The 57,671-nt window shown below is 59.4% G+C and carries 46 protein-coding genes, 9 pseudogenes and 2 riboswitches (1 of these 57 running past the window's edge); of the genes and pseudogenes, 21 read left to right on the top strand and 34 right to left on the bottom strand.

All coding sequences use genetic code 11. From position 1 onward, the window contains the following. Nucleotides 1-486: 486 nt before the first annotated feature. Both NKJ89_RS28655 and NKJ89_RS28660 read right to left on the bottom strand, forming a co-directional pair. Nucleotides 487-1,182: an OmpW/AlkL family protein gene (locus NKJ89_RS28655; RefSeq protein WP_352607495.1), complete on the bottom strand. Its 696-nt coding sequence runs from the start codon at nt 1,180-1,182 to the stop codon at nt 487-489. A 172-nt stretch (nt 1,183-1,354) separates the two neighbouring features. Further along, nucleotides 1,355-2,826: pseudogene (locus NKJ89_RS28660) on the bottom strand (prolyl oligopeptidase family serine peptidase). Between the two features lie 406 nt (nt 2,827-3,232). Between NKJ89_RS28660 and NKJ89_RS28665 the strand changes: the two are divergent. The 3 genes from NKJ89_RS28665 (at nt 3,233) to NKJ89_RS28675 (ending at nt 4,726) form a co-directional block, all read left to right on the top strand. Next, complete coding sequence (locus NKJ89_RS28665; protein WP_352552313.1) at nt 3,233-3,586, top strand: transposase; 354 nt, start codon at nt 3,233-3,235, stop codon at nt 3,584-3,586. Further along, a complete protein-coding gene (gene tnpB, locus NKJ89_RS28670; protein ID WP_352607497.1) occupies nt 3,583-3,786 on the top strand; it encodes an IS66 family insertion sequence element accessory protein TnpB in 204 nt (67 codons plus the stop codon). The genes NKJ89_RS28665 and tnpB overlap by 4 nt, the downstream gene beginning before the upstream one ends. 583 nt (nt 3,787-4,369) lie before the next feature. Further along, on the top strand, nt 4,370-4,726 hold the full coding sequence (locus tag NKJ89_RS28675; protein WP_023736366.1) for a hypothetical protein: 357 nt from the start codon (nt 4,370-4,372) through the stop codon (nt 4,724-4,726). A 160-nt stretch (nt 4,727-4,886) separates the two neighbouring features. Here the strand turns inward: NKJ89_RS28675 and NKJ89_RS28680 are convergent, their stop codons facing one another. After that, a complete protein-coding gene (locus NKJ89_RS28680) occupies nt 4,887-5,660 on the bottom strand; it encodes a hypothetical protein (protein WP_352607499.1) in 774 nt (257 codons plus the stop codon). A 239-nt stretch (nt 5,661-5,899) separates the two neighbouring features. Here NKJ89_RS28680 and NKJ89_RS28685 point away from each other — a divergent pair, with 239 nt between their 5' ends. The 3 genes from NKJ89_RS28685 (at nt 5,900) to NKJ89_RS28695 (ending at nt 10,828) form a co-directional block, all read left to right on the top strand. Continuing rightward, a complete protein-coding gene (locus NKJ89_RS28685; RefSeq protein WP_352607501.1) occupies nt 5,900-7,204 on the top strand; it encodes a lysine N(6)-hydroxylase/L-ornithine N(5)-oxygenase family protein in 1,305 nt (434 codons plus the stop codon). Nucleotides 7,205-7,710: 506 nt separating this feature from the next. Further along, nucleotides 7,711-8,490: a phytanoyl-CoA dioxygenase family protein gene (locus NKJ89_RS28690; protein ID WP_352607503.1), complete on the top strand. Its 780-nt coding sequence runs from the start codon at nt 7,711-7,713 to the stop codon at nt 8,488-8,490. Nucleotides 8,491-8,824: 334 nt separating this feature from the next. Continuing rightward, nucleotides 8,825-10,828 carry a class I tRNA ligase family protein gene (locus tag NKJ89_RS28695; RefSeq protein ID WP_352607505.1) on the top strand — a complete coding sequence of 668 codons (2,004 nt, stop codon included), beginning with the start codon at nt 8,825-8,827 and terminating at the stop codon, nt 10,826-10,828. 785 nt (nt 10,829-11,613) lie between these two features. Here NKJ89_RS28695 and NKJ89_RS28700 read toward each other — a convergent pair. The 3 genes and pseudogenes from NKJ89_RS28700 to NKJ89_RS28710 all read right to left on the bottom strand — a co-directional run bounded on the left by NKJ89_RS28700 (nt 11,614) and on the right by NKJ89_RS28710 (nt 14,885). Next, entirely contained in the window at nt 11,614-13,071 is a 1,458-nt protein-coding gene (locus NKJ89_RS28700) for an NAD-dependent succinate-semialdehyde dehydrogenase (protein WP_352607550.1), read from the bottom strand. Between the two features lie 204 nt (nt 13,072-13,275). Beyond that, nucleotides 13,276-13,975, bottom strand: a pseudogene (locus tag NKJ89_RS28705) (M16 family metallopeptidase); the annotation flags it as partial. A 655-nt stretch (nt 13,976-14,630) separates the two neighbouring features. Next, nucleotides 14,631-14,885, bottom strand: coding sequence for a hypothetical protein (locus tag NKJ89_RS28710; RefSeq protein ID WP_352607507.1), 255 nt, complete (start codon nt 14,883-14,885; stop codon nt 14,631-14,633). A 345-nt stretch (nt 14,886-15,230) separates the two neighbouring features. Here NKJ89_RS28710 and NKJ89_RS28715 point away from each other — a divergent pair, with 345 nt between their 5' ends. Continuing rightward, nucleotides 15,231-15,443, top strand: coding sequence for a cold-shock protein (locus NKJ89_RS28715; RefSeq protein WP_023679670.1), 213 nt, complete (start codon nt 15,231-15,233; stop codon nt 15,441-15,443). A 219-nt stretch (nt 15,444-15,662) separates the two neighbouring features. Here NKJ89_RS28715 and NKJ89_RS28720 read toward each other — a convergent pair whose 3' ends face one another. Further along, complete coding sequence (locus NKJ89_RS28720) at nt 15,663-16,133, bottom strand: Ros/MucR family transcriptional regulator (protein WP_023783325.1); 471 nt, start codon at nt 16,131-16,133, stop codon at nt 15,663-15,665. Nucleotides 16,134-16,533: 400 nt separating this feature from the next. On the opposite strand from NKJ89_RS28720, the pseudogene NKJ89_RS35815 reads away from it, so the two are divergent. Both NKJ89_RS35815 and NKJ89_RS28730 read left to right on the top strand, forming a co-directional pair. Further along, nucleotides 16,534-17,149 (top strand): annotated as a pseudogene (locus NKJ89_RS35815) (transposase); the annotation flags it as partial. Between the two features lie 124 nt (nt 17,150-17,273). Then, nucleotides 17,274-18,278: a glycosyltransferase family 10 domain-containing protein gene (locus NKJ89_RS28730; RefSeq protein ID WP_352487196.1), complete on the top strand. Its 1,005-nt coding sequence runs from the start codon at nt 17,274-17,276 to the stop codon at nt 18,276-18,278. Between the two features lie 137 nt (nt 18,279-18,415). Here the strand turns inward: NKJ89_RS28730 and NKJ89_RS28735 are convergent, their stop codons facing one another. Beyond that, nucleotides 18,416-18,769 (bottom strand): hypothetical protein, encoded by a 354-nt coding sequence (locus NKJ89_RS28735; protein WP_023737108.1) that lies wholly within the window; start codon nt 18,767-18,769, stop codon nt 18,416-18,418. A gap of 956 nt (nt 18,770-19,725) precedes the next feature. Here NKJ89_RS28735 and NKJ89_RS28740 point away from each other — a divergent pair. Further along, nucleotides 19,726-20,781, top strand: coding sequence for a cytochrome-c peroxidase (locus tag NKJ89_RS28740; protein WP_352607509.1), 1,056 nt, complete (start codon nt 19,726-19,728; stop codon nt 20,779-20,781). Nucleotides 20,782-21,225: 444 nt separating this feature from the next. Here the strand turns inward: NKJ89_RS28740 and metE are convergent, their stop codons facing one another. From metE to NKJ89_RS28775, 6 genes are all read right to left on the bottom strand, one after another. Beyond that, a complete protein-coding gene (metE, locus tag NKJ89_RS28745) occupies nt 21,226-23,577 on the bottom strand; it encodes a 5-methyltetrahydropteroyltriglutamate--homocysteine S-methyltransferase (RefSeq protein ID WP_352607552.1) in 2,352 nt (783 codons plus the stop codon). Nucleotides 23,578-23,672: 95 nt separating this feature from the next. Next, a riboswitch (cobalamin riboswitch) is annotated at nt 23,673-23,874 on the bottom strand. Nucleotides 23,875-24,442: 568 nt separating this feature from the next. Further along, nucleotides 24,443-26,137 carry an alpha,alpha-trehalose-phosphate synthase (UDP-forming) gene (locus tag NKJ89_RS28750; protein ID WP_352607511.1) on the bottom strand — a complete coding sequence of 565 codons (1,695 nt, stop codon included), beginning with the start codon at nt 26,135-26,137 and terminating at the stop codon, nt 24,443-24,445. An 878-nt stretch (nt 26,138-27,015) separates the two neighbouring features. Next, nucleotides 27,016-28,008 (bottom strand): adenosine kinase, encoded by a 993-nt coding sequence (locus tag NKJ89_RS28755; protein WP_023812682.1) that lies wholly within the window; start codon nt 28,006-28,008, stop codon nt 27,016-27,018. Between the two features lie 49 nt (nt 28,009-28,057). Then, a complete protein-coding gene (gene metK, locus NKJ89_RS28760; RefSeq protein WP_352607554.1) occupies nt 28,058-29,233 on the bottom strand; it encodes a methionine adenosyltransferase in 1,176 nt (391 codons plus the stop codon). A 53-nt stretch (nt 29,234-29,286) separates the two neighbouring features. Beyond that, complete coding sequence (glyA, locus tag NKJ89_RS28765) at nt 29,287-30,624, bottom strand: serine hydroxymethyltransferase (protein ID WP_352607513.1); 1,338 nt, start codon at nt 30,622-30,624, stop codon at nt 29,287-29,289. Between the two features lie 621 nt (nt 30,625-31,245). Next, on the bottom strand, nt 31,246-31,584 hold the full coding sequence (locus tag NKJ89_RS28775) for a recombinase family protein (protein ID WP_352607515.1): 339 nt from the start codon (nt 31,582-31,584) through the stop codon (nt 31,246-31,248). A gap of 391 nt (nt 31,585-31,975) precedes the next feature. Here NKJ89_RS28775 and NKJ89_RS28780 point away from each other — a divergent pair, with 391 nt between their 5' ends. Beyond that, the gene (locus tag NKJ89_RS28780; RefSeq protein ID WP_023671839.1) at nt 31,976-32,278 is read left to right on the top strand and encodes a hypothetical protein; all 303 of its coding nucleotides are present in this window, start codon (nt 31,976-31,978) and stop codon (nt 32,276-32,278) included. Then, on the top strand, nt 32,275-32,751 hold the full coding sequence (locus tag NKJ89_RS28785) for a type II toxin-antitoxin system VapC family toxin (protein WP_352607517.1): 477 nt from the start codon (nt 32,275-32,277) through the stop codon (nt 32,749-32,751). The genes NKJ89_RS28780 and NKJ89_RS28785 overlap by 4 nt, the downstream gene beginning before the upstream one ends. A gap of 790 nt (nt 32,752-33,541) precedes the next feature. Here NKJ89_RS28785 and NKJ89_RS28790 read toward each other — a convergent pair. Then, nucleotides 33,542-34,035, bottom strand: a pseudogene (locus NKJ89_RS28790) (MaoC family dehydratase). Nucleotides 34,036-34,133: 98 nt separating this feature from the next. Between NKJ89_RS28790 and NKJ89_RS28795 the strand changes: the two are divergent. After that, the gene (locus tag NKJ89_RS28795) at nt 34,134-34,295 is read left to right on the top strand and encodes a hypothetical protein (protein WP_352607521.1); all 162 of its coding nucleotides are present in this window, start codon (nt 34,134-34,136) and stop codon (nt 34,293-34,295) included. A 218-nt stretch (nt 34,296-34,513) separates the two neighbouring features. Here the strand turns inward: NKJ89_RS28795 and NKJ89_RS28800 are convergent, their stop codons facing one another. The 4 genes and pseudogenes from NKJ89_RS28800 to NKJ89_RS28815 form a co-directional block, all read right to left on the bottom strand. After that, nucleotides 34,514-34,906 carry a bifunctional hydroxymethylpyrimidine kinase/phosphomethylpyrimidine kinase gene (locus NKJ89_RS28800; RefSeq protein WP_352607523.1) on the bottom strand — a complete coding sequence of 131 codons (393 nt, stop codon included), beginning with the start codon at nt 34,904-34,906 and terminating at the stop codon, nt 34,514-34,516. A 203-nt stretch (nt 34,907-35,109) separates the two neighbouring features. Next, nucleotides 35,110-35,388, bottom strand: coding sequence for a beta/alpha barrel domain-containing protein (locus NKJ89_RS28805; RefSeq protein ID WP_352607525.1), 279 nt, complete (start codon nt 35,386-35,388; stop codon nt 35,110-35,112). A 75-nt stretch (nt 35,389-35,463) separates the two neighbouring features. Then, a pseudogene (locus tag NKJ89_RS28810) lies at nt 35,464-35,727 on the bottom strand (thiazole synthase); the annotation flags it as partial. Between the two features lie 18 nt (nt 35,728-35,745). Then, on the bottom strand, nt 35,746-36,903 hold the full coding sequence (locus NKJ89_RS28815; RefSeq protein ID WP_352607527.1) for a porin: 1,158 nt from the start codon (nt 36,901-36,903) through the stop codon (nt 35,746-35,748). A 1,004-nt stretch (nt 36,904-37,907) separates the two neighbouring features. Between NKJ89_RS28815 and hemN the strand changes: the two genes are divergently transcribed. Then, on the top strand, nt 37,908-39,269 hold the full coding sequence (gene hemN, locus NKJ89_RS28820) for an oxygen-independent coproporphyrinogen III oxidase (protein WP_023778367.1): 1,362 nt from the start codon (nt 37,908-37,910) through the stop codon (nt 39,267-39,269). A 176-nt stretch (nt 39,270-39,445) separates the two neighbouring features. Here hemN and NKJ89_RS28825 read toward each other — a convergent pair whose 3' ends face one another. The 3 genes from NKJ89_RS28825 to NKJ89_RS28835 form a co-directional block, all read right to left on the bottom strand. After that, nucleotides 39,446-39,637 (bottom strand): hypothetical protein, encoded by a 192-nt coding sequence (locus tag NKJ89_RS28825; RefSeq protein WP_352607529.1) that lies wholly within the window; start codon nt 39,635-39,637, stop codon nt 39,446-39,448. 500 nt (nt 39,638-40,137) lie between these two features. Continuing rightward, on the bottom strand, nt 40,138-41,040 hold the full coding sequence (locus NKJ89_RS28830) for an NAD(P)/FAD-dependent oxidoreductase (RefSeq protein WP_352607531.1): 903 nt from the start codon (nt 41,038-41,040) through the stop codon (nt 40,138-40,140). A gap of 136 nt (nt 41,041-41,176) precedes the next feature. Then, a complete protein-coding gene (locus NKJ89_RS28835) occupies nt 41,177-42,832 on the bottom strand; it encodes an MFS transporter (protein WP_286441022.1) in 1,656 nt (551 codons plus the stop codon). 1,216 nt (nt 42,833-44,048) lie between these two features. Between NKJ89_RS28835 and NKJ89_RS28840 the strand changes: the two genes are divergently transcribed. Both NKJ89_RS28840 and NKJ89_RS28845 read left to right on the top strand, forming a co-directional pair. Beyond that, nucleotides 44,049-44,336, top strand: coding sequence for a hypothetical protein (locus NKJ89_RS28840; protein ID WP_352607533.1), 288 nt, complete (start codon nt 44,049-44,051; stop codon nt 44,334-44,336). A gap of 549 nt (nt 44,337-44,885) precedes the next feature. Beyond that, nucleotides 44,886-45,319, top strand: a pseudogene (locus NKJ89_RS28845) (transposase); the annotation flags it as partial. 87 nt (nt 45,320-45,406) lie between these two features. On the opposite strand, the pseudogene NKJ89_RS35820 reads toward NKJ89_RS28845, so the two are convergent. Then, nucleotides 45,407-45,547 (bottom strand): annotated as a pseudogene (locus NKJ89_RS35820) (transposase); the annotation flags it as partial. 42 nt (nt 45,548-45,589) lie between these two features. Between NKJ89_RS35820 and NKJ89_RS28850 the strand changes: the two are divergent. Next, nucleotides 45,590-46,477 (top strand): annotated as a pseudogene (locus NKJ89_RS28850) (IS1595 family transposase). A 402-nt stretch (nt 46,478-46,879) separates the two neighbouring features. Then, nucleotides 46,880-47,080 carry a hypothetical protein gene (locus NKJ89_RS28855; RefSeq protein ID WP_128290069.1) on the top strand — a complete coding sequence of 67 codons (201 nt, stop codon included), beginning with the start codon at nt 46,880-46,882 and terminating at the stop codon, nt 47,078-47,080. Between the two features lie 289 nt (nt 47,081-47,369). Here the strand turns inward: NKJ89_RS28855 and NKJ89_RS28860 are convergent, their stop codons facing one another. Then, a complete protein-coding gene (locus NKJ89_RS28860; RefSeq protein WP_352607535.1) occupies nt 47,370-47,723 on the bottom strand; it encodes a hypothetical protein in 354 nt (117 codons plus the stop codon). A gap of 143 nt (nt 47,724-47,866) precedes the next feature. Between NKJ89_RS28860 and NKJ89_RS28865 the strand changes: the two genes are divergently transcribed. Continuing rightward, on the top strand, nt 47,867-48,040 hold the full coding sequence (locus NKJ89_RS28865; protein WP_023737084.1) for a hypothetical protein: 174 nt from the start codon (nt 47,867-47,869) through the stop codon (nt 48,038-48,040). Between the two features lie 21 nt (nt 48,041-48,061). Here the strand turns inward: NKJ89_RS28865 and thiD are convergent, their stop codons facing one another. The 7 genes from thiD to pmtA all read right to left on the bottom strand — a co-directional run bounded on the left by thiD (nt 48,062) and on the right by pmtA (nt 54,186). Then, entirely contained in the window at nt 48,062-48,823 is a 762-nt protein-coding gene (gene thiD / locus NKJ89_RS28870) for a bifunctional hydroxymethylpyrimidine kinase/phosphomethylpyrimidine kinase (protein WP_352607556.1), read from the bottom strand. After that, nucleotides 48,814-49,419 carry a thiamine phosphate synthase gene (locus NKJ89_RS28875; RefSeq protein WP_023796531.1) on the bottom strand — a complete coding sequence of 202 codons (606 nt, stop codon included), beginning with the start codon at nt 49,417-49,419 and terminating at the stop codon, nt 48,814-48,816. The genes thiD and NKJ89_RS28875 overlap by 10 nt, the downstream gene beginning before the upstream one ends. Beyond that, nucleotides 49,416-50,189, bottom strand: a complete 774-nt coding sequence (locus NKJ89_RS28880; RefSeq protein WP_023796532.1) for a thiazole synthase — start codon at nt 50,187-50,189, stop codon at nt 49,416-49,418. Before NKJ89_RS28880 ends, NKJ89_RS28875 begins: the two co-directional genes overlap by 4 nt. Nucleotides 50,190-50,192: 3 nt before the next feature. Then, nucleotides 50,193-50,390, bottom strand: coding sequence for a sulfur carrier protein ThiS (gene thiS / locus NKJ89_RS28885; protein ID WP_023768632.1), 198 nt, complete (start codon nt 50,388-50,390; stop codon nt 50,193-50,195). Next, entirely contained in the window at nt 50,359-51,360 is a 1,002-nt protein-coding gene (thiO, locus tag NKJ89_RS28890; protein ID WP_352607538.1) for a glycine oxidase ThiO, read from the bottom strand. The genes thiS and thiO overlap by 32 nt, the downstream gene beginning before the upstream one ends. Further along, nucleotides 51,357-53,192, bottom strand: coding sequence for a phosphomethylpyrimidine synthase ThiC (gene thiC, locus NKJ89_RS28895; protein WP_352607540.1), 1,836 nt, complete (start codon nt 53,190-53,192; stop codon nt 51,357-51,359). The genes thiO and thiC overlap by 4 nt, the downstream gene beginning before the upstream one ends. Nucleotides 53,193-53,294: 102 nt before the next feature. Continuing rightward, a riboswitch (TPP riboswitch) is annotated at nt 53,295-53,411 on the bottom strand. Between the two features lie 178 nt (nt 53,412-53,589). Then, the gene (gene pmtA, locus NKJ89_RS28900) at nt 53,590-54,186 is read right to left on the bottom strand and encodes a phospholipid N-methyltransferase PmtA (RefSeq protein WP_023796535.1); all 597 of its coding nucleotides are present in this window, start codon (nt 54,184-54,186) and stop codon (nt 53,590-53,592) included. Between the two features lie 174 nt (nt 54,187-54,360). Here pmtA and NKJ89_RS28905 point away from each other — a divergent pair, with 174 nt between their 5' ends. Further along, nucleotides 54,361-54,885: a DUF309 domain-containing protein gene (locus tag NKJ89_RS28905; RefSeq protein WP_352607542.1), complete on the top strand. Its 525-nt coding sequence runs from the start codon at nt 54,361-54,363 to the stop codon at nt 54,883-54,885. A 206-nt stretch (nt 54,886-55,091) separates the two neighbouring features. On the opposite strand, the pseudogene NKJ89_RS28910 reads toward NKJ89_RS28905, so the two are convergent. Further along, a pseudogene (locus NKJ89_RS28910) lies at nt 55,092-55,616 on the bottom strand (MFS transporter); the annotation flags it as partial. Nucleotides 55,617-55,712: 96 nt separating this feature from the next. Next, a complete protein-coding gene (locus tag NKJ89_RS28915; protein WP_434221366.1) occupies nt 55,713-57,170 on the bottom strand; it encodes an NAD-dependent succinate-semialdehyde dehydrogenase in 1,458 nt (485 codons plus the stop codon). A 197-nt stretch (nt 57,171-57,367) separates the two neighbouring features. On the opposite strand from NKJ89_RS28915, the gene NKJ89_RS28920 reads away from it, so the two are divergent. Then, nucleotides 57,368-57,553, top strand: a complete 186-nt coding sequence (locus NKJ89_RS28920) for a hypothetical protein (protein ID WP_156936427.1) — start codon at nt 57,368-57,370, stop codon at nt 57,551-57,553. On the opposite strand, the gene NKJ89_RS28925 is transcribed toward NKJ89_RS28920, so the two are convergent. Then, nucleotides 57,544-57,671, bottom strand: the 3' portion of a protein-coding gene (locus tag NKJ89_RS28925; protein WP_023693535.1) for a hypothetical protein. 73 nt of this gene lie beyond the right edge of the window; the window shows 128 of its 201 coding nt (coding positions 74-201); its start codon lies off the right edge, out of view — the gene reads right to left on this strand; the stop codon is at nt 57,544-57,546. The two genes, NKJ89_RS28920 and NKJ89_RS28925, sit on opposite strands and share 10 nt — an antisense overlap.

Here is a 57,671-nt window from a genome sequence, read left to right on the forward strand (position 1 = left end):
CCCCTTTCGTTTGGTGGGCTGGTTTTTTTTTATTACTTACCGGTTGTGGTTTGGCCCCAAAAACTTGCAGTCCGCACCCTCTTTCAATTAATTTGCTGCGCCCCCGGGCGCCTGCCGGGGCGCGGGGACGTTCGTCAACCGCGTCCCGCCTTCTTCGAGAGGCTTAAGTGATCTCACCCCGTTCGGCATCGCGCCGCTGGCGCGGGGCAGCCTGTCGGCTGCTACTGGCAAGTACCTGTCGGGTGCAGCCGGAACGCCCACTCAACAACGGCTTCTTCAAGTAACCCGACAATCGGCTGCTATCCGGGATGGCCATTGCATAAAGTTCATCAGAACGTTCCTCCGATTCGGACACGTCCCCCAAGTTACAAGGCCCACCCCCTAATGATCCGGTCGACTGGCCCGTGCAGCGCCGGCGTGGAAAAGGGCGCCCGAGGCGCCCTTCATTTTAGATAGGCTGTCAGCAGCCCGCCTTCGCGTTGCGCATCAGAAGCGGTAGGTGACACCTGCGCCTATCAACCAGGGATCGAGCTCCGCCTTTCCAGTCAGCTTCGCGCCGTCGACTGTTACGTCGAAGTCTGGCTTGAGGAACAGCTTCTTCACGTCGAAGTTAACACCCCAGTGCTGATCCACCATGTAGTCGAATCCGACCTGCAGCGTCGTGCCGAACGTATTCTTAACCTTGAGAGCATCGGCGCTGCCGGCACCCTGGTTATAGAAGATCGTGTAGTTCACGCCGGCGCCTACATAGGGCTTGAACGCGCCGAAATCGGTAAAATGATACTGCAATGTGAGCGTGGGCGGCAGCAGCCAAACCTTGCCAATATTGCCCAGCGCGCCGATCGCTCCTTGGCCCTCGATGTTGGCGTAGGTGGTGCCGAGGATAAGCTCGGCGGCGATGTTGCCCGTGAAGAAATAGGAGATATCGAGTTCCGGCGTCACAGTGTCCGAATAGGAGAGACCGGAGCCGGGCACTGCATTGACGTAGCCCGAATCCTCAGTGACGACCCCCAACGCACGCAGGCGGATCTGCCAAGGGCTTGGCCGTTCCGGGACCGAGGCTCCTGCCTGCGGGACGTTCGGGGCTTGCACAAGGTCGGCCGCAACGGCTTGCTGTCCCACCACCATGAGGACGACGGCCGCTGTTGCTCCCCGCTTCACGCCCGTTTGTTTTCTAGCCATGATATCTCTCCTTGCTCTTCAGAAATGATCGATTGCACTATGAATAACCCTGTTGGAATTGCTTGAGAGATTAACGGAGCATCTGCGTGACTGTGCACACATATTTGCACCGTGCTCGTGATCCGCAATCTGTACTCACTGTTGAAATGTTGCTCGTGTTGGCACCGGTCATCTATCGACCGTTATCGGTTTGCCAGCCGATCGAACTGCGAAGGAATTGTACCCAGGGCAATGAACGCGATCCGCTCCCGGTTGTCCTTGCCGTAGCCGTGCCCGCCCGCACGGCCGGATAGCCGAGAGCTTCGCGGCCATCTTACGCGCGTGGCCCGGATGGACGCGGTCGTCCCGCTTCGTGGTGGCGAGCAGGATAGGCGGATAGGGCTGTCCCGGCGCCGCGGCGTGATAGGCGGAGATTTCTTTCAGGAAAGTCCAATCGTCCGGCTTGTCAGGATCGCCATATTTCCGGCTCGCACCCGCCAAAAGCTTGGTGTAGCGATGCATGTCGGTAAGTGGGATTGTGCTAAACAGTGCGCCGGCGGGCACGGTGTCCAGGGCTCGGCGCGTCCATTCCTGGCGGTCGGGAGTGAACATCTCCAAACGCGGATCGAGTTTGACGAGGTAGGAGATAATGAGCTTCCCGTCATTCCAGAAGAATGACTGCAAGGAGCGCCTGTCGCCTGATTCAAAGAGGGCGGCAAGACTGGGCTCGCCGGCGATGAAGGAGGAAAGTGAGATGCCGATCAGCGCGTCCGCGGCATGGGTCATCCCTCCCACTGTCCATGGCTTGCGCGGCTTTACCGCCAGCCAGTCGCCGAAGCTATTCCACCAGGCGTCCCGAGGAAGGTCGATCTCGATCTTCGGCCCGCTCCTGTCGCCGATCTGGACCATCTTCTCAAGGAAGGTCGACTGCTCGATGAGCCAGAGGCGCTCGCTCCCGGCAGTGCGGTCCAAATGACCAGATACGCCGAGGGATTCGGAACCGGTCTCGAAGATCACCGGCGCGGTGAGCGGATTCGCGCCACGCTTCCACAGCCGCACGGTGCGCGCGTAGCCGGAGCGGGTGGCCATGCCATCACCAAACGCACTAGAAAGCAGGAGCGTGTCAGGGTCGAGCCAATTAACCCCGCCCTTGGCATCCGCGAGGTTGAAACCGTCGGCGACGAAGCTAAGAGACTTCAGATCGAATTCGCGATGCACGACCGCATCGCTTCCGCCGCGCGACAGGCGCAGAACGGCTCTTTCCCGTCTCTCCGGCTCGATCGACGTGCCGGCCCAGATCCAGTCCTCTCCGTCGCTAACGGCGACGGCGTCCAGATCGAGCAGTGCCTCCCATTGGGGCTCCGCCTTCATGTAGGAGGCAAGGGTGCTCCGGCGCCACAGTCCGCGCCGGTTGCGGGCATCTTGCCAGAAATTGTAGAGGTAATGACCGTGGCGCTTGATCTGGGGAGTTTTGTCCGGACGGTCGAAAATCGCTGTGAGGGCCGCGCGGTCGCGCTGGAATTGCGTTCCACCGAAGAGCCCCAGTGTCCTGGCCGACTGGCTGGCGGTCCAGTCAAGTGCCCGTTCGCCTTCTATATCTTCAAGCCAAAGATAGGGATCATCGTCGGGAGCATTCAGAGTTGGACGGAAATCGAACGCGGTCATGTCCGTACAACATGAAGAATGACAGCGCAAAGACTGCCTTCCGCTCGGGACAGCTCAGTGTTTGCGGCGGCGACCGCATGCTCGGCGAGCGTGATCATGGGATGAGGTCTTCTCAGTTGGTGCGGCGCGGCAGTGCGTTGCGCATAGGACTTGCATGTGTCGTGCCAACCAGGAAAATCTTTTCAGAACAATACGATCACTTGATAACGCTGTGTCTTATGTCCGACATCGTCGTAGTTCCGACAATGACTGCGACGGTAGGCGCCTGATCGATCTAGTGTAAGCGCGGAGCCAATCCCATCTGGCGCGGCATCAGATGATGGGTGAGAGATGATGACACTGAAGGAGCGAGGAGCTTGCGGTGTCAATTTCTATGTCTGCGCCTATGTCTGATGAAGAAGTTTCCATGTTCTTGAGGCGGTTCCGAACCGGAGGCAAGCCCGCAGCGTCTGCGGCGCTGGTCGGCGCAAGCGAAGGCACGGCTCTGATCGAGGCGACGCTGAAGCCGGGCGCGAATGTGTCGGCGATCGCGCGAGAGGCTGGAGTGGCGACCTCGCAGCTGTTCGGCTGGCGGCGCAAGGCGATCAAGAGCGGTGCGGTGACGCCGCAGCGGGATGCGGATCGAATTGGCTTTGTCGAGGTCACCCAAGCGGCGTCTTCAACGGTGGAGATCTGTTTGGGCGGTGTGGTCATTCGGGCTGGCGCCGATGTCGGCCAGGATCATTTGGCCAGGATTATTCGCGCGGTCCGCCAGGCATGACCCCGGCCGGCGTGAAGGTGTTGGTCGCCAGCCATCCGGTCGATTTTAGAAAAGGTCCCGACGGCCTTCTGGCACTGGTGCGCGATGCCAGCTCGGACCCGTTCAACGGCGCGCTTTACGTCTACCGCGCCAAAAGAGCTGACAGGGTAAAGATCATTTTGTGGGACGGGTCTGGGGTATGCCTTAACCCTCGTCATTGAGGGCAACGACATGCTCCCGGCGACCGTGCGTTCGGCACTGTTGCCGTTGGTGCGCCACTGAGCGGACTTGATGCCGAGATCAGGCAGAGCGATCAGGCTATTCTGGCCCTCGCCAAGACTGATGAAATGGCACGCCGTCACCTTGATCAGCGGGCGCCGTCCAGACATGACTATTTTGTATTGCTCGACGGACTGCCTCTGTCGTCGTGGCGCTGCCGTGTAGAACCTGGCCCATAGTGCCTCCTTCCATTCGGAAGAAAATAATGCACCATCAAAGCTCGGGACCAAACACCTAGGGTGCCATTCAGCGTTTTTATTTCATTGTAGACACTCCAGCTGAAATGACGCTCTTGACCCTGCCGCTCTGAGCGCAGCACCCGTGGCAGGCGGCGCTTCCATCCTTCAGTTCGCGGCAAAGGCCAATGGCGCCCCAGGAAGTGATGAGGGCAGCGCAACCAAAAATGTTTGCCTCGCGGCTTCGGTTCCTCGGCCCTTGACTAGTTGGCGGCGATGTACAGGGATTTCCCGAGAGCCTACGTCGACCGTGCAAAGGCCTGCAACTGCTAAGTGAGAGGAGGGACGCTTGGACGAACACGATCCGAAGGAAGAGCTGATCGAGACGATTTTTCGCAACGGCACAATCACCGTCGTCGGCATTCTGCTTGCCTTTTCGCTCGGCTTTGTCACGCATTGGGCGGCGAACCCCATGCCATGGCGGCTCTACGACCTGTTCGCCGTTGTGCCGATCCTGGTCGGCATCACGTTGCAGTTGCGGGCGCTGTCCCTGCTACTCGACATGAGTTCGTTGCGCCGACCCATCTACGAACGCGCCAACCGCATCTTCATGGCCGGCCTTATCCTGACCGCGTGCGGCGTCGGGCTGGCCATCCTGCTCGATGTCTTCGCAATGTCGATGAAGGGCACGCTGCCCGGCGCTTGACGGCCTGTCCCTGCGCTTTGGAGCTGCCGCAATCGGCCGACGCGACGCGTCAGATCCGAGGGTTCCTAGTGCTTTCCCCCAAGCAGCGTCAGCCTTCTTCCCGAAGAACGCTTTCTCTAGATTGCATTAGCGGATGTTTAGAGCGTGGGCTTGCCGGAAATTACGTCTCGGTGGCATAACCCGCATAGCTTTTAGGGTGTTGCCAGGAAGACCGATTCGCGGGCGTGGATGGATAATGCATTGCGTCAGGAAGAGGATCGGCAGGTTGCGTGCGCGCATTGCCGAACTGGAGCGCGATCACGTGGCGATTACACCTCAGGGGCGCCATCGGCGTTTCGAAGCCGGACATGAACTTCGCAATGCGAAGTGCCGCCTGAAGCGTCTTGAGGAATGCATCGCTGAAATACCGGAGAAATGTGGCCGTTAGCGCAAGCTTCGCCGCTCTCAATCTTTGCCACGCGGTCGGCTGGTCGGCGGGGAACAGTTGCCGATCGTGCGGGTACTCTGTCCGGCAGAGACGCAAGGTTCTGCACTGTCCGTTCATGAAGACTTCGTGCTGGTCTCCACAAGAGGAGTATTCTGGTGCAGAAGGTGCCCGATTAGCTATCGGAAAAAAGGGGACATCGACGTGCAAATCGGGCGCCGCAGTGAGGCGCCCCCCCCCAATGTCGGACTTCCGACAGGATCGTAAATCCGCCAACCCATTGTTTAATAAAATTTCCTTCTTTGGCACGGCCCATGCATGGGACTCTGCGAACGCATCAGCGAGACGTCGTCCATGATCATGCGCACCGAAAATGCCGTCGCCGCAGTGAAAACCGCGCTCTCGCCTGCCATCAAACCGCCGAAAGGCCGGCGCGTCATGGTCGAGGCAGGCGATTGCGCCGGCTTCAAACACCTTAGTGGGCCTGGAAAGCTCCTCGCGTGACGGCAAGGGGGCATCCAGACGGGCGGAAAGGACAAACGTCGTTGCCCCACGTCGCCGGCATGACCCGTCGATTGTCACCGCGCTGGAATGCGCGGGTCCACATGCGAAGACCCGAACGCGCAGGACAAATTCTCGCAAGCCCGGTCGGGACTGGGGCTCGAAGTCCGTGAGCGGAGGCTAATGGCTATGGCCGATATTCGCCGCGAACAAGCCGCCTAGTGGGAAGACGCTATAGGAGGAAGCAGGTGGAGTCATCTTGCGTTGGGATCGGTGCTGGCCCGTCCAATTTGAGCCTTGCGTGTCAGATACACGAGCAAGTTGGGAAAGGGGCAGTGTTCCTGGATCGGCAGGTCGACTTCCGCTGGCATCCAGGCATCGCATTCGATTCCTCGGAGCTCCAGGTCAGCCACTTCAAGGACCTGGTCACTCTGGTGAATCCGCGATCAGCCTACACTTTCGTAAACTTCCTGCACGAGAACGGGCGTCTGTATCACTTCCTGAACGCACAGTTCGAAGCCGTGCTCAGAGTGGAGTTCGAACAATACCTGAACTGGGTCTTCCACAGGAACCCACTTGTGCGTGGCGGCGAGACAGTGCGCGAAATCCGCTTTGACGGCGAGTTTCGGGTGCGGACGGATAAGGCGGTTCTCGGCGCCAGAAACGTTGTGGTCGGCATTGGCAAGCAGGCGCAAATTCCGCCTCAATTTCAGGGCTGGATTGGACGCAACCTGTTCCACTCATCGGTTTTACTGCACATCCACCCTGAGGTGCGGAGAAAGCATGTCTGCGTTGTCGGCGGAGGCCAGTCGGGAGCCGAGGTGATGTTGCACCTTGTCGGCCTGCCGAACGAACGGCGGCCTGCCTCGATCACTTGGGTCTCGCAGCGCGAAAACTATCTGCCTCTGGACAACAGCCCGTTCACAAACGAGTTGTTCATGCCCTGCTTTTCGGATCGCTTCGCGGCGATGAGCGAGTCGCAGCGTAAGCTGCTCCTGCGGCGTTTCGTGCTTGCTTCGGACGGCATTTCGGAAAGCACGTTGCGCGCGATCTATCAGGCGCTGTACCGCCACGCATTTTTCGAGCCATACCGATGCGACATCACACTGCGGCCGGGCTGCACCGTCTCGCACTGCATCAACGCCGGACCGGGTCACAGGCTGACCCTGCAGCATGGCATGGACGAGGTCGAAGAAGTCACGGCTGACATCGTCATCCTGGCCACCGGTTACGAGAACGCGGTCCCAAGCTTGTTGGAACCGATCATGGGCCGCTTGGAGCAGATCGACAATGAATTAGCTATTCGCGAGGATTTTTCGGTGAGCTGGGACGGACCGTGTGACAGACGCATCTTCGTACAAAATGCGAGCCTCGGGCAGCGCGGCCTGGCCGATCCGAACCTAAGCTTGCTGGCCTGGCGCGCGCGTCGCATCCTCGATAGCCTACTTGGGCGCGCGCCATGCGCGAACCCCGAGCATCCTGGCTTCATCACTCATACCTCGATCGAGAGCTGGCCCGACCACGCAGCCGAAGAAATGGGCAGTGGAATATGACTCGTATGCTTTTGATCATCGGCGGTGGCATCCTAGGAATGATGCCCGCCTGCGTTGCGGCGAACCCCGGAGGCTTCTCCGATATGATCGTGACCGACCAAGCCCTTCGACCAAGCGGCGCATCGCATCACTCTGGGGGCGTGCATTTCCCCTACGGTTGCCAAGGCCGTACCAAGTCGCTCACTCGAAAGACCGCCGTGGTCTTGGCGGCCATGGCTGGGCCGGCAGGTAGCGGATGGTGCCGGCCTTTGGCGATGCGTGTCGTGGTTGAACCGGGTGAAGCGATTGATCCGGCCCAGTTTGCGGAACGCCTAGACCCGGCTGAGCCTGACATAGGCAGTCTCGCGCCGAGCTTCTGCGGACAATATCCGCCGGAGCGGAACGCACTTAGCATCGCCTCCCTCATCACGTGAGTCCGTCTCTGTGGACCCGCAACTTGATCAGCGCCCGACCGCCCTAATTGGCATGTCCAACCAAACCAGTGTTTCCAACAGGAGGCTTTTCGCATGTTGACTGATGCACAAAGAGAAAAGTGGCAGAAGGACGGATACGTCAGGCTCGAAAGGTTCTTCGATCCAGCGGCTCAGGAAGATATCTCTACCTTTGTCGAAGATATGTCACGCTGGGCCGTCAGCGATGATAAATGGCTCATGTGGTTCGAGAAGACGACGGACAATCGAAAGATCACCTCCAAGATGGAGAATTTTCTCGACTTCCATGGTCCATTGCGTCGTTTGCTCTTAGAAGATCAGCGCATAAAGTCAGCGGTCGAGGAGTTGCTTGGCGAAGATTCGCGCAGGCTCAAGGAGTTGCTGATTTTCCACTACCCCGACAGCGGCGGCTATCTCCCGCATCAGGATATCTATCACATTCCACACAAACTCCCGGATCGGATGGTCCATGCGGTGGTTGCCATAGGCATCGACGACTCCGACGAGAAAAACGGCGGGCTTTTCTTCAGCCCCGGCAACCACAAGAAGGGGGTGTTTCCCATGGATGCCGGTGGGGTGATCGACCCTCAAGTTGCCGAAAAGTTCTCCTGGGAACCCGTAGTATGGAAGTCTGGCGACATCTTCATCTTCGACGATTACGCACCGCACTACTCACGACCGAACAAAAGCAATCGTTCTCGGCGGACACTCTACTTGGTGTTCCAGCGTGCTTCAACCGGCGGGCCAACCCGCGCTGAATATAACGTGCTTAAGCGCGCCCTTAATCCGCCCGAGGGCAAAGTGGCCGATCTCGACAATCTCAAGCCCCCAAATGGCATCTTCTATCGCGATTGAGCTCACGCAGCCAGGCGGAGGCATGCACACGAAACTGATCGACCGCTCAAAATGCGCGGACGGTATGGACGTCTGATTTGCGGGCTCGCGGAGCATCGACCGCAGCCTGTTACGACGCATTGGCACGTGGATTGCGGAGGTGGTCGCAGGCGGTCTTCTGTGCGCCTACAGCCCGACTAGTGCCCCCCTTGGTTGCCCGCTTGCCGGTCCAGAGCTGCACTATCCTGGTCGCGCCGCCAACGGGTCGGGCTGCCGTTTCTCTCCACGAATTGCACGGGAGGCTGTTGCGTTGGCAGCCGAAATCCCACTGCTTCAACAGGTTAGGTTGGCTGTCATGCGCAAGTACACGTTTTCTCGAACGGAGCTGTCGCGGGCGTTCGGTATCGACACGGCCACGCTTGGAACGGGCAGCGCTCGCACGGGGTTTTCATTCGGAAAGGTTGGACCCGGCGTCACATCCGAGCCCCATCGGCACGACGAAATCGAGGCCTTCGTGGTCCTGTCTGGTGCGGGCAAGGTCACCACCGACCGGGGGGAAATCTCGGTCGAGGCGGGCGATGTCGTTCTGTTTCACCCTTTTGAAGCGCATGTGCTGCGCAACGATGGGGACGAAGACCTAAATTTCGTCGATGTCTACTGGCGAGACGACGACGCCGCTCATCATGTCGCTGCAAAGCTCACCGCTCCCCGCGCGCCGACTTTCGTCTTCTCCACGCCGCCGACGCCAAATGGCGATCTGCATCTGGGGCATCTTTCCGGCCCCTATTTCGGCGCTGATGTCTATACTCGTTTCCTGCGCATGAAAGGAGTCGAGGCCTATCACCTGACCGGAAGCGATGATTTCCAAAGCTACGTCGCCGCGCGCGCTGATGCCGATCAATCGACGCCGGCAAACGTGGCGCGCTATTATGCCGACGAGATTCGCGCCACGCTTGCACTTCTCGATTGTGAGGTCCACAGCTTCCAAGCCACGATGGGCGATGACGGTTATGGCGAGTTTCAAACCGCCTGTTTCCGCAGTCTTCTGAGCAGCACGGCGATAGATCTACGCCAGAGCCCTGCGCTTTTCGATGCCGTGACAGGCCGTTATCTTTACGAATCGGATGTTAGCGGCCTCTGCCCCGATTGCGGCGGCTCCGCGGGTGGCAACATCTGCGAGGAATGCGGTGCCCCAAACCTTTGCCACGACTTAGGTGCAGCGCGGTCACGGCAGTCTGCCGAGGCGCCGGTGGTCGGCTCCCTCCGCCGTCCAGAACTTGCCATGGACCAATGCTACGACAATATCGACCGGCATCTAAGGGCGTCGGGCGTCCCGCTACGGATCTTGGATCTCTTCGCACGCGTACGCCGACGCGGGAAATTTTCAGTGCCCATTACCCACCCCTCGGACTGGGGCCTGCCGGCGGAAGGGTTCCCGGGGCAAGTGATCTGGGTCTGGCCGGAGATGGCCTTCGGTTTTCTTTACAACATCCAGGCGCTCGGCCGCTCGATGGGTCGCAACTGGAAGGCGGAGATGCCCGGCAACGACTGGCAGATTGTCCATTTCTTCGGCTTCGACAATTCGTTCTACCACGCGCTACTATACCCCGCTCTTTACGCCGAGGTCTTCTCCCACTGGAAGCCACGCATCCGCTATCACGTCAACGAGTTCTACCTGCTCGACGGCAAGAAGTTCTCAACCAGCTGCCGCCATGCGGTCTGGGGCAAGGAGGTTCTGAGCCAAAAGACAGTCGACGTCGTGCGCCTTCATTTGGGCCTGACACGCCCGGAAGGTGAGCGGACGGATTTCACGCTGGACGCGCTGCGCCGCACCGAGAACGAGGTGTTCCAAAGCATCTGGCTGAACTGGCTTGAGGCATTGAACCAGGAAATCAAGCAGGATTTTGCCGGCCGTGTACCCGATGCAGGCGACTGGAGCCCGGTCGACCGCGCCTTCTTTGCTCGCATAGAGATCTATCGCGCTGCGATGGAGCGCGCCTATTCGGACGAAGGCTTCTCGGTTCGGCGCGCGGCCACTCAGGTCTGCGAATTCGTGCGCGATTGCGTGATCTACCGCGGGGCGCGAGACTTTGCGGCGGCGCGACGTTTCTATCCCGCCCGCAATCGAACTTCGCTAGCCCTTCAGACGACGGCCGCTGCGATCCTGGCACCGACACTCGCTCCGCTGATGCCCCGCTTCGCCAGAACGCTGGCGCGAGGCATCGATGGCGCCTCAACCGAAACATGGCCCCGGTCCGTCCAGCGCCTTGCGCCCGGGACGCGCTTTGATCTCGGACCCGTGTTGGTGTTCTACGCCAAATCCGGCAATCCTCATCTCGATGACGAGGAAACACTATGAGCCCAAAGGTGCACCAGTGAGCTGTCCCCATCTCGACCAGATCTGCGCGGCAATCAAAGCCGACGATGCCAAATATCTTGACTCGCTGTCACTGGCGAGGGAAGCCGCTCTGAATGGCAGAGACTAGATTAGCTGACCTGAACCAACGCGTCGTCAAACAACCCTGGCCCGCCCCTTCAAGGACCGCTCGGCCGATCGCTTCCCAGCCCTTGCTGTTCGTGCCGAACCAACCTCTTCGGCATCGGGATTTCCGTCCTCCAGCCGGTCAAGGCTGTCATTCGGTTCGACCCGCTTGGTCAACCTGGCGCGCCGTGGACCGTGCGCCGATCACCAATGTGGATGCGAATGTGATGGTTCCTTCGATTCTGTCCGAGCGTGTACCGGCGCGGCAGTCAGCCGAAGAACAGCTGAGCTACTGATATCGGAATGTAGCAAGTCCAAATTCTGCCCCTGAAGCCGGATATTGCTCAATCAGCGTTGACGATGGCTTGGGTGCACAAGCTTCCAACCAGACCGCGCAACGACAGCCCGTCGCCTGAGGATAGTCGGCGAGGGCCGCCAAATCGCAAGCGTATCCTCTGTCGCATGCGCGCCGTCTTCGCCGAAAATGCAGACGCTTGTCTCGTCGAGAGATACATCCAGCTATTTTAGGGGGCTCATCAGGGTTGCGTGTTTGCTCGGGTGCGGACCGCCCCTCAGTTCCCAATCGAGGAGCGATTCTACAATTCACAAGTTTGGAGATCGCTCGCTAGGTAACCCGTCTGTGAACCCTGCAAGCCGATGCTTCAGATGCCGCCCATGCAGAGGTATTTCATTTCGAGGTAGTCCTCGAGGCCATGGCGGGATCCCTCCCGCCCGATGCCGGACTGTTTTATCCCACCGAACGGCGCCGCTTCCGAAGACATCCGGCCGGTATTTACCCCGACCATTCCATATTCCAAGGCCTCGGCGACACGCCAGACACGCTTCAGGTTAGAGGCATAAAAATACGCTGCGAGGCCATAGATCGTTTCATTGGCATCACGCACGACCTGACCCGCATCTTTGAAGCGAATAATCGGTGCGAGCGGCCCGAATGTCTCTTCTCGCGCGACGGTCATCTCGCTGGTGACACCGGTCAGGACCGTTGGTTGGAAAAACGTGCCATTCGTGCCGAGGCGTTTGCCCCCGCATCGAATTGCGCCGCCTTTAGTTACGGCATCGGCAATATGGGATTCAATCTTGGCCAAAGCCTGCTTGTCGATGAGGGGTCCGATGTCCACTCCGGGCGCGAAACCGTCACCAACTTGAAGTTGGCGAGCCCGTTCCACGAATTTCTCGACGAACTCGTCGTGAACGCCCGACTGGACGTAAAGGCGGTTCGCTGAAACGCAGGTCTGGCCGGCATTGCGGTACTTCGCCTGGATCGCACCGTCAACTGCGGCATCGACATCCGCATCATCGAACACGATGAAAGGTGCATTGCCGCCGAGCTCTAGGCTGACTTTTTTGATCTGGTCCGAGCACTGGCGCATGAGTAGGCGCCCGATCTCCGTAGACCCGGTGAAGCTGATCTTGCGGACCTTGGGATTTGTGCAAAGTTCGCGGCCGACCGCGTCACCTTCGGACGCATAGATCAGGTTGACGACGCCTTCGGGGAAGCCTGCCTGATGGGCGAGGGCGAACATTGCTCCAGCCACGAGCGGCGTCTGTTCAGCGGGCTTGAGGACGATCGTGCAGCCCGCTGCCAAGGCTGGCGAGATTTTGCGCGCCACCATCGAGGCTGGGAAATTCCATGGCGTTATCGTGCCGACGACCCCGATGGGCTGCTTGATCACCAACATTCGGCGGTCCATCGATGGTGCGGAGATCGTCTCGCCATAGACGCGATTTGCCTCCTCGGCGTACCATTGCAGATACGCCGCAGCATGCGATAGCTCCGATTTGGCCTCTGCAAGCGGCTTGCCCATCTCCGCGGTGAGAATTGCAGCGAGATCGTCGGCGTGGTCGATGATCAACTGATACCATCGCCATAGAACGTCGCTGCGCTCACGGGCGGTAAACCCTGCCCATCCAGGCTGCGCGACATAGGCCTTGTCGATCGCAGCGCATGTCTCTTCGACACCCATGTCGGGTAGTTCTGCCAGCACTTCGCCGGTCGACGGGTTGAGAACCTCGAATGTCCGCTCGCTAATCCGCGTGCCAAGTGTCGGCAGGCGATCAATGGATCGAAACAGGTCAGGGGATCTCAGGTGACGGGTCATCGGCAGGCACAGGGGCAATACCGGATTCCTCCTCAAACGCAGCAGGGGTATATGGCAAGTGCGGTGTCTATTCCGGATGCCAAGTTCCTTATAGGGCCTCGGCCAGACAGCTAGCAGACCACGGTACCCAAGTGGAAAGGAGAATACCCTGAAATCGCTAGAAGATGCCTCGCGGTTCTACTAGTCGGGCTCGGCCGGTCAGGTGCGCGGGGGCAGGACCGGCCCGCGCGCAACCTTGCCATAGGTCTTCGCGGCCAGCGCCTTCACCGTCTCAGGCTCTGCGTCGCACCACCAGCACGGCGTTGTTCGGGTCGGCAGCATTTGTTGTAGATCGTGAATGCGTCGGTGCCGTTCAGCTTGTCCATCTCCTGCATCCAGCCGTTGACCGGAATGCGGTAGGGTTGATCGGCCGCAACGTCGCGTTGACCTCCTCGTCCAGCAGACCTGCGGGTTCGTCTCTCTGCGCCAACGGCGCTCCTCCAGAATCACGTTTCGCTCGGTCTTGATATCGTCGTTGAGGATGAGGTTGAACATGCGATCGGCCTCGAAGCCAATCATGTCGCCCAAAGCTAGTCATAGCGTTGGGGGCGTTATTGTAGCCGCCGCTGACTGAGACGGCTCGGTCGAACTCGCTTCCGGCGCGGTTGGTGGTCGCCTTGAAGATCAGACGCTCAAGGAAATGGGCAAGTCCGGATTTGCCGGGTGGCTCGTCGGCGCTGCTGACCTTGTACCATGTGAGTGACGACTGGCGCGCGGTGATCGCGGATGTCGATCCTTCCATGCCATAGTCGAGCAGGAAATCCGCGATCTTGCCGCCGTCGGTGGCGGCCAGAGCCGGAGCGGTCGTCACCAGGGCCAGGGCGGTTGCAGTGAACGCCGTGCGCAGCCAGGGGGAGCGATCGATGGCTCCGGTTGGAAAGGCAAGGTTCGAGGCAAAGTGATTTGTTCCTCATTTTGATGAACGCGTTGCGTCTTCGCCTCCCCGTGGGGAGGATCGGCGGGCAGCGCCGAGCCAGACCAACATGCGGCCAGGCCTCACTCGAGCCTCATCTTCGGATGGACCCAGGAGACCTGCGGCGGTGTTCTTGGCGAGGTGGTCATTGGACGGATTTTCCTTGGTCCGCGACGTCTGCGGACGACCAGGCATGCACCGTGCCAGATCAGAAAACCATTCGAGGCATGAAGACAAGTCGGGTCTGACATGTTGCGCATCCGACATTATGGGCCATCGAACAGGGCTGAAGGCGACGCGAGCATGGCTGAGAGTATCGTCTTCCTTCGGAAGACGATGAGGCGCGCTGGCGGGGAGGGGTACACGATGCGCTTCGAAGGCCGCTGCACTGACGGACAGAATTGAGATGTTGTCGCTCCAGCGCTCGCCGTGGGGGCATGCAGGCAACATTTGTCGCTGCAGGACAGCAGCACCGAAGCTGTGCGCGCTTGCCGTTGTCCCTGGGCACCAAACAGGAGAATTAGCAGTCGCGATTGATTTCATGTGCGTAAAATACCGCCTGGTGCGCTCGGCTGCAAATGCATGCCTGGCGGAGTGGTCGCTTAGGTCAAGAGCATCGCGTGAGTAACAGCCTGACCTTGCTCAATCTGATGCGCGCTAACCGCCTCGCCGGATTGTGGAACTGCTCGCGGGTGGCTTCTACCACAAACAGCAAGGTCATGAAATCAAGCAGGAAGTCGTCAATCGCTTGGGCGATTGTTTCTGACTTGCCCTTGAACTGGTCCAGCAAAACGCGCGCGCTATCGATCGCTTCCACGCTGGTCGCATCGATCAACCCCTTGACCCTCTTGAAACAATCCAAATCGAAACTCCTTCATGCGCTTGCCAAGCCGTTATGCTCGAAGGCAGTTCCGTGAACTACCCGGCCTTTGACCTGCGGCACGAGCAGCGGTCGGCCTTACGTCCCGTGCCTCCAAACACGAGCCATCGACGTGGCGCTGAGGAGCGTTGGAAGAAATTGGGCGCTTCCGGCCACGCTCGAGCGGTAGTGTAGGACAGTGCTTGCTGGCGGCTACGCCCACAATGGAGTGCGCCAGCTGATCGGGGCTTAACAATTTTTCGCTTTTTGCTGCGCCCAACTCTCGGCTATGACTCGGACAGGCCTAATGGCCTGCCCACGTTGCATTGTAAAAGAAGGAACAAGTATATGCCGACTGGAACGGTAAAGTGGTTCAACAGCACCAAGGGGTTTGGATTTATCCAGCCCGACAATGGCGGTCCGGATGTTTTCGTCCACATTTCCGCTGTCGAACGCGCGGGCCTCTCGACCCTCGCTGACGGCCAGAAGATCAACTATGAGATCGAGCAGGATCGCCGCACGGGCAAGTCCTCCGCTGGCAGCCTCAGCAAAGCTGGTTGAAATTTTCTCCTGCGTCCTGGCAAGAGTAAGCACATAAGTCCTCACGGCCGCTCGATGGGACCGAGCAAAAACTGAGGGCAGCAGATTGCTGCAGGCGTCGCGAATTCCTCATGAAACAAGGTTGTTTGAAAGGAAGGCGGGGTTGGCCCCGCCTTTTTATATGACGCGCAGATTAAGCCGATGGCTGCAACGCTCCAGAACGAATCTCGATTGCCGAAATCAAGCCGCGACCTTCTTGCGGGTTCGCTTCGTCGGCGCAGGCTCCGGCGCTTCCGGCGCCTTCGGTTTGCGGCCGAGCCCCATCGTCTTGGCCAATGTCGAGCGCGCCGCGGCGTAGTTCGGCGCGACCATGGGATAATCCGCCGGCAGGCCCCATTTGGCCCGATATCCATCCGGCGTCAGCCCATAGTGGGTCGACAGATGGCGCTTTAGCGATTTGAATTTCTTCCCGTCCTCAAGGGAGATGATGTAGTCCGGTGTCACCGATTTCCTGATCGGGACTGCAGGCGTAAGGGCAACCGGCTCTTGCGCAGAGACACCTCCGGCCGTCGCTCTCAGAGCCGCATGCACTTGGCCGATGAGGGCAGGGAGATCCCCCACCGGGATCGGATTGTTGGAGACATAGGCCGACACGACATCGGCGGCAAGCTCAATGAGGGTGTCGACGTTTTTTCCGGCTTCTTCTGTCATGAAACTCTCCAGGCGGTGAAACATAGTCAGCGAAGCGTCGCTTCATAGGGCCGGTTGCCGCTGAAAGCAACAATGTCTCGACAGCGTTATTGCCAATGCTCGTCCAGAAGCGACATCGATGCGCCATATTTCCCGTCGTGACGCTGAGCCACTCGTTGTTGGCGACGCTGCCGAGGTGCGTGACGCGTCCCGGCTGTAACTTTGCGTCGAATTTGCTAGTAGTCTCGGGCCTAAGCGCGGTATTTTTGTCTCGGTATTACTTCTTTGGACTGTGAATCGAGGGATCGTGATCGCTTGCTGGTGGGCGTCAGGGACGATGGACGTTCATTGGCAATGGCCAAATGTAAGTTCATCGCCCGGTGAGCCGCTCTTCCAAGGGGCTGGGAACCGCCGCTGGTAACCAAGGACATCAATGTATTTCGAGGCGTTTCTTAGCCGGTCCTCGCTGCGGATGACACCTGTTCCACGATATCGAACAGCGCGGCGACACAGGCAGCTTCTCGAATCTGGAGCGGCTTCTCGCAAGTTGGCGCCGCGCCGAGAGGCCGGGCAAGGACAGTGCGTCGCCTGCTTCAATCATACGCGTCAACCAGCCAGCGACGCTGTCCCATACGAATCCCGCGACCGGCCGTGTGATCTCGCCGGTAGTCGCCCCGGCCCTCTGCACGAAGCCTCGGGATGTGCTGATGATCAACCAGGCCACAAAGGTCGACGTCCTAAGCAGGGATCACATGAGTTTGCCACTATGCGCAGGCTTGCCATGCGCTTCCGCGGCATTTTGCGGGGCCTGTGAATTGGGCGAGCTCGACACTTCGATCGACGTGGCGTCAACTCCGGGTCCGTCGCCATCACGCGTTTCGGTCGGGTCCTACGCCGTGACGCTGACGCCGTTCGCGATGCCATTGAACTACCGTGGAGCAACGGCCAGGCGGAAGGGCTGATCAACCGCCTCAAGACGATTAAACGTACCATTGGGCAGAGCGGGCTGCGAACTCATTAGGGCACGCATGCTGCCACTCAGCCGGCCTGTTCACCACACAAAGCGAGGAAGAACCTGGTCAAGTGCAAAGCGACAATTGCCTCGACAGCGGGTCCCGGAAGGTTTATGCTGCCCAATGTTGCCGCAATCCGGAATGGCGATTGAGTACCTTCACGAGTGAAGGGAGTGAAACTTCTTTGTCGGCCAAATTGTTGACGGAACGCCCGGCGCCCATTGTTGCTACATGTCTAGATTCTTGGGGCGTTTTGGATGATGCAATCCACCATCTCACTCCAAAGGGCAGTGGAATCTGGAACAATGTCGCTTTTGTTCGCACGACATCCTTCGTGCCCGATTGGCATATCGTCTTTAACTCTGCTTCTCTTTTCGGGCTCCCTGTTGATATCGAGGCGAGCCCAAACAGGACAATTTTTGCAATCGGCGAACCGCCGACGAAAGCTCATCGCGCGTTTCATGAAGGGCAGGGGAAAAATACTATCGTCCTGACGTGTGACGCAGAGCTGGCTGCTCGGCAGAATGCAGCGCGCCGATTCGTTTTGTCTCCACCTATCACTCGGTCTTGGTCTGTAAACAAGACATATGACCAACTTCTGGTCAGCGAAGTCGTGGATAAGCCGCTTCGGCTCTCATGGATTACCAGTGACATCGCCCTGCTTAAAGGACATCGATATCGGCTGGCGTTTCTGGAACGGCTGAGAAAGGAGCTCGATTTTGACCTGTTCGGCCGAGGTTTTCGGCTGATTGGAGATAAATGGAACGCACTCGCACCTTACCGTTACAGTATAGCGTTCGAGAATACTCGTGCTGATTACTATTTTACAGAGAAGCTTATGGACTGCTTCGTTGCTGAAACAATGCCGATCTATTACGGCAGCCCTGCAATCACGAGGTTCTTCCCTTCGGACTCTATGGTTCTGATTGACCCAGAGGACAAGAACGTAATCCCAAAAATTCAAGAAATCATCAACTCGGACCTCTGGAAGGAACGTCGCGGCGCAATAAGAGAGGCGAAGCGGTTGGTCCTCGAGAAATACAATACGTTTGCTTATCTCGCGAGCTTCATCGAAAGCGTTCAGGATAAACCCTTACCGCCGGAAATTATACACATCGATTCGCCTGAGGTGGATTTTGGAATAGACGAATGAAGTACTTCAACGCTCGCTTCGCGTGCCCGGCGGTCGGTGGTCTGGCGAGATCGGTACGGAACGCTCGGCGGAGAATGCCTGCTGCGCAGACGGGCCGGCACGGGCGCACGAGGTCATGCGCCCCCGGCTGCCGCTGATCAGACGAACTGGGGAAGGCCAGGAACGGAATTGAGGACCTCGTCCACGAGTTCGTCGCCGGCATGTTCCTTGGCGCAGGCGATCGTCTCGTTGGCGAGGCCGGCGATCTTTGCCATGCTGAGACCCTCACTCATCAATTGCTGGCCAAGCCCCATAAGGCCGCCACCCTCTGGGTCGTCGCCATGATACTTCGCTACTAATTCCGAAGCTCCCGGAATGGCCTCGATCATGCGCGCAACGGGACCGTCGGCCGCGTGGCTTTGCAGGAAACCCAGCATTAACCCAACGCCCTTCTCTGCGAGAGCCGGGCCGATGCCGGCACCAGTGGCGATGCGCGGTAAGAATTCTTCCATGCAGGGTCTCTCTCTCTTTGATGAGGTTTACACGGGGCCGGTCCGGTGCCCAGCTCCCTTGGCCGAACCACAATTGAACTCCACAAAAATAGGCCGACGGAAGTGCTATTGCGCGTAAAACCGCCTCTGTCAACGCAAGCTGCGTCGGACGTGCGTGTTTCGCAAACCGAAGATCATTCCAATTCACATCATTACGCATTGGCAACCGCACAGTTTGCGGTGGCTCGCTTATGGGCCAATGCCCCGCGTCCGTCAAATGATGACGACAAGGTGGTCATCGCCTAGGATCTGTGGATCGAGGTGTGAGGCAGTTACAGCCGGTGGACCTGCTCAAGCGCCGCGCCGGCACAAGGGCTAGATTGGCGATACTGCGCGTATTGGCCATGTCTTTCCTCGCGTGATGGGATGTTCGTAGAAGCGGAGCTATATGCCGGTGTGACGATCGACAAGGCGGACCGGCTATTCCGATAGGACGTCCATACTGTCGCATAGACCGTCGCTGCTTAGGTATTGAAACCGCCATCGCTGGTGACATCACAATGTGCAGCCGGCGGGTGTCGACAACGTCGATTCACGCAATCAGCCGGTCAGGAGGAACGAATGAACCCTGAGGTTTCAGAAGGTCACTTTTCGCAAGGCGTGCAGCGCACATCGTGCAAGAGATTGCCATTCTTGCGGATGCTATCGACTTTCTCAACGATGGCGGGAAGATCGCAGTGACCGAATCTACGAAGCCGCCCTCAGGGCGTGCTTTGATGCATACAAACGGTTGCCGAGCAGGGATACTCCTCCTCCCTGAAGTCCAATCGAGAAGAGCGAACACTTCCAAGAGGGTCCCAGCTCAGCCGCGAAAACAGGTGCCAGACCCCGATCCTCTCCCTCAACTGATCTAGCTCAGGGCGTTCATGAGCCGCAGATCGCATAGTGGCTGCGTGCACGACGCAGGAAGACCATTTATGAAAATCCTATTCAGAACGATGGCTGTCACCTTGCTGGCACCCACCGCCTTTGCTGCGGATTCGATCCCCACCGACCTCAGAGATACGGCATTGGCCACCTTCAGGGCTTTGCCATCCACCACGCCGACAGTCGCCAACAACCCGATCACCCCGGAAAAGATCGCTCTCGGCAAGGCACTGTTCTTCGATCCACGCGTCTCGGCGTCAGGCGTCTTGTCGTGCAACTCGTGCCACAACCTGGCCACCGGCGGCGACGACAATCACGAAACCTCGATCGGCCATGGTTGGCAGAAGGGACAGCGCAACGCGCCGACTGTACTGAACGCTGTCTTCAACATCGCTCAGTTCTGGGATGGTCGTGCCGCAGACCTGAAGGCTCAGGCGAAGGGACCGGTCCAAGCCGGCATCGAAATGGCCAATACACCGGACCAAGTCATCGCCACGCTCAAGTCCATGCCGCAATATGTCGAGTGGTTCGATGCAGCTTTTCCGGCTGAAGCCGATCGGGTCACCTTCGACAACTTCGCCAAGGCGATCGAAGCCTTCGAGGCGACACTGGTCACACCGGCCCCGTTCGACAGCTTCCTGAATGGTGATGAGCTTGCCATGACTTCCGAACAGAAACAGGGCCTGGCGCTTTTCATGGACAAAGGCTGCTCGTCCTGCCATGCCGGCATCAACGTTGGTGGGCAAGCCTATTTCCCATTCGGCCTCGTGGAACAGCCCAGCGCCGAGGTCCTGCCGGACAAAGACAAGGGCCGATTTGCGGTCACCAATGCAGCCGATGACTACTATGTTTTCCGCGTGGCGCCGCTGCGCAACGTTGCACTCACCGCGCCATACTTTCATTCGGGCAAGGTTTGGGATCTGAAACAGGCCGTCGCCATCATGGGGACCACCCAGCTTGGCGTAGTACTGGCGGACGAAGAAGTTGACCTGCTTGTTGCCTTCCTCAACTCGCTGACCGGAGAGGCACCCGAGGTCGCTTATCCCATCCTACCCTCCGAAACGGCGACAACGCCCCGGCCTGTAACGCAGATCACAGGAAAATAAGGGCCAACTGGCTGCGGACGTCGCAATCGAAAATGATTGCGGCTTTTACTTGGGCCACACGAATTGCCACGTTCATCTCCGAATTGGCGGGAGGCTAGCAATACCCGAAAACTGCCACTTCGCCCGTAGTCTGCGCGAATCAACTGGGGAAGCGGACAGACGCGCAGCACCATATATTGTCGCCGCCTGAGCGAACTTGCCAAGCAGTCTACTTTGAGAAACGACGTGTGTACGATTTGTTCGAGGCGCGGGGCCTGTATGTTCCCAAGGACCAATACTATAGCGTAGTGTCACATTCATTATTTCTGCGGGATGAGGACACGTGCCGAAGAAAAATCGCACATTTTCGCCGAGTGGCTTATTTCCAAGAGTGTGATCGGTTTGGCATATTCCCGGCCGACATCCGCCAGTCGGCAACTCCCCACACGGTGAGCAAGAGAAGCCTCACGCCTGCACTTTCTGCCGGAGCGCGCGTGCTGCAGCGACCATGTTAATGAGGGCAGGGCGGACCTCCTCCCATTTGCGTGTTTTGAGGCCACAGTCCGGGTTTATCCACAGTTGGCCGTCGGACAGTCGCTCGCGGGCAAGCATGACTAAGTCCGAAATCTCGCCGACTTCCGGGACGCGTGGTGAGTGAATATCATAGACGCCGGGACCGATTTCGTTCGGATATTTGGAGCTCGTGAAGGCGTCCAACAGTTCCATCTTCGAGCGCGACGTCTCAATCGAAATGACATCCGCATCCATTCCAGCGATCGCCTGAATGATCTCGTTGAACTCCGAATAGCACATGTGGGTATGAATTTGAGTCGCGTCCTTTACACCCGTTGAAGCGATCCGGAAACATTCGACAGCCCAGTCGAGATAGACTTTCCAATCAGATTGGCGCAGTGGCAATCCTTCGCGAAAGGCGGCCTCATCGATCTGGACCATCCTTGCGCCGGACCTTTCGAGATCCGTCACTTCGTCGCGGATGGCGAGCGCGATCTGGCGGCAGGCTTCGGAGCGGGGTACGTCGTCGCGAACAAAAGACCAGTTGAGAATGGTGACTGGGCCTGTGAGCATTCCCTTCACGGGCTTTTCCGTAAGCGACTGGGCGAATTGCCACCAGCGCACTGTCATCGGATTGCGCCTCGATACGTCGCCGAAAATGATGGGGGGACGCACGTAGCGCGACCCATAGCTTTGTACCCAGGCATGCTGGGTGAGCGCGAAGCCGGACAACTGCTCGCCGAAATGCTGTACCATGTCGTTTCGCTCGAACTCACCGTGCACCAGCACGTCCAGCCCGATCTCTTCCTGCCAGCGAATTGCAGCCTCGATCTCCTTCTTCAGGAACGTCTCATAGTCGACATAGCTCAGCTGGCCCTTCGCATGAGCGGCCCGCGCCTTGCGTACCTGCGGCGTCTGCGGGAAGGACCCGATGGTCGTCGTCGGGAACGGCGGCAGCCCGAGTGAGCCGGCTTGGACTCTGGAGCGCTCGCCAAATGCGCTCTCTCGTCGCTTCGCGCTGTCCTCAATGCTAGCGATCCGCCCCTGAACAAGCGGGTCATGGATCCTCGTGGATGTCACGCGCGTGGCGGCAGCCTCGGCAGACGCTTTCAACGCGCCTGCCACCGCATCCCTGCCTTGGGACAGGGCCCGGGCCAGCAAGACCAGCTCGTCGGTCTTCTGGGCCGCGAAGGCGAGCCACGACCTGATGTCGGCGTCGAGTTCCGTCTCCATGCGCAGATCGATCGGCACATGCAGCATCGAGCAAGAAGGCGCGATCTCGACGCGGTCCAAGGGCCAGCCGGCGACGATCGGTTTGATGCGGTCGAGAATGGCGGGCAGGTTCGCACGCCAGACGTTGCGGCCATCGATCAAGCCAAGCGAGAGCACCAGATCCTTCGGAGCGAGCCGACCCACCGTTTCCAGCTGCTCGGGAGCGCGCACGAGATCAATATGCAGCCCGGCCAAGGGTAGAGAAACCGCGGTTTCGAGATTGTCTCCCAGCGACCCGAAATACGTAGCCAGCATGATCTTCAGCTCGGGCGCGGCTTTCGACAGCTGGCCATAGGCGAATTGGAACGCAGCTCGTTCGTTCGGGTTCAGATCGAGGACAAGCGCTGGCTCATCGATCTGCACCCAGTCGGCTCCCGACAGCTTCAGCCTCTGCAGGACTTGCTCGTAAACGGGCAGCAGCCGCGGTAGGAGCGCGATGGGACCGAACCCCTCGGCAGGCGATTTCGCCAGCTTGAGGAAGGTGATGGGTCCAAGGATGACTGGGCGTGTGTGGATGCCGAGAGCTTTAGCCTCGAGGAAGTAATCGACCGGCTTCGATGACGAGAGGGCGAACGTCTGATCATCATCGAGTTCCGGCACAATGTAGTGGTAGTTGGTGTCAAACCACTTGGTCATTTCCATCGCGGTTACACCAGGTCCATGAGCCTCCTCCTGGTGACCAGCGTGTCCACAATCCTCCGTCTGACCCTGGTTGCCGCGCGCCATTGCGAAGTAGATGTCAAGTGGGACCTCGCCGCTATTCCAGCCGTAACGGGATGGAACGGCCCCGACCATGGCTGCGGTGTCGAGCACATGGTCGTAAAGCGAGAAGTCGTTCGACGGGATTTTCGACACGCCGCGATGGCGCTGCTCTTCCCAGCTAGCGGCACGGAGCGCCTTCGACGTCGTGAGAAGGTCGCCAGCGGACGATGTTCCGGACCAGTAGCTTTCAAGCGCGAATTTCAGTTCTCGCCGACGACCGAAGCGCGGCACGCCGAGCGTTGCTACAGGAATTTCCTGAGAGTCAGTCATGTCATACCCCGATGGTTGGGGCGTCGATGACAAGGAAGGCGCTAGCAGGCCGGCACGAACGCCGGCTTGCAGCGGCCACCGAGACACCCCGCCCGTGGACGTAATTCGCCGTGGCAGGTCTCCTGGCTCGCGGGGTCATAGCCTCTACCCGTCTTCCTGAGGGTATTCGCCTCAGTGACATGAGTGGGATTGGCTCGCCGCTAACAGTTGCGGGGGCAGCGCCGGCATTGCACCGGCTTCCCTCTTAGCTCCGCTGCGGCAGCGCCGCACGCGAGAACCACGACACGCAGACAATCACAGCAGTCCGCTCTTTTGTCAATGACGCATAACGAAATGTTTATGTCGTTATGTGATTTCGCTTTTACGCTTGTCTAACATTGTGAAATATTCAGTCGCCCATTGGCGGCGCTGCTCCGCTGCCACCATTGTCCAACTAATGGATCCCTGTCGGGCTGCGACATCCCTCGCAGGTCGCCGATGAAGGATTTCGGACAAGACTTCAAGCGCGTGACAACGTCATTAGAATGCAGAAGATCGCATTGGTGGCGATGTTTAACGATGCGGCCGCAAGCCGTGCGTGCGTGGTAGAAGCGGTTTTCTCGGAGTGAGCGCCAAACCGTGGTCCGAGGGGAATTGGCACGCCAGTCGTCATCACGGGTGACTAGGCAATCGTGATGACTCCGCTCGGCGGCAAGAGACCACACTGACGGAGCCTGGCTCAAGGGTCTGATGCAAAGCCCGACTGTGGTCCCGATAAGCCGCTTAAGCCGCATTCAGGCGGTCAGGATAAGTATCTCTCTCTCCAAGCGCTCGGCATTGAGGGATGCGCAAATGCAGGCAAAGCTCGCGTGCTTCATATTCTGCATCATACGATCGGCAGGACCCAGTTTTTATCCAGTGCACGCGTCAGCGCGGTGTGCAATTCTGGCTCGGTCCGATACGAAGGCATTTGGGCCTCGCTGATCCAGCCCAAGCCAACATAGTGGAAGTGATCCGCAGGGACCGTAACCCGGCTGCTGTCCAGTTGCCGAACGAAGTCCGCTGACCAATGGTGGATCGTATACGCTTCAAGTTTGTCCATCATCCTCCGCCAGCGTTGGATGCGTTCTTCGCGCGGCATGCTGGCCGCTCTTGAGATCGCGGTAGCTATCTCGTCGGAGAGCCTCGGATTTACCAGCAGGGCGTCCTCGCCGAAGTCTTCGGCCGCGCCGGCAAACTTCGATAACACCAGAACGCCAGGGTCGCTCGGATCTTGTGCAGCAATGTATTCTTTCGCCACAAGATTCATGCCATCGCGCAACGGCGTCACAACGCAAACACGCGCGGCTCTGTAAAGACCCGCGATCTCAGCTTGGGTGAACGACCTGTTCTCATAGATAATCGGCATCCACTCGTCCGTGCCATGCCGGTTGTTGACTTGATTGACGAGTCTTTCGACGTCGCGCCGATATTCGCTGTACGCTTGGATGTCGCCACGTGAGGGAGTTGCGATTTGCAAGAGCGAGACACGTTGCGGCTCGACTGCCAGCAGATCGAAAGCTTTAATCCGATTGTCGATGCCCTTGGTGTAGTCGAGCCGATCGACGCCGATAACTAGCTTTGCTCCACCAAGTTTCAACTGCGAAATGTAGGCTTTCTGCGCCTCAAGCGAATCTGCGGCACACTGTTCGAATTGCTTCGGATCGATACCTATAGGAAAATTTTGGCATTGCGTCTGGCCATGGTCCGAGAAAACGACCCCGTTCTTGCTCTCCAGCCCCAAATGAGATTGGACACAGGCGAGGAAATTGCTCACATCACGGTCGGTCTGGAAACCGAGCAGATCATACTCGAGCATACATTTCATTAGCTCGCCAGAATTGGGCACGCGCTCCATCATGTCAGACTCGGGCCATGGCGTATGCAGGAAATGGCCGATCGGCCGGTCAATGCCGAGTCTGTGCAAATCAGCGCCGAGCGGCAGGAAATGGTAGTCATGAACCCAGTAGACTGCGTTATCTCCCAATTCGGACACCGCGCGCGCCATGAAGGCATTGACGTCGCGATAACTTTTATAATCCTCTTCCGAGCCTGAGATCCGGTCCGGCAGCGAGTGGAGCGCCGGCCACAATATTGAATTTGCAAAACCTTGATAGTACCGAGAATAGTCCGCTGCCGGCCCATCGAGCCACCCGATTTGACCTTTGCCACGCTGCACGAGGGGCACCTGTTGCTTATCCCCGTCGCCAAGATGCTCGGAAAAACCTACCCAGACCGCGCCGGTACGCTCCACGACGCACTCCAGGGCCGCCGAAAGCCCGCCTGTCTTGGGCTGATCAGAATTGACAGTCGCACCGCGGTTGGAAATTGCGATAAGACTCCTATGTGGCTGCTGGGCCGCCGTGTTGAAGCGCTGGTCTGCGGCTGAGACAACAGGACGGGACGGGCCAACTTCGGCTTGTTGTTCTCGCTCCTGTGGCAAGTCTCTCAGGGGTTGTTCAAAAGCGATTAGTTCGTGAACAGCCCCAGTTTGCCATGTGAGGTTCCGGCGCGGCGAGTTGGCGTTGTTCAATGCGTCCATTTCATGCCTCCGTTGAATATTCCCCATGATGGAGCAACTGGCATTCCCAGATTGGCACACCCCCTGCTGACGAGAATCTGACGAGCGTCAGAGCAAATGGCGACCGATTGTCGCGTTTCGGCTTCGGCGCCCTCAAGAACCGGCTTATCGCGAAAATAGCTGGCGACCCGATCGAGCGGACCGTGCTTGCGGTAATTGTTGGATTGTTCGGATAAGAGATACACCCAGTAGATGCCAGCACCTGTTGAAATGAACTGAAACTATGTCGCTGCCGCCAAGGCTGCCGGGCCCCGTGATGCGATCCTGCGTCTGCCGAAGAGTTTTGACACGGAGATCGGAGAGGGCGGGATAGTCCCTTTCCGCCCGTCAGGGCCCGTTTTTGAATCCCTTCCTCGTTGCCCTCGACGATCCCAAAATCGTGGAAGCCAGACCGCGATGTGAATACCAGCCAGGCGAGCACTTCCTGACATCCGCGAATGCCGGGCTCCACATCCGGCGCCTCGTCGAGATTGACGAAGATGAAGCCCTGCTGCCAATTCCGCTGGTCCCATACCAATGGCGAACCAGTCTGCCCGCATTCGGCATCGTGGGACGTGATCGCAAGTCAAGTGCTCCGACGGACGCCGCGAGTTCTCCGTTACCTCAGGAACCTTACTGGCCTTCCCCAAGCTGAGCTTCTGGAAAATGCCGGTGGCGATCTCGATGACGGTGAATGCCGTCAAGGCAAGCCCGCCTTGCACCGCTCTTCCAGCGAGCTTCACGGCAGCAGAATCGGTCAGTTCTCCGAAGCGAATGGCTGTCGCTATCAGCGAGCTTTGACACAGTTCCGCCACTGCGATGATCGCGTCAGTAGGGCGGCTGGTTAGTTGCCCGCGCATCTACAGCAACCCAGCCCGTTCCGCCTCGCGGCGCAAATTCTGCCTTGGCCTTGGGCCGATCTGCTGGATCACCAGGCCGGCCGCCAGCGAGCCAAGGTCGCCGCAGGTCTTGAGGTCGCGGCCCTGCGTGTAGCCATGCAGGAAACCGGCGGCGTAGAGATCGCCAGCGCCCGTCGTGTCGACCAGCTCCTTGATGGCGGTCGCATGGATGACCACGGTCTCGTCGCCGCGCACGATAACCGAGCCTTTTTCCGAGCGTGTGACGGCGGCGATCTTGCAGTCCTTGCGGATCTGCGCCACCGCTTCGTCGAAGGACGAGGTCTGGTAGAGCGACTTGATCTCGTCGCTGTTGGCAAAGACGATGTCGACCGTGCCCGAGCGCATCAGATCGAGGAACTCGTCGCGGTAGCGGTCAACGCAAAACGAATCCGACAGTGTCATCGAGACTTCGCGCCCGGCCTCGTGCGCGAGCTTCGCCGTCTGCCGGATCGCCTCCTTGGCGCGCGGCGGGTCCCACAGATAGCCCTCGAAATAGGTGACCTTGGCGCCAGACGCCTTGTCGGCCTCGACATCCTCCGGCCCAAGCTCGACGCAGGCGCCGAGATAGGTGTTCATCGAGCGCTCGCCGTCCGGGGTGACGAAGATCATCGAGCGCGCCGTCGGCGGCTCGCCCTCGAGCGGCCTGGTGTCGAAGGCAACGCCCTGCGCATGGATGTCGTGCGCATAGATTTCGCCCAGCGCATCGTTGGACACCTTGCCGAAGAAGGCGGCGCGGCCGCCGAAGCTGGCGACGCCGGCCGCCGTGTTGCCGGCGCTGCCACCGGAGGCCTCGATCGCCGGCCCCATGTGGCTGTAGAGCAGCTCGGCGCGCTTGGTATCGATGAGGTTCATGGCACCCTTGATGATGCCGTTGGTCACCAGAAAAGCGTCGTCGCACTGGGCGATGATGTCGACAATGGCATTGCCGATGCAAAGCACGTCATAATCCGGCATCAATGTCTCCGCTTGGGCTTTCCGCTTGCCAATTCGCTCGCCGGCGGCTTCACGGGGCGGCTAGTCCTGCCTCGCGACGCAATTCGTCCGCCCTGTCTGTCTTCTCCCAGGTGAAATCAGGCTCTTCACGGCCGAAATGGCCATAGGTCGCTGTATTGCGGTATATAGGGCGTAAGAGATCAAGCATCTTGATAATGCCTTTCGGTCTGAGATCGAACAACTCAAGAATGAGGCGCTCGATCCTGCTTTCCTCGACCCTGGCTGTCCCGAACGTGTTGACCATGACGGAAACCGGACTAGCCACGCCGATTGCGTAAGCAAGCTGCACCTCGCACACGTCCGCAAGTCCGCTGGCGACGATGTTCTTTGCGACATAGCGGGCCGCATAGGCAGCCGAGCGGTCAACCTTGGACGGGTCCTTGCCCGAGAAGGCGCCGCCGCCATGACGACCCATCCCGCCATAGGAATCGACGATGATCTTGCGTCCAGTGAGACCGCAGTCGCCGCGCGGCCCGCCGACTACGAACCGCCCCGTCGGGTTGACCAGAATTCTGATGCCTTCCGTCTCCAGGTGGGTCGGCAGGACAGGCTTTATGATTTCCTCAATGACGCCCTCGCGGACAGTCTCTTGCGAGACCTGCTCGTCATGTTGTGTCGACACGACGATGGTATCCAGCGCGACCGGGCGCAACCCCTCATACCGCACTGAGACTTGGGATTTCATGTCAGGACGCAACCAGCTAAGCTGTTGTGCCTTCCGGACATACGCCTGCCGTTTCGTCAAGCGATGAGCGAGCTGGATCGGCAAAGGCATCAGTGTATCGGTTTCGCGGCATGCGTAGCCGAACATGAGGCCCTGATCTCCCGCTCCCTGCTGGAGGTCTTGCCCTCTTCCCTCGTCAACGCCTTGGCTGATGTCGGGCGACTGCTCGGTGAGGGCATGAACGACGGAGCAACGCCGGCCGTCAAAGCCGACGGCCTCGTCGTCGTACCCAATGTCGAGAATCGTATCGCGCGCGACTTGGCTATAATCCACCTGCGCATCGCTGGTAATCTCGCCAGCCAGAACGACTATCCCTGATTTTACCAACGCTTCACAGGCGACGCGCGCCTTGGGATCTGTGCGGAGGATGGCATCGAGGATGGCATCCGAGATGTTGTCGGCCAACTTATCCGGGTGCCCCGCGCCAACCGATTCGGAAGAGAACACGAACTGCCTAGCCATGAATACCTCGCTTCGGGTGTTGGATGTGGTATGGGCATTTTGCTTGGCCGACCTTACTTGTCGCAGATGCCCGGGACCTCGAACGCAGCGCACAAGTCGGCAACGTCTCTTCGCACGCAGGCATGGAGATCTTCGTCGTCTGGCCGCTGGAGGACGGAGTCAATGAAGCCAGCAATTTGCACCATTTCCACATCGCGCATGCCCATTGACGTCACTGCTGGCGCCCCCAGGCGAATTCCGCTTGTGACCGCCGGATGCCGCGGGTCGCCAGGCACCATATTAAAGTTTGTGATCATTCCTGCCTTTGCTAGTCGCTCGGCATAGGCCTTGCCCGATAGTGGCCGATCGCGAAGATCAAGGATCAGCATGTGATTGTCCGTCCCCCCGGTCACCAGGTCATAACCTCGCTCAAGCAGTGCATGTGCCAGAGCCTTGGCATTCTTGACCGTCTGTTGGCCGTAGCTTCGGAAGGACGGGTTCGCGGCTTCGTGCAAGGCAACCGCTAGCGCAGCGATGGCATTCATGTGAGGTCCGCCTTGCAGGTGAGGGAAGACCGCCCGGTCTATTCGTCTGGCGAGATTGTATTTGCTCTTTGTATGATACAGGGCCTGATAGCGATCTTCGTTCCTTGACAAAATGAAGCCGCCGCGGGGACCGCGGATCGACTTGTGGGACGTGCTGCTGACCACGTCGCAATGGCCCACGGGATTCGGGTGCGCTCCCGCGGCAATCAGGCCGCTGATGTGCGCAATGTCGGCTACGAGATAGGAGTTCGCTTCCATGGCAATTTCTGCCATTGCCGCGTAGTCAAAGACACGCGGGTAAGCGGTTCCGCCGACCCAAATGAGCCGCGGCCGTTCCCGCTTGGCTATCTCGCGCAAGCGGTCATAGTCAATCTGCTGTGTCTTTTCATCTAGTCCATAGGGCACGCGTTGATAGTCAGTTCCGGAAAAGTTGATGGCCCAACCATGAGTCAGATGGCCCCCTTCCGGAAGGGGCAAGCCCATGACTTTGTCACCGGGACTCAAAAGCGCACGATAGACAGCCTGGTTGGCCGGCGAGCCGGAATAAGGCTGGACGTTGGCATGCTCGCTGCCAAATAGTGTTTTCAGGCGCTCAATGGCCAGATTCTCAAGCTCATCAACGATCTCGTTTCCAGCGTAGTAGCGCGCACCGGGGTACCCCTCGGCGTACTTGTTCGTGAAAATCGAGCCGTTCGCTTCCAGCACGGCCGAGGACGCAAAGTTCTCCGAGGCGATGAGCTTGAGGGTCGTCCGCTCCTGCCGCTCCTGTCTCAGAAGCAGCTCGTGAACGCGGCAATCAACCGCTGCCAAGGAAGACCGCCCGTGGGTGTCGGGCTTTGCGATTGCGCCGTCTGCGGAGTTGTCCATGGTAGCTTCGCGCTCCAATTGGATTGACCTATTTCACGATCAAGCACGCGGTCCCTTTCGGCCGGGTGTCTCGTACCGCTTCGAGCCGCTGCAGGTCCTGTTTATGATAGCCGTCGCGGTGGGGCAGGAGATCGACCAATAATTGAACCAGCCCGCCGTCGTTGGATCCTGCGTTGAGATGGTACGAGCGCCACGGAGGCTGTTCGTTGCAGCAAAGAAAGTCGGCTCTGGCGAGCAGCCGGACGTGTCGCGCAACCCGCTCTCGACACACGCTCAGAATCTCCGCTAGCTCGCAGACAGTTAGGTCCGCATGCGCACAAAGGCCCAGGATTCGAAGGCGGTCAGGATGCGCTGCCATGCGTAGGCGACTAACCAGTGTCATCATGGCTCAGGACCAAGTCCTACCGAATTTCTCATTTCGCGTTCTCCACAGAAGTTGCAGATTTCGAAGGTTGTCCAACGACCGGACAAATCTCGGTGGCCGTGACGACCGTCGATATCTATGTCGAACAAACAAATGGGCGCTCTTCTTGCCTTTAGCCGAAATTGCAAGCAGTTCGGCCAGTCGAAGACAAGCCGGGCCAGGGTTTGGAACCACTGACCTCAGACGTTGCAATAAGCCTACCATTCACAGCGAGCCGGAGTTGCTAAGAGTCTATGAATTTCCTTGAAGGATCTGTTGCAACGTTTGCCCAGCCTGGCCTGCTCCCGGTTTGCAGCGGTCATGGTCAGGCGATCCATCGCCTCTGCGAGCACGGAATTGCCCTGCATCGGATCGCTGATCAGCTCCTGAAGGCCGGGACGCAACAGCGACGCGCCGCAGATCGCGCCGTGGGTATTGCTGTCGACGACTGTCCAGCCTTGCTTTTCAGCACGCAAGCAGCAGAGCCGCAACTGATCCTCGATCGAGGCGTCTCGGTGATTGTCAGTTGAGTAGCGAGCGCCAAGCGCGACCTTCATGAGGCGGCCCCTTACTCCGGGACGCGGTCTCGCGTCTGGCTATCCGTTTCGGCTTGAACGAAATCCCGTGCGGCCTGTCGCGCCAGCAGCCGGACCAGATTGACGAAGCGTCGATCGGGCTTCGGCGACGCAGGCACAGCCGGTTCGCGGGCCGCGCCGGCGACCGCACGAAGCTTTCCGGCTGTTGCACGTTTCGGTCGCGCTATGATCGCGTTCCTGTCCTGACGCGAAATACTCCGTTTCGCGACAATGATGCCAAGTCACAGTGCTTCGACAAGCTGGAATTCTATCAATAGCGCGTCGCGCAGGAGCCAGTGCTGGCCGATGACGGGGCACCTTGTGCCCCGAAGAAGCCATGGCTATATATCCGGATAGAGAACGGAGGCACGCGATGGGCAACACTGCACAGAAGAGAGCCATCGAGAATTATCGCTCTCGCCTGGCTGAGCGCGGCATCGCGCGGTTCGAGATCCAGGCGTTCGACGCAGACCGCGATCTACTGCGAACTCTTGCCCGAAAATTAACGGAGAGCGGGCCGGATGCCCGACAGCTTCGTCGGACCATACAGCAAGCCGTGGCGGGTGAGCCACCGAAAGCGGGCAGCATTCTCGCCGCGTTGCGTCGCTCGCCTCTGGTTGGCTCCAACCTCGACCTCAGCCGGCCGCGCGAAGAGGGGCGCAAGATCGACCTGTGACGCGCTACCTTCTTCATACCAATATCATCAGCAACGTCATAAAGCCGGAGCCTTCGGGCTCGTTGCTGGCCTGGATGGGCGCGCAGAAGGACGAAGACCTCTTCATTGCTTCGCTTACTGTCGCCGAAATTCGCCGAGGCATCCTAGAGAAGCCGAAGGGGAAAAAGCGCAGCAGCCTTGAAACTTGGTTCGAGGGCTCCGAAGGCCCGCAAGCGCTGTTCGCTGGCCGCGTGCTATCGTTCGACGAGAAAGCCGGCCTCGTGTGGGCGCGGCTGATGGCCAACGGCAAAGCCAGAGGCCGTTCGCGGAGCGCCCTAGACACAATCATTGCCGCTATAGCTGAAGCCAACGAGTGTGTCGTAGTGACCGACAATGAAAAGGACTTCGAGGACGTTCAGATAATCAACCCGCTCCGTAGCTCTGCAAGCCAAGCGGGTGATGATAGCTCCAATGGTCCGGCCGATTCAATTTGAGGATTTCAGCGGCACGGAGTCCGAACGTCTCGTGTTCGCCTACCTTTAGCGATGGCTGGATTGATCTTGCTTAGTTCGGCCAGGGACGTCTCTTCCAGTTCCGCTTTAATGCCATCCCGGTTCATCTAGTCAGCTCGATCTACCAGCAGTTCGCACGCACGAGCGCCGCGGACAAGGCGCGATCGCAGGGACTGCGCGATACGCGCGTCGAGCTCGTCCATCTTACACTCGATCTCGTCTTCGAAGGCCTCTCGCCAAACGCCACTGTAGTCGATGCCGCGCGCGGCTCGGGGGCCTTCTCATCGAGGCTTTCTCGCGACTGGTCTGGCGCGCTACCTGGCAAGTTCGCCCGCCGGGAACTCGTCGGTCTGTACTCCCAGCTCTGGGCGTCCACATCAACTGCGGAGCTGTTGGCATCGCCGTGTTCTGCCTTTAGCTGGCAGCTCTCGAATTCGACGAGCAGCCGATCAGCGACACCCGCGACCTCAAGTTCGACCCGGTTGACTCGATAACACCCTATTGGCAGATTCAGTCGGGGAGGATCTGCCCACTCCGATCACAAGCCGATCTTTCGACCCCGTGGTCGGGAATTCTCCATGGACCTTCGTGAAGAAGGAATGCAGCGCCGAAAGCCGAAGCGCTTCCGATACATCGACGCCCCTTCCGAGACGGAGCCCCGATTAGGCATTCCTGCCACTCTAGCCGACGCCGCGTTGCCGATCGGTGCGCACTGGTCGCCTACATCGCCCCGGCACGTGAAGATCGTCTCTGCTGGCGCTCGTTGAGCAATTCAGGCCGCCTCCGGCTGGCGTTGATCATCGTCAGCGTCAACCAGCGCGCGGTCAGCGCCGGCTTTTTCGAGCCCTCGATCTCAATCGTCACGCTCAGCGCCGTCTGCACCCAGCCCGACGGCCTGACCTTGATGTCGGCCAGTACGAAACGGGTGCGGATGCGCGATCCGGTTTTCACCGGCGCCAGGAAGCGCAGCGATTCGAAGCCATAGTTGACACCCATCTTGCAGTTTTCGAGCGGCCGCATGGTCTCGAAAGTCATCGCCGACAAAAGCGAAAGCGACAGGAAGCCATGTGCGATGGTGCCGCCGAACGGCGTCTCGCGCTTGGCGCGCTCCGGATCGCAGTGGATGAACTGGTGGTCATCGGTGGACTCGGCGAACTGGTCGATCATCCGCTGCGAGACCACCCGCCACGGCGACACGCCGACTTCCTTGCCGACGCTGGCCAGAAGCTCGTCGAGACTGATCGGTTCCACGCTAATGTCCTCCATTTCAACCGTCCGAAGCGCGAGCGGCTTCATTCCGTGAACAGTGTCACCCCATGCTGCACCGACTGCCGGCCATCCATCGGCAGGATGGCTTCGGTGAGATGACTGCCGTCACGGCTGCACGAATAGAACGTTCCGCCGGCAATCTCATTCGGCGCACCGATGCGGCCGATCCGAACATGGCCGCAGACGGGCTGGCTTCTACCTCGGTCACGGTGCGCGTCCTGCAGGCCACTGAAAACAGCTCGTCTTGCTACCGGTGATCATTCCGCCGGCGCCGCTATGCGGTATTGTCGCAGATTGATAAAATCAATTGTCTGGATAGGAACCATCCGTGTCTCGAATTTGGAGGAGTCCAGCAGACGGCGTGGCTTGTGGTCCTTGTTGAAGCGCGCCGACCTCATTGGCCGCTAGCTCTGAGCCGGCAAGAAGCGCCAGTTCAATGACATTGGGTGTCGACACGGCAAAGCGGCATCAGATGCTAATTTATTATGCGGAATAGCGCTTGCTTCAAGAAGCGCTCGGCCTGACGTGGAAGCAGCACTGGATCTGGATTGTCGGTATGCGCGGATATTCGCGCAGCACAGCGGCAACCGCAGCGACGATCGATCTCAGCCGTTGCGAGCATGCCGATGTTGGTGGCGGCCACTCTGTTAGGCTGAAGCGTAGCGCGCATCTGATCCGCCACCAGACCGGGTTGCGTAACTTGGATTTCCAAGGCGTCTTCATGGGTTTGCACCGTCAGCGCGCTGACAGCAAGGCAGGTGCGCACGCCAAGGCAAGCGATCGTCTCGATCTCGCGGGCAATTCCAGCCCCACCGCGGGAATCTGACCCGACAACGACGAGCAGATGCGGTTCTCGCCCCAGCGCCATTGCTCTGTCTTTCGATCCATTCTCGCGTGCGCGCTTCTGGGGCGTCGTTCAGCGCAAAGTCGGTGACCACGGCTGCGCTTTCCGCGCCAGCCTCGAAAAACGCCTTCGAGCCGGTCAGGTTGAGGCCGCCGATGGAGACCAATGGGATCGGCGCGACCTGGTGCTTCCACTCGCTGATCCGCTCGAGCCCTTGCGACGCCCATTCATCTTCTTGAGGCTAGTTGGATAGACTGGGCCGAGCGCCACATACTCCGGCTCGGCCACTGGCGCAGTTCGGTGTGATCGTGGATCGAAAGGCCGAGCTTCAATCCGGCGTATTTCATCGTCAGCATCGGCGGCAGCCAAATCCTTTTGACCAAGATGGACGAGTCGCAGCCTTCCTCGATTGCCGTGCGCCAATAGTCGTTGACGCTCACTTGGCAACCATGGACCGCGCAGGCGTCGTTCGCGCAGCGGATTTCCGTCAGTCCTTTCTCGTCCATATCCTTTATCCGGAGCTGCACCAGACTCACGCCGAGCGGCACCAGCCGGTCAATCCCGCCGGCACGTCCACGACTTCATGAGAAGACGGCCCTGCCGATCGTCGGTGGGTAGCGCGGTTCGAGCATTCCCGAGCTGAAAGCTTCACGACCGGCATCGACCGCTTTGCCGAACGCACGCGCCATGCCGACCGGATCGGCCGCCCTCGGGACCGCCGTGTTCAGGAGCACGGCGTCAAACCTGAGCTCCATGACGGTCGCCGCGTACGACGGCCGTCCGAGCCGTGGATCCACAATCAACGGAATGTAGGGGAAATGTCCGCGCATCAACTGGACCTCGGAGCTCAACGCTTCATCGCATTAGAATGAGCGTTCGAAACGCAGGATACCGCCGACACTGCTCTTCTTGTTGGCATTGGCCCAGTTCACTTCGGAAGCTTTCACCTTTCCGACGGCGGAGCCTCCGTAGCGGTCGTAGTCGAGTTCAGCCGTAACTGTGAAATCTGGAAGAAGCGCGTAGGCGACGTTCGCAGCGACACCATAGTTCTTGAGCTGATCACCCGAGAGCTGAAGGTTGAACGAAGTTGTCCCGTTGACCTCGTAAGCGGCGCCAGCCCAGAAAGCCCAGTTCCCGCCCCAAATCTTATAGAAGCCGCGACCATGAGCGTCGATCGCGTTCATGGAGTCGTCGTTGAGCTTGCCATTGGAACCGTAGCCGAACATTCCGAACAGCAACAGTTCGTTGGTGACATTGATGTCGACACGGACCTTGGCGGCTACCGATTCGTAGTTGCTATCATAACCAGCAACGCCGGTGATCGCTCCCCAGCCATGCGTGTATTTCAAGCCGCCGACTATGTGCGGAGCGTAGTTGTCGATTGCGCCCACCACGCCTGAGCCTTCTTCGAGCGAAACCACGGCGGAAAAGCCGTTCGCGGCGTCGAAGTAGTACTGGACCACATTGGTATCCAAAGCGCCGTACGGAACCGGCGTCTGGTTGAGTACGTCACCCGCGCCGCCAATAAACTTGTCGAAGGCCGACCAGTCCTTACCAACTTGGAGGCCACCAAGCTGAATCCAGGCGAAAGTCAAGATGCTGTCTCCGTTGAAGGCATAGGACCGAGAACTGTCCGAAACCGAAGTGTGGCGGTTACCGAAATTCACGCGGGTTTCGGTGTAGGTCTTCAACGTGCCGAGTTCGGTCTCCCGGCCGGTCCAAGCTTTCAGTGTGAAGCGCGTGTTGTTTTGCCATGTACCCTGATCCTCACCAGTCCTCACATCTGAGGTTCTTGCGTGGTAAAACAATCCGACATGGCCCAGGCCCACGTAGTAGCTAAGATAGCCGCCGATGCGCAGGCAGGTCTCGGTGCCTGAAATATAGACGTAGCTGGAGCCGTAGACGTCGCAGATCTTGAGGTACTCAGTGGGATCAGGCTCGGGGACGATGATCACGGCGCGAGCGTCCGAAGCGGCGATCAGTGCCGCAGTTGAGCCGAGGAGGAGGCTCCCAATGGTCATTGTTGATCTCCGTCTAAATGGTAAAAGGAATCGAGACCGATAAATGATTTTTGCTAAGCAAACGATTGATAGCGAATCAAGATTAATTCTAGGAGTGTTGCTGCAACTGCCGTGCTAATGCTTAGGAGAATTCAGAATGTGGTTGAGACTTGCTGTCACATTTATTAAGCATTTATCACTCCAGACGATCATACAACATTTTTGTACAATTACCCTTTTCACCTCCGCGGCGGGCCTCACAAAGGGTGCGACTGCAAATGACGTGCCACCCTGACGACCCAGCTGCGGCTGAAGCTCAAATTTGCGGGCGGACCTTGGTTCGCGCTTCCGTTCTTTTTGCCTTGCGGATCCACCCAAGCACGAACGGCAAACGTTTCGGCTACGGTTCGTCTGTTCGCTTCGCGACAGTTTGGCTTAATGGCGACGGCATTGTTTGCTGTGAGCCCCGCCGTTGAGGCATCATGCGGCGGCCACCGCTCGGTACGACGCCGTCACTTTGGCGAGCTGATGGTCGATAACCACGCGCCGCAGTCTTGCACCACTGAGTCGGTAGGCGCCAGCCTTGGCATTGCGGCGGACCTGACGGTCGCGTCGAGCAGGTTTTCGTGCTGAAGCGGCGCGCCACAGCTAATGCTTCTTGCCAGCAATTCACACAACGAGCTCATCGAGACGGCAGAGATCATTATGGGCGGCGCTAGCTGGCGTGCAAAGTCTGGACCCAACACCGTATTGTCTCATCGGATGCGGCATCTGCGCTCAGAAGAGTCTCCCACGCGCAGATGAAGGGAAGGGACGTCGAACAAAACGGTGCGCGTGAGGGTTTCGGCGGGAACACCATCGTCAGTCGCTGACCGAGTGCGCTCAGACCATCGCTGTCCAGCCAAGACTGAACGGCGCCCATTGCTAAAAAATTTCGAGCCCAAAGCGGAACGGACTGACATAGCGCAAAGACGCAGGCGAGCGCAGCGGTAAGGTTGGATGTTATCAGCATGGGACGGTGACCGTTGCAGACCACGAAATTTCGAGAGGCCCGGCTGCCTTGGTACACTATCTATCCGGCTGTGTCGGAGTTCTCTGGGGCGGTCGGCGCCGAGGCTTATGAGGAATGGCTCAGGAACCTGCCGGCTGATGATCCGGTGTCACTCTATCTGCACGTTCCGTTCTGCCGATCAGCCTGCTGGTATTGCGGCTTCCCAACCACCATCACCCGCCGTGATGCGCCCATCCTCAACTATCTGGCGGCGCTGCGTGACGAGATCCGTCTGGTTTCGGAGCGAGTGCCGAAGACGTTGCCCGTGAGCGACATACATTTCGGCGGCGGAACGCCGTCTCTCATCGGACCAGCCGAGTTCCTCGCTCTGATGGAGTTCCTGCGATGCCGCTTCGCCATCTCGAAAACAGCTACGGTCGCCATCGAGATCGATCCACGAACACTCACGCCCGAGATGGCGGAAGGCTTGGGAGCGGCCGGCGTGAACCGCGCGAGCCTGGGCGTACAGAGCTTCGATCCCATTGTTCAAAAAGCGATCAACCGAATCCAGAGCGAGGCCCAGACGTCGGCTGCCGTGGAAGTGCTGCGCCGGCATGGAGTAAGCCGCATCAACTTCGACCTCATCTACGGCCTGCCGCGTCAAACGGTGGAGTCGTGCGTCGAAACAGTGAGGGCGGCGGTCGCCATGCGCCCCGACCGGCTTGCCTTGTTCGGCTACTCGCACATCCCATCCCAAGTAAAGAATCAGCGCCTCATCGAGGCGGAATTTCTTCCCGACAGCGCTGCCCGCGCTGAACAGTATGCGGCTGTCGCCGTGACGCTGATTGCCGCCGGCTACCGACAGATCGGGCTCGACCATTTCGCCTTGCCGGACGACGAGCTCGCGCTGGCACAGGAAACAGGTCGCCTGCGACGTAACTCGTTGGGCTACTCGGCCGATACCTGCAGAACCCTGATCGGTTTCGGCGCGTCGGCTATCGGCCGCATCGGCCAGGGATACGTTCAAAACGAAGTTACACGGGATTCCTACATCCAGCACATCGCAGCTGGCCGACTGGCTACATCGAAGGGCCATCGCCTCACAGACGACGACCGCGTGCGAGCCGCAATTATCGAGCGATTAATGTGCGATTTCGAGGCTGACGTGCCGGCAATCTGTGTCGCCCACGGATCTGATCCGATCCGTCTTCGCGATTCGGCTGAGCGCTTGGCCATGCTGGCCAAGGACGGGATAGTGGACTTCGAAAACGGCTTTGTCCGCGTGCGGCGGGAGCATCGCTTTGGGATTCGCGCTGTCGCTGCCGCATTCGATGTGTTTAGGGATGGCGTTACGTATATCCCGCAGCAGCTTAATGCGATGCAAAGCACGACATAGTCCGGCATCAATGTCTCCGCTTGGAACCGCCGGCCTACTTGCCACGCCGGCCGGGCGCTGGTCTGGCAAGTGGGCTTTCCGTTTGCCAATGCGTTCGTTCCCGGCCCTCACGGGGCGGCGAGTCCCTGCCGTGAGCGCCTCACCCGCGAGGCTACATGGCGGCCGTGGAGATTACCTCAGCAGCGGCGCCCGATCGGAAACCTTAGCACCTCAGCGCTTTGGCGTGGCTGCTTGAACTCTTCGACGGCAACCGCCTCAATTAGCAGGTCCAAGGCTTCGCGGCCCCTTTGACTCATCGGGTCATCCCCACGAAGGTAGTCATACGCTCGATCTAAATGCACTCGGGCGGCGGAAAAATCGCTTGTCATATTATAGAACCCTCTCTACCCGCCCGCATTGCCGTCTACGAGGTGAAGGTAGTGCAATCGTCAATATATACAGACAAATTTGAATTAAATCGGAGATGATCATGGAGGCCGAGTTCCCTGACCTGATGCCGCCATCGAGCCCGCCGACGACCACTCGCTGGCGCTCGGTCGCTTCATAAATGCCGAGCACCCCGTCCCGAGACCACCTCTGAGCTCCCTCCTTCGATGCTAGACGCGTGGAAGACATGGCTGCGCCGCCGCTGCGAGAAAGGCGTGTCCCGTCGCGCGGCGGCTGCATAGTGGGCAGCCAGCGCCGGGAGCTAATCGGCAAAGCCGCGTGTGGCGATTTTGCATAGCGGGCGCAGGCGAAATCGCCACGCCCGTCCAGCATGTCCGATGCCGCGTAGGCCGCCAGGATCCCTGAGCGGAGTGCATGCACGATCCCGCGTGATGACAGTGGATCGGCACAGAACAGGCAGTCGCCCGCCGCGACCCAGCGGTCACCGGCGGCGGGATCGATCGTTGCGGTTCCCGCCGCCTTGATCATGCTGGCGGTCTCGATTGCGTTGGGCGGCACGAGCGGCGCGACGGACTGCGTTGCGGCTAAAGCGCGGTACCAATGTCCGGCTTTGCGCAGTTCGCTGCCCAGATCCGGATCGGTGAGGCACGCGCAAGTCGGCGCTGTACCACCTGCCTTCGGGACGCGCCTCGACGACCATGCTGCAATCGCCCGGTGCGCGGTCGAAAAAGCGTGTGTAGGCGGCAAGATGTCCGTGCATGGTGAGCTTGGCGCCGAAACATCGCGCCAGCCTCCAACTGCGACCGGTCGCCCAAACCACGGCGCGGGCAATGATAGCTTCATCGGCCAGCTTGAGCAGCCAGCCTTGATCGTCGCGCACTGCCGAACCCACGGCCGAGCCAAACCGCGTGTCCACACCTGCCGCCTTGGCCGCCTGCACCATCAGCCGGTCGAATCGCGTCCGGTCGAGCTGCCAGCCGGCACCTTGAGCGGAAAACATGCCGTGCCGCTCGCTGGGAACTTCATTGGCCCACACCGAAACAAGCGCACGATTTTCAACGAAGCCGGCCTCGGCGAACGGCGTCCAGACACCAAGCTGACGCAGCAGCCCATTCGCTACTGCCGGCAGCACCTCTCCCGGCTTTGGCCGATCATGTCTTCCTGCTTCCAGCAACAGCACGCTCCGCGCGGGTGCATCGTTGCCAACGCCAGTCCGGATGTGGTCGCCGCCGAACGTGATCGTCGCAGCGAGCTGGCGGGACAAAATGCCAACCTCAAGATAGCGTTGGCCCGGATCAGCGAGGCGGACTGAGGAAGACTTTAAATTCAAAAGGTGACACGCGGCAATAGTCGCGTGCCGCTGTAGCCCCAGGCTCCGCTTCACCGTGGGGACCGATCGGTCGCACTCTCAGCCTGGGGTTCTTCTCTGCCACCCATCATCGAATTTTGGTGGATTGTCCGTCTCCCGCACCGGTTTGAGCGCGATAGACAAGAATCGCGTTTTCTGTGCCGGCCGGGCTTCAATGACGGGGATGGCGAAAAGCTGAGTGCTCGGGCTTGCGGGCCGAGCTTGTCGGCCGCTCGATGGAAAGGGTCATTTGAGGTGGGGTCTCGGCCGCGTGCAGCTGAAAGACACGCTCGTCCAGTTCCTTGTCCACTTCCGTCAGACGATGATTGAGGCGAAGGTAGTCCGTCCAGGTCGGCGTGCGGAACGTTTCCGTCCAATGCATAGGCTTCTGCAAGTTCCGCTGGAGCGTCCAGTTCCGAGCACCGACCCGGCTGTGTACATGACGCCGCTGCCGCATGAGGTCGAGGAAAGCCTCGAGATTTCTCTCGGCTATCAGATATTCGACCTTGACCACGATCGGGCCGCTTCTCGGCTTCAGATTGAGAGCGACAGCCGGGGCATCGAATTCCTCCAGAGGATCGGGCTCTGAGTCGCGGCGCTCGCGAAGAGGAAACAGAACGCCGGCTGCAGCGACGAACATCAGGGAGGCAGCGGAACCCTCCAGCGCCAGGCCCAGCGAATGGTTTTCGGCCACCGTGCCCCACACCCAGCTGCCGAGCGCGATGCCACCATCTATCAAAGCATAGTAGATCGAGATGGTGCGCCCCACGACCCAGCGCGGGCTTGCCAGCTGCACGCTCACACCGACCCCTGACCAGGCGGTGACCCAACCCGCGCCGCCCAAAGCGAGTGCAATTGCCGCCACCCCGATCGAAGTTGTCAGTGCCAGGGAAAGTGAGCACGCCGCGCAGGCGACGCAGGAGAGCCTCATCAGCCGCTCCTGCGACAAGCTCCGTCTGAACAGGCTGTTGGAGAGGCCAGCGAAGACGGCTCCGGTCCCGAAGCCGGCCATGAGCGCGCCATAGGCAAGCGGGCCTCCTCCCAGCTGGTCGCGGACAACCACCGGCAGCAGCGCGAGTATGGCAATGCTCGCCAGGCCAAAGAGGGTTCCGCGCGCGATCGCTGCCTTGATCTCCGATGACATCGCCGTGAAGCGCAGCCCGTCATAAATTGCCGTCCTCATCGACTCGCGGGGAAGAGGGGAAGAACGAACCTTCCACTTGCAGCGCCAAATGGTAGCCAAGGGTACGAAATAGGTGAGCGTGGTTACGGCGAATGCCGCCATAAGGCCAAATGAGGCAACCACAATGCCGCCGAGCGCCGGACCCACAGTCCGGACGGTGTTGAAGCCAACAGAAAGCAGGGTGACGGCAGCGGGAACATCGCGTCGATCCACGATATCGCCAACCGACGCTTGCCAGGCCGGATCATTGAGAGCACCGCCGCTTGCGATCAAGAAGCTGAAGCCGAGGATCATCCACGGACTGACAAAGCCCAGCGCCACGGACGCGGTCAGCATCGCGGACGCAATCACCATAAGGCACCGACCGGCGAACATGACCCGACGCCGGCTGAAATTGTCGGCGAGAGCTCCGGCAAAAACGGACAGGACGAAAGCGGGCAGGTTCGATGAAGCCTGCACCAGCGCAACCATCAGATCGGAAGTCGAGATCGTTGCCATCAGCCAGCTGATGGCGACAGTCTGCATCAACCAGCCGAGGCTTGAAACCTGCGTCGCGAGCCAGATCGAACGAAAGGTCGGCTGCAGAAGTGGCCCAAAGGTCGTTGGTGCAGCCAAATCTTCGTTTGATCCAGCCACCCTACTCATTTTGCGAACCTTTGCTTTCCGTTATTGTCGCTTCCCATGTAATCTAGGCTGAACCGTGGCGGCTTAAGAATAGATGGCCCATTTGCCTACGACGAATGTGGCCACAGTTCCTCCTGACCAGTTGTCAGGCGGCCGGTACGCAGACATGGGCCGGCTCACTCGCCTTCAACGACATCTTGGTGAGCCGGGATTCACATGTCATTTGAGGCACCATGCTCGATCGACGCGCTGCCGAGCGATTTTTCGCGAAACGTTACCCTGTTCTTTTGTTGGAAACTCACTCATCAGCGGCGTTCGATGCTGAGTGTGGCTTCCGAAAAGTGAGGACGCTTGCAGATCTTCGACAGGATCGATTCCCTGCTTGACGCAGACGATTGCCACGCCGCGATCGAAGACGCCCGCGCCCTGCTACTTCAATTCGAATAAAAGTCTGATGCGCTCACACATGCGATTGACGAGTTTCTGCTCAACCTGATGACATTGGCTTTCATTGTCGAATGTTACGGACGCGGCTTTGAACTCCTGGCGCGAACGCTTGCCCGTAGAAGGCTGGTGAAGATCAGGCTTTTGTCGGGAGGGATTGGCCGGGCAGAAATGGTTCCAAAGTCTGATGGCTGAACCGGCGATCGCGCCGCGTTGCAATTGACGACGTGGCGACCGCCAAAAAAAAGGGCCATCGGAAAACCGAGGCCCTTTAGGTGCAAAGTCAAAACCTTCAGAGGGGAACAGCTGATACGATGGAATGGGAGGAAACCATCGCGTGCATCAGCTGTAAGCTTAATGGCTAAAAGTTGTGCAATGCGCAAACACACTTTGTGCAATGCAGCTATGCAGTAACGCAAAGCCTCAAGTTGCAAGATCGAGTTTGAAAATGTTTGCTGCTCGTACGGTGATGGACGAGATCCTTAAGCGTATGTACGGCGGCATGATGGACGCTTGCAAGCATCCAGACAAGATTACCGCGAAGCTAAAATAAGAGGTTCGATCCAATCGGCGATGCTCAATAGCCGCGCCATTCTGGTTCAGCCGGGCGTTACATCGCCTCGCCAAGTTGAGGATGTATTAGTCGCGAGCAGCCGCGCGCCAATTTGGAACCCACGACCATATGCAACGATTGGGCACTGTCCGAAGAAGGCCGAGAACGGTTGAAAGTGCGCTAGATGGAGATATTCTGAATTGGAACGGGGGCCTGGTTCATCGCCAAAGCGAGACATGGATGAAAACCAGATCGCGCCCAACGCCTGATCCAACCATTGCAACGGAAGTCCCCTGGTCGGAAAGCCTAACCGCATATGATGACAAGCATTTCGAGCTCTATTTGAAGCTCATGGACGCTTGCGCCGACAGTGCCAGCGAAGAGGAGATGGCGCTGGATGTACTGGGTATCGATCCGGTCAAAGAGCCCATCCGCGCCCGTAAGGCCCTTCGCAGTCATCTCAAACGGGTGCTCTGGTTTATGCATGAGGGCCATAAGGAACTGCTTCCAAGCCGGCCGCCTCAATAACTGTGGCGCCGAACAAGGTTGCACGGAACTTACCGAGACGCTTGAAGCGGGATATGAACATTGGGTCACGACTGAGCGTCCCACACAGGAAAACAACGTTGTTCCGCCCACGCCGAGACACATCCTGCTAAGGGCGATCTTCGCTCTCTAAAGCCACCACAGCTTGATCGATTGATTGCGCTAAGTGGGGGTCGCCGTAGCGAAGTGTCCACTTTGGCGCGTGAACATCTAGATAAGCGCCTTGAAGCAGATCCAATGGCCGCCGGGCGCATATTTGAGGCGATAGTCGATGGTCGACTGGGTCTATCCGCTCTAGACCTACTGCTGAAACGGCCAAAATTACTAACGCCTGATCGACTTGCGCGACTTCTGACGTGGTACGACAGCCCAGTGGCGGGAAAGCGAGAAAGGGTAATCTCACTGCTGAAGGAGCCCTTCCTGGGCAGAAACGACATCATTACTTGGGCACATCGTTTACGGGAGGACGAGGACTTCCATATTCGCGAGGCCGGTCATCGCCTGTTGCGTGAGCATAGAGTTTCCTAAGCCCCGGAGCGGAGCATCCAGACGGGCATCGGTGGTGCCAGTCAGGCGGGTGAAGCCGGGATCGCGGCGCGAATGGCGAGGTTGATCGGGTGCGGTTCGCCTCATCGATCCTGCCGAAATCGGCGCGTCGGGCGCGAAGTCTGGATGCGCTGCTTCCCGTTCTCTACCTGCGCGGTGTTTCAACGGGCGATTTTGGGAAGCGCTGAGCGCGCTTGTGGGCAAGGACGCGCCGAACCTGTCACCCTCGGTGATCACGCGGCTGCGGGAGAGTGGAACACTGACTACGAGCGTCGGCAAAAGCGCGATCTTTCGGCGCGTCGATGTCTATGTTTGGGCGGACACGGTCTATCTGCAGGCGCGGATAGAAGACCAAGCCGAATGCATGCTCGGTCCTGATCGGCCCCACGCCCGAGGGCAGGAAAGAACTCGTCGGTTTATAGACTGGCGTTCGCGAGAGCGCACAGAGCTGGCGCGAGTTGCTGGTCGACGTGAAGCCGACTTCGCGCCCTATTTCTCGGCGAACCGATCGCCAATTCGGCTGCTGAGCCGTAAATCTCACGCAAATCCGACTTCATGTTGGCCTGCACCGAGAGCGGCACCTTGTTCAGCACGTTGGCTGTCTTATGACTCACAACGTTGGTGCCTGGGCCGGGAAAGACCTCGACTTCCTCCTTTCCGCCGAAAGCCGCACCCTCTCCCTGAAGGAGATTTACAAGGGTGGCGAGGAAAAGGCTTACGACAGGTTCAAGCGCCTTCGTTGGGCTTCGACGCAAGGCGAGCCTGTTTGAATGCGGGTGCTTGGATCATTACGACATTCCGACCCGTCGCAAGTTCAAGTGCGCCGCTTGCGGTGCGCAGTTCTCGGTTACGAGCGGCACAATCTTCGCCTCGCGCAAGCTGTCGTTTGTCGATCTGCTCGCTGCGATCTGCCTGTTCGTCAACGGTGCCAAAGGCATGTCGGCGGTCCAGTTCTCTCGCGATCTGGACGTTCAATACAAGACAGCCTTCGTGCTGGCTCACAAGCTGCGCGAAGCCCTGTGGGCTGAAACCAAGAACGAAACCCTTGAAGGCGAGGTCGAGATTGATGGCGCTTATTCGGCGGCGTGGTGCGCCCTGAGAACCGCCGCAAGGACCGCCGCATGAAGGAGAACCAGTCAGACCTCCGCCGCGTTGTGATCGCCCTGCGCGAGCGCGCTGGCCGCACCTTGACGTTTGTCCGTCATCGCGAAGCCGAAGGCGTCGAAATCGCCCGCGCTCGTATGCTGGCCGGTTCCAAGCTGTTCGCGGACGAAGCCAACCATTGGGACGCGCTGGAAGCTGATTACGCTTCGACCCGCATCAATCACTCGCAAAGCTACAGCGACGGCCACGGCAAGCATACGAACATGGTGGAGAGCTATTTCAGCCGCCTTCGTCGGATGGTCGCCGGTCAGCACCACCACGTTTCGCACCGCTACCTCTACCAGTACGCCAATCATGCCGCATGGCTTGAAGATCACCGTCGCCGGTCAAATGGTGGCAATGCCTTCGCTCTGCTTGGTGGTGCGCTCAATCATTCCGTGAGTCGCGTTTGGGCTGGCTACTGGCAACGCTAGACTGGCGTCGAATCAGGTTGCATTTTGTGCAATGCACAATCTAGACGAGTCGGCCAGAATCAGGCTATACGGCGCAAAATATGCGAAGATCGCAAAACGGGCGCGGTGGGAGGAAACCAGCCAAGCCTTTGAATCTAGATACCTTTTTTGCACCCACACTATTATGTGGCAGGGTGCATTTGCCGCTGCCTTGACTCCGGCAGGCCGCGAGACTCTTATCCATCTCGTGAGGGGAAGAATCCCTTCGCCCAATACGACAAAGCCGGGGCTTCCGACCCCGGCTCCGTATCGGTAACCGCAGTGCTTTGGACGGCTTGCGGCTAGTCGTATGTACACGCGGGACCCTACTCGCAATGGACTCGCTGTCAAGTCGTCCAAGCGTCCTAAAAGGAGTTTAGGATAATGACGACCGACAATAAACCACCATACCAGCTCACATATGATGATGCAGTCGACGTTTGGCTACGTCATTGGGCTGGGCAATATCAGCATCACATTGCCGCCGTCTATGGCGTCAATCCGGGCCGCGTGAATGACGTTCTCAAAGGGCGGAAACACGCAGGTGCCGAACAGGTCGCCGCTTCGAAAAGGAGGGCTGCCTAATGGCTAGTAGTTCCGTGAAACTTCTTTGCGGCTCTTGCAAGGTCGACCTTGAAGGACCCGCGAATGCGAAGGACCATGACGTGATTGCGTGTCCCCGGTGCGGGCGCAGTGACACACTCAAAAACGTCGTGAGGGAAGTCACGAAGCATGCCGAGGAAGCGATGGCGCGCGGTCTTCAGAAAAGCCTGAGCGGCGCGTTCCGAGGGAGCAAGAACGTCAAGTTCTCTGGCAACCCCGTCCCACATCGCACCTATCGCTTCATCAGCGATATGAAACTTTGACATAGTTTCTACTCCTGCGGTCGGCTGTCATGGCCGACCGCTTCGGCCCGCCGCCGTCGCCAGCCCTTCGCCGTCTTGATGTTATTCATGAGCGGCTTCACAAGCGCGGTATCCCATCCCTTCGCCTGAGCGATACGCGTTGCGGTTTCCCGGTTCGACGCGCTGCCTTCCGCTTCATGCCTGAGAATCAGCCGGTAAAGCTCGCCCTTGCGGAAGCGGCTTGGCGTGCGCCGTAGCGGCACGATAAGCGACGGATCGCCCTTGTAGCCAAGGATGAGCAGCACCGCGTCAATGTGCTGTAGTTGGTGACGGTCCGCACCCTTGAACCGGATCGCGCCGGATATCTCGGATCGCTTGGCCACCAGCGTATTGATAGCGTGTTGGTATCGGGTGGAACGGACGGTGGGCGCTACGCTCGGCATCCCCGGATTTTATGGGAACCTACCCTTTAAGTCGTGCGGGAAGTTGGTGCGTTTGCTACATAAGACCGCACAAGTGCATCCCCATGCCTGACTGGCAGTGCGCTTCGCCGCAGGAAGAGTCCCGTTACTTTCCCGGCCTGGCAGGGCAGCTTGTCTCGGCGCCGCTGAATTCCGATCTGCAAAGCGGCCTCATCCCGTCACGCCCTGTGAAAAAAGGGCAGGAGGGCTACGGCTTCCATTTCAGCGTCAGCCGCTGAACGCTTGAGCCGGCTCTACGGCTATTCGGCTGGGGTTTTCCGAAGCTTTTCTAACACAAAGAGCTTGCCCTGGCGCACGGCGTACTCGATTGATTGCGCCTTCGCCAGATGTGCCGCAATCGAGCTGGCCAGCATGCAGCCCGTCCCGCGCATCGATGCGGCAAGACGCGGCGTGTCAAAGCGGACTGGTTCGTGATCGGGGCGCAACAGAATATCGGTTGATTGCGGTCCCGATGCATGGCCGCCCTTGATCAGCAGAGCCCGCGCGCCGGCTGTCAGCAATTCCTGGCCTTGCCACACTACGCCGTCCTCATCCACTGCCCGCTCCGAGCCAACAAGGAGTGCCAGCTCGAAGAGATTGGGGGTGACCAGACGGCAAAGGGGCATCAGGTCGCGTTTCATGGCGGCGATGGCGCCGGCTTCCAGGAGCGCCCGGCCTGACGTCGACGCCAGCACCGGGTCGAGCACTGCCGGCACCTGCGGATTTTCGCGCAGCACTCCGGCAACCGCAATGACGATCTCCACCGTGGCGAGCATCCCGATCTTGATGGCCGCCACTTTGTTGGCCTGCAACCCCGCACGCATCTGACCGGCCACCAGACCGGGTTGCATAGAGTGGATTTCCATGACCGCATGGTGCGTCTGCACCGTTAGCGCGGTGACAGCAAGGCAGGTGCGCACGCCAATGGAAGAGATCGTCTCGATATCGCGTGCTATTCCGCCTCCACCGCTGGAGTCAGATCCGCCGACCACGAGCACATGCGGTTCTCGCCTCAGCGCCATGGCTTTGTCTTTTCGATCCATTCTCGCGTGCGCGCTTCGGGATCGGCATTCAACGTGATGTCGGTGACCACCGCCGCGCTGTCCGCACCAGCCTCGAAGACACCGTCGAGCCGGTCGGGGTTGAGGCCGCCAATGGCGACCAATGGGATCGGCGCCACCCGATGCTTCCACTCGCTGATCCGCTCGAGCCCTTGCGGCGCCCATTTCATCTGCTTCAGGACGGTGGGATAGATGGGGCCGAGCGCGATATAGTCGGGCTCGGCAGCGATGGCCGTTTCCAGTTCTAGATGATCGTGCGTGGAAAGCCCGAGCTTCAATCCGGCGTACTTAATCGCCAGCAGGTCGGCCGCAGCCAAATCCTCCTGGCCGAGATGGACGAAGTCGCAGCCTTCCTCAATTGCCGTGCGCCAATAGTCGTTGACGATCAGTTGGCAACCATGGACCGCGCAGACGCCGTTCGCGCGGCGGATTTCCGTCCGCAGCGTGGCCTCGTCCCTATCCTTGATGCGCAACTGAACCAGCTTGACGCCAAGCGGCACCAGGCGTTCGATCCAGGCGGCGCTGTCGACGATCAGGTAGAACGGATCGAGCTTCATGAAAAAACCGCCCTGCCAATTGTCGGCGTCGACGGCACGGCGACGTCGCGCGGTTCGAGCATTCCCGAGCTGAAAGCTTCACGACCGGCCTCGACCGCCTTGCCGAACGCACGCGCCATGCCGACCGGATCGGCCGCCTTGGCGACCGCGGTGTTCAGGAGTACGGCGTCAAAGCCGAGCTCCATGACGGCTGCCGCGTGCGATGGCCGTCCGAGCCCCGCATCCACGATCAGCGGAACATCAGGGAAATGTCCGCGCATCGAGCGCAGCGCCGTGATGTTGATCGGTCCGAGAGCGGAACCGATCGGTGCGCACCACGGCATCAAGACCTTGCAGCCCGCCGCAAGCAGCCGCTCGGCAACGACAAGGTCGGCGGTGGTATAGGGGAATACAGCAAAACCGTCCTCGCACAGGATGCGGGCGGCTTCGACCAGACCGAAAACATCCGGCTGCAGCGTGTCATGGTTGCCGATCACTTCGAGCTTTACCCAGTTCGTACCGAAGACTTCGCGCGCCATTTGTGCGGTCGTGACCGCTTCCTTGACGGAGTGGCAGCCAGCAGTGTTGGGCAGGATTCTGACACCAAGCGAGCGGATCAACGACCAGAATTCTTCGCCAGCCCTGCCGCCTGCCATTTCACGGCGCAACGAGACGGTCACCACCGCCGTGCCCGAAGCCCTGACTGCATAGGCAAGGATGGCCGGCGAAGGATATTGAGCCGTGCCAAGAAGCAGGCGCGACGGAAGCTCGGCTCCATAAAGCTCGATCATGGCCTAGCCGCCCTGCATGGGCGAGAGGATTTCAATCCGGTCGCCGTCGTTCAACTGGAATTCCGCCCGGTTGGATTTGTGCACGAGGTCGTTGTTGACGGCGGTCGCGAGCCAATCGCCCTCATAGTCAAGCGCGGCAAGCAGCGCCTCCAGCGTTGTGGCGGCAACCTCATGCGCTTCGCCGTTGACCATCAGTTTCATGAGCAAGCTCCTTGGTTCTGTCTTGACTGAAAACCAGGTCGGCAGCCTGGCGCGCCATGGCGGGAGCCAGGAGAAAACCGTGACGATAGAGCCCGTTGATCGCGATGATTTCACCGTTCGTTTCGACGCGCGGCAAATTGTCGGGAAAGGCTGCGCGGACGCCGACACCGGTTTCAACGATCTCGGCCTCCCCAAAGGCCGGGTGGAGGGCATAGGCGGTACCCAGCAGCTCCATCATGGAGCGCGCCGTGACCGGTCCGCCGGACTGGCTTTCAATCATCGTCGCACCAATCATGAAACGGTGGTCGGTGCGCGGCACTGCGTACAGTGGAAAGCGCGGATGCAGCAGCCTGACAGGGCGCGACAGCGACATATCAGGGGTACGCAGGGTGAGCATTTCGCCGCGAACGCCGCGCAGCCAGTCATTTTGTGCCGCCATTCCCGTACAGTCGATCTGACGATCGAAACCAAAAACATGCTGGGCGTCGGCGCCGAAGTGGAATTCAACACCCGTGGCCGCGAGCTTGTCATGAAGTGCTGCCATCGCCTGGCGCGGATCAAGATGGCCCTCAGCGGGGAAGAGCAATCCGCGGCGGAAGCGGCCGGCTAAGTCGGGCTCCAGCAAGGCAATTTCATCTTCCTCGACGCGCCGATAGCCCGTCGTGCGGCTGGCGAACCGGTCGAGCTCGCCCGCATCGCGCGGCGCGGCCAAGACCAGCGTTCCCCGTCGTGCTACCAAGCCGGGCGTTGCGGCGTCCCACCAGTCGGCGGCGTCACGTCCGAGATCCAGCACCGGCTGCTCGGCGCTTTCACGCTCGCACCACGGCGCCAGCATGCCACCGGCGAACCACGACGCATTGCCCCCAAGGGCAGGCCTTGTCTCGGCAACGGTAACCGCCGCGCCGCGTGCGGCGAACTCGAAGGCGGCGGTGAGGCCGGCAATGCCGGCCCCTTTGACCAAGACCTTCATGATGGCTCACGTGGCTGAGGTATGAGCGGTGCGCCGGTCTCGTCCGCCGGCAGGTAGAGATCGCCGCCCTCGCGGTATTTCGCCGCCATCGCCGCCATGCCCTCTTTCTGTGCCTCGGCGCGGATGTCGTGGGAGATACGCATCGAGCAGAATTTCGGACCGCACATCGAGCAGAAATGCGCCACCTTGTGCGCCTCCTTGGGCAAGGTCTGGTCATGGAAGGACCGCGCCGTTTCGGGATCGAGCGACAGGTTGAACTGGTCCTCCCAGCGGAACTCGAAGCGCGCGCGGGAAAGCGCATCATCCCTGACTTTCGCTGCCGGATGGCCCTTCGCCAGGTCGGCGGCGTGGGCTGCTATCTTGTAGGTGATCACGCCGATCTTGACGTCGCTGCGATCGGGAAGGCCGAGATGCTCCTTGGGCGTGACGTAGCAGAGCATGGCGGTGCCGAACCAGCCGATCATCGCGGCGCCGATGCCTGAGGTGATGTGGTCGTAGCCCGGCGCGATGTCGGTCGTCAGCGGTCCGAGCGTATAGAAAGGCGCCTCGCCGCAGACGGCGAGTTGCTTGTCCATGTTCGCCTTGATTTTGTGCATCGGCACGTGGCCAGGCCCCTCGATCATCACCTGGCAATCCTTCGCCCAGGCGATCTGCGTCAGCTCGCCAAGCGTTTCCAGCTCGGCGAACTGCGCCGCGTCGTTGGCATCGGCGATCGAGCCGGGACGAAGGCCGTCGCCGAGCGAGAAGGAGACGTCATAAGCGCGGCAGATGTCGCAGATCTCCGCGAAGTGCTCGTAGAGGAAGCTTTCCCGGTGATGGTGCAGGCACCATTTGGCCATGATCGAGCCGCCGCGCGAGACGATACCCGTCACCCGGTCGACGGTCAGCGGGATGTAATGCAGCCGCACGCCGGCGTGGATGGTGAAATAGTCGACGCCTTGCTCGGCCTGTTCGATCAGCGTGTCGCGGTACACCTCCCAGGTCAGATCCTCGGCAATGCCGCCAACCTTCTCGAGCGCCTGGTAGAGCGGCACCGTGCCGATCGGCACCGGCGAGTTGCGGACGATCCATTCGCGGATGTTGTGGATGTTGCGGCCGGTCGACAGGTCCATCACCGTATCGGCGCCCCAGCGGATCGCCCACACCATCTTTTCGACCTCTTCGGCCATCGACGATGTGACGGCGGAGTTGCCGATGTTGGCGTTGATCTTGACCAGAAAATTGCGACCGATGATCATCGGCTCGCTCTCGGGATGATTGATGTTGGCGGGAATGATCGCGCGTCCGCGCGCCACCTCGTCGCGCACGAATTCGGGTGTGACGAAATCGGGCAGCGTCGCGCCGAAAGCCTCGCCGTCGCGCTCAAGCTTTCCGCGCAGGATCTCGCGACCAAGGTTCTCGCGGATGGCGACGAACTCCATTTCGGGTGTGATGACGCCGGCGCGCGCATAGGCAAGCTGTGTCACCGCCTTGCCGGCCTTGGCTCTGAGCGGCCGGTTGCGAACGGGAAACTCCGGTGTCAGGCGTTCGCCCACCGCGAATCCGTTGTCTTCCGGCCGGACATGGCGGCCGTCATAGGCTTCGACATCGCCCCGCGCGATAACCCATTTATGGCGAATCCGCGCGAGGCCCTTTTCGATGCTGGTTTCGACTGTCGGGTCGGTATAGGGGCCGGACGGATCGTAGACGATGACGGGCGGTTCGCCCGCCGTCGGATGGACGGAGATTTCGCGCATCGGCACCCTGATCTGCGAGTGGATGGTACCGAGCTTGTGGATTTTCCGGGAGGCGGGCAGCGGTCCCGTCGACACTGCGGGGGTGAGGGCATTCATCTTGAGCTCCTTTGCTCATGCATTGGAGACCCAGTTCTGTGCCGGAAGGATGAAAAGACGCTTCTGTAGACCTGCCGAAACAGGACCTCGGGCGTAAACTCCCGCAAAGCGCTTGCACCGTCCCTACGCCAGTATGAACTGGATCAGGTTCAACGGGTCACTGCGCCGCGAAAGCCAGCAGTATCTCAGCCCCTTGCCGGGACTCCCCTGGTGAATGCCTCAGGTTGAACGGGCCGGCGCGGCTTTGTCAAGCGCATTTGGCCCGCCCACTGTCAAATCAAGGACCGCGTCGTCTTCTTGGCAATCAGGCATCTGCCCCTGCTCTGTTCCACATCCTATTTGGGTGCAAGGCCACCACTCAGCGGAACCCTCAGAGAAGGAAACCGTCCAGATTTGGCTAGACTGCTCGACGATAAGTCCAGAGCTGTGCCGGCGGTATGTTGCGGACGACGAAGTCATAGTGGGAAACCACGTAACGGTCTGGCATCTTGATCACCGGCGACAGAGGTCCGTATGTGATCTGAATCACGGGCCGGCCGGCAGGAATACGGGCAAGCAGATCCTCAACCAGCGCGACACGCTGTTGCATTGGAAAGCTCAACAGCGGGACTGCACTTATAACGCAATCGAACTGTTCACCTTTGCGCTCACCCAGAGCTTCGTCCAGCGCAAATGCGTCGCCCAATCTGAAGTCCACATTCGGGAAGCGTTGCACCAGGCCGTCGTAGAAAATCCTGGAATATTCGACTGAAACCAGCTGGTGCGGCTTGATTCCCCTAGCCAGGATCGCCTTTGTGATGACACCGGTTCCCGCGCCAAGCTCCAGAATTGGCAATCCTGACCGTGGGTTCACCACGCTTGCCATCCGGCGTGCCGCATAAACCGAAGTGGGAATAAGGGCTCCCACGCCCTTCTTGTCCTTCTGCCAGCCTTTGAAGAATTCAACTTCTTCCTCAAACCTTTTGCCGAGCCGCTCCTTCAGTCGCAAAATCATATCTTCTCCTTGCGTCAGCCGCTTACCCAACGTCATGAATTTGGCAAAGCGCGTTTTGGCCAATCTCGACACCCTTTACAAGCCCGTTAAGACTGCTTGCGTGTCACGACGCGGTCAGCATGAATTGCCCCTTAACGCACTTTCATGTTTGCTGGGCCTATGTCTCGCCCTCGCTTGCTGCCCGAAAAAAGTTTCCCGAGCTATGCGTATCTGCCCGGCAAATATCCGCATCCGATGCGTGATCCCTTGGGCCACAGTTACCGATCAGATCCGGTGACCGTCGCCGTTGGCGAAGCGCTCGGCTCAGATGTGTTTCTCTGGGGAATCGACCTTTTCAACCACGGTTACTACTGGGAAGCCCATGAAGCCTGGGAGCCTCTCTGGCAGGCTGCGAAACAAAGCGCTCAGCACCGCCTGTTCTTCAAGGGACTGATCCTGTTGGCGGCGGCCGGCGTGAAGATCCGTGAGGGAAAGCGGGTCGCTGCGGCGCGCCATGCGACAAGAGCTGCAGGGCTTTTTCGTCAGGTGGTGAGAGTGCCGGGCGGCCTGTTTGAGAAAGCACTGGGAATGACACCCGCCGCGCTCGCTGAACATGCCCAAGCGATCGTAGCTTACCCGGTTGTTCTGCGGGAGCCAAAGCCTGCCCAGCCTGAGCCCGTCTTTGATTTCATACTCGCACCAGTATCCGAGAGCCTTTGATCGGCAATTCAGTGGTCCAAGCTAACTTTGTCAGCAGGAAACGGGGCCTTTGAAAACCGCTCACCACCCGCATGCGTCACAAACAATAAGAGTGCAGTAATGTTTATAGGCAACTCGCGGCCGCTTCGATGTCGATGGTCTGAGGGTCGGGGCTGACCGGTGGCGCTCGTAGCCAATCGATTGATGGCAGAGATGCCGGCCGGGCTTCAATGACGGGGATGGCGAAAAGCTGAGTGCTCGGGCTTGCGGGCCGAGCTTGTCGGCCGCTCGATGGAAAGGGTCATTTGAGGTGGGGTCTCGGCCGCGTGCAGCTGAAAGACACGCTCGTCCAGTTCCTTGTCCACTTCCGTCAGACGATGATTGAGGCGAAGGTAGTCCGTCCAGGTCGGCGTGCGGAACGTTTCTGTCCAATGCATAGGCTTCTGCAGGTTCCGCTGGAGCGTCCAGTTCCGAGCACCGACGCGGCTGTGTACATGGCGCCGCTGCCGCATGAGGTCGAGGAAGGCCTCGAGATTTCTCTCGGCTATCAGATATTCGATCTTGACCACGATCGGGCCGCTCCTCGGCTTCAAGTTGAGAGAGACAGCTGGGGCATCGAATTCCTCCAAGGGATCGGGCTCGGAGTCGCGGCGCTCTCGAAGAGGAAAGAGAACGCCGGCTGCAGCGACGATCAACAGGGCTCCAGCGGAGCCCTCCAGCGCCCAGGTCAACGAATGGTTTTCGGCCACCGTGGGTGCGGATTGTTCCGCGAATCTGAAAACTATGGGGTCCATCCGTGGCGTACGGCCGACCGCTGGCCTTCATCGCGGCAGTCGCCGCCCGCCGCCTCAGATGCCGCCCATGCAGAGGTACTTCATTTCAAGATAGTCTTCGAGGCCGTGGCGGGAACCTTCCCGCCCGATGCCGGACTGTTTTATCCCACCGAAGGGCGCGGCTTCTGAGGACATGCGTCCTGTGTTGATCCCCACCATGCCATATTCCAGCGCCTCGGCCACACGCCAGACACGCTTCAGGTTCGAAGCATAGAAGTAGGCGGCGAGGCCGTAGATCGTGTCGTTGGCCTCACGCACGGCCTGATCGGCATCCTCAAAGCGAATGATCGGCGCCAAGGGTCCAAAGGTCTCTTCTTGCGCCACCATCATTTGCCTTGAGACGTTGCTGAGGATCGTCGGCTGGAAAAAGTTGCCATCGCTGCCGATCCGGCCGCCGCCACATCGGATCGCGCCACCTTTGGCCAAGGCATCGGCAATGTGAAGTTCGATCTTGGCCAGTGCATGCCCGTCGATCAGCGGACCGATGGCGACACCTGGATCGAAGCCGTCGCCGACCTGAAGCTCACGGACACGCTCCACGAATTTGGCGACGAATTCGTCATGAACGCCCGACTGGACGTAAAGCCGGTTGGCGGAAACGCAGGTCTGGCCGGCATTGCGAAACTTGGCCTGGATCGCACCGTCGACGGCAGCATCGACGTCGGCATCATCAAAGACAATGAAAGGCGCATTGCCACCCAACTCTAGACCGACTTTCTTTATCTGGTCCGAGCACTGGCGCATGAGCAATCGGCCGACCTCGGTCGAACCGGTGAAACTGATCTTGCGGACCTTGGGGTTGGAGCAGAGTTCGCGGCCGACCGTATTGCCTTCGGAGGCGTAGATGAGGTTGACGACGCCTTCGGGAAAGCCGGCAAGATGGGCCAGAGCAAACATTGCACCTGCCACGAGGGGCGTCTGTTCAGCAGGTTTGAGCACGATGGTGCAGCCGGCGGCGAGAGCCGGCGAGATCTTGCGCGCAACCATTGAGGCGGGGAAGTTCCAGGGCGTGATCGTTCCAACGACGCCGATCGGCTGTTTGATCACCAGCATGCGACGGTCTGTAGAGGGCGGCGAGATCGTCTCACCATAGATGCGGTTGGCCTCTTCGGCGTACCATTGCAGATATGCGGCCGCATGCGCCACCTCAGACTTCGCTTCGGCTAGCGGCTTGCCCATCTCCGCAGTGAGGATCGCTGCAAGATCGTCAGTGTGGTCGACGATCAGTTGGTGCCAACGCCAGAGGATGTCGCTGCGCTCGCGCGCGGTCAGTGCGGCCCATTCAGGTTGCGCCACATGAGCTTTGTCGATTGCGGCGCGCGTCTCCTCGACACCCATGTCGGGCAGCTCCGCCAGCACTTCGCCGGTCGAAGGGTTTGATACCTCGAAGGTCTGCTCACTTACCAGCATGCCAAGAGCCGGCACCCGGTCAATGGCTCCGAACAGCTCGCGCGATTTCAGGTGGCGAAGCATTGGCTCGTACAAGGACAACGCGAATCCTCCTCGATGCAATTGGCGTGTCACACGACTTTTTGGTTTATCCGCTGGCCTAGGATTTCGCATAGGGCCTCAGTGAGGGGCCACTAGACCCACTCGAATCCACTCAACCGAAACTGATGTCAGTTGTGCGAAACAGTCCGACCATTTCTCGAAACAAGGAGATCGAATCCATGTCGTTGCTCGCGCACTGGAGAGCAAATCGTGATCCTGCCGCGCTGTCAAACATTCCAACTGGTTTTTGCAGTCCAACCGCCCGTGAACGCGCTGGAGCACTGCGCGTCTCTTTTGCGGAAACAGATGTGCCGAGGTCAGATTTGAAGCTGCCGCAGCGCTCAGTTCAGCAGGGCTATCCCTGATCTATGGCCTTGCTTTGATGGTGGGAGCGCTCTTTGCGGACCATGTCGTACGACTCGATATACGCCATCTCCAGAAGGTATCCTAGGAACTGCAGCCTGTGAGACCCCGCGATCTGAT

Source organism: Mesorhizobium sp. M0047 (assembly GCF_040323315.1).
Classification (GTDB): Bacteria; Pseudomonadota; Alphaproteobacteria; order Rhizobiales; family Rhizobiaceae; genus Mesorhizobium.

Coding starts and splice junctions, on each gene's coding strand:
- NKJ89_RS28655 (WP_352607495.1), bottom strand. CDS start 1,182: ATGGCTAGAAAACAAACGGGCGTGAAGCGGGGAGCAACAGCGGCCGTC.
- NKJ89_RS28665 (WP_352552313.1), top strand. CDS start 3,233: ATGTTCTTGAGGCGGTTCCGAACCGGAGGCAAGCCCGCAGCGTCTGCG.
- tnpB (WP_352607497.1), top strand. CDS start 3,583: ATGACCCCGGCCGGCGTGAAGGTGTTGGTCGCCAGCCATCCGGTCGAT.
- NKJ89_RS28690 (WP_352607503.1), top strand. CDS start 7,711: ATGTTGACTGATGCACAAAGAGAAAAGTGGCAGAAGGACGGATACGTC.
- NKJ89_RS28695 (WP_352607505.1), top strand. CDS start 8,825: ATGCGCAAGTACACGTTTTCTCGAACGGAGCTGTCGCGGGCGTTCGGT.
- NKJ89_RS28700 (WP_352607550.1), bottom strand. CDS start 13,071: ATGACCCGTCACCTGAGATCCCCTGACCTGTTTCGATCCATTGATCGC.
- NKJ89_RS28715 (WP_023679670.1), top strand. CDS start 15,231: ATGCCGACTGGAACGGTAAAGTGGTTCAACAGCACCAAGGGGTTTGGA.
- NKJ89_RS28720 (WP_023783325.1), bottom strand. CDS start 16,133: ATGACAGAAGAAGCCGGAAAAAACGTCGACACCCTCATTGAGCTTGCC.
- NKJ89_RS28735 (WP_023737108.1), bottom strand. CDS start 18,769: ATGGAAGAATTCTTACCGCGCATCGCCACTGGTGCCGGCATCGGCCCG.
- NKJ89_RS28740 (WP_352607509.1), top strand. CDS start 19,726: ATGAAAATCCTATTCAGAACGATGGCTGTCACCTTGCTGGCACCCACC.
- metE (WP_352607552.1), bottom strand. CDS start 23,577: ATGACTGACTCTCAGGAAATTCCTGTAGCAACGCTCGGCGTGCCGCGC.
- NKJ89_RS28750 (WP_352607511.1), bottom strand. CDS start 26,137: ATGGACGCATTGAACAACGCCAACTCGCCGCGCCGGAACCTCACATGG.
- NKJ89_RS28755 (WP_023812682.1), bottom strand. CDS start 28,008: ATGCCGGATTATGACGTGCTTTGCATCGGCAATGCCATTGTCGACATC.
- metK (WP_352607554.1), bottom strand. CDS start 29,233: ATGGCTAGGCAGTTCGTGTTCTCTTCCGAATCGGTTGGCGCGGGGCAC.
- glyA (WP_352607513.1), bottom strand. CDS start 30,624: ATGGACAACTCCGCAGACGGCGCAATCGCAAAGCCCGACACCCACGGG.
- NKJ89_RS28775 (WP_352607515.1), bottom strand. CDS start 31,584: ATGAAGGTCGCGCTTGGCGCTCGCTACTCAACTGACAATCACCGAGAC.
- NKJ89_RS28780 (WP_023671839.1), top strand. CDS start 31,976: ATGGGCAACACTGCACAGAAGAGAGCCATCGAGAATTATCGCTCTCGC.
- NKJ89_RS28795 (WP_352607521.1), top strand. CDS start 34,134: ATGACTGCCGTCACGGCTGCACGAATAGAACGTTCCGCCGGCAATCTC.
- NKJ89_RS28800 (WP_352607523.1), bottom strand. CDS start 34,906: ATGGCGCTGGGGCGAGAACCGCATCTGCTCGTCGTTGTCGGGTCAGAT.
- NKJ89_RS28805 (WP_352607525.1), bottom strand. CDS start 35,388: ATGGACGAGAAAGGACTGACGGAAATCCGCTGCGCGAACGACGCCTGC.
- NKJ89_RS28815 (WP_352607527.1), bottom strand. CDS start 36,903: ATGACCATTGGGAGCCTCCTCCTCGGCTCAACTGCGGCACTGATCGCC.
- NKJ89_RS28825 (WP_352607529.1), bottom strand. CDS start 39,637: ATGACAAGCGATTTTTCCGCCGCCCGAGTGCATTTAGATCGAGCGTAT.
- NKJ89_RS28835 (WP_286441022.1), bottom strand. CDS start 42,832: ATGAGTAGGGTGGCTGGATCAAACGAAGATTTGGCTGCACCAACGACC.
- NKJ89_RS28840 (WP_352607533.1), top strand. CDS start 44,049: ATGAAAACCAGATCGCGCCCAACGCCTGATCCAACCATTGCAACGGAA.
- NKJ89_RS28855 (WP_128290069.1), top strand. CDS start 46,880: ATGACGACCGACAATAAACCACCATACCAGCTCACATATGATGATGCA.
- NKJ89_RS28865 (WP_023737084.1), top strand. CDS start 47,867: ATGCCTGACTGGCAGTGCGCTTCGCCGCAGGAAGAGTCCCGTTACTTT.
- thiD (WP_352607556.1), bottom strand. CDS start 48,823: ATGGCGCTGAGGCGAGAACCGCATGTGCTCGTGGTCGGCGGATCTGAC.
- NKJ89_RS28875 (WP_023796531.1), bottom strand. CDS start 49,419: ATGAAGCTCGATCCGTTCTACCTGATCGTCGACAGCGCCGCCTGGATC.
- NKJ89_RS28880 (WP_023796532.1), bottom strand. CDS start 50,189: ATGATCGAGCTTTATGGAGCCGAGCTTCCGTCGCGCCTGCTTCTTGGC.
- thiS (WP_023768632.1), bottom strand. CDS start 50,390: ATGAAACTGATGGTCAACGGCGAAGCGCATGAGGTTGCCGCCACAACG.
- thiO (WP_352607538.1), bottom strand. CDS start 51,360: ATGAAGGTCTTGGTCAAAGGGGCCGGCATTGCCGGCCTCACCGCCGCC.
- thiC (WP_352607540.1), bottom strand. CDS start 53,192: ATGAATGCCCTCACCCCCGCAGTGTCGACGGGACCGCTGCCCGCCTCC.
- pmtA (WP_023796535.1), bottom strand. CDS start 54,186: ATGATTTTGCGACTGAAGGAGCGGCTCGGCAAAAGGTTTGAGGAAGAA.
- NKJ89_RS28915 (WP_434221366.1), bottom strand. CDS start 57,170: ATGCTTCGCCACCTGAAATCGCGCGAGCTGTTCGGAGCCATTGACCGG.
- NKJ89_RS28920 (WP_156936427.1), top strand. CDS start 57,368: ATGTCGTTGCTCGCGCACTGGAGAGCAAATCGTGATCCTGCCGCGCTG.